The following is a 57,277-nucleotide window of genomic DNA, read 5'->3' as shown; positions in this document are numbered from 1 at the left end:
TCCCGCACGCCTGGACGCCGCCCGCGCGCGACGGGTTCTGGTTCAGCAGCGACAGCCGCTTTTCGGCACAGCGGGAATTCCGCTCCTCCCCGGTGCTGAACCGCGAGACGCGCACCGATGATGCGGGCACGGCCCGCCTGGTGCTCGACCCCAGCGTGGAGCCGACCGCGCAGCCGCGCCGCTACGTGATCGAAGCGACCGTGACCGGCGATGACGACATCCAGGTGCGCAGCACCCAATCGGTCGTCGCACTGCCGGCGCTGGTGCTGGGGCTGAAGGTGCCGCGACACATCGCCTCGCTCGGCGCCATCGATGCCGAGATGATCGTGACCGATGCGGAGGGACGGGCGCGGCCCGATATCGCGGTCACGGCACGGCTGATCCGGCGCAACTGGATATCCACCCTTCAGGCCAGCGATTTCAGCCAGGGCGCGGCGCGCTACGAGACCGAGACGGTGGACGAGGTCATCGAGGAACGCAGCCTGACCAGCGCGGCCGATGCAACGCCGCTCCGCTTTGAGGCACACGAGGCCGGGGTCTACCTCGTCCAGCTCGACGCCGAGGACCGCCTGGGCCGCCGGCAAACCGTGCGCGTGGATCTGTTCATGGCCGGGGACACGCCCGTCACCTGGCCCCGCCCACCCGCGCAGACCGTGACCCTCAGCGTCGAGCGCGACGCCCACGCGCCCGGCGAGACGGCGACGGTACTGATCCAGAGCCCGTTCCAGAACGCGCGTGCCCTGGTCGTCATCGAGGAGCCGGAGGGACGGTTCCGCTACGACTGGGTCGATATCACCAACGGCTTCGCTCGCTACAGCCTGACCGTGCGGCGCGAGCAGATGCCGCGCGTCGCGGTGCATGTGCTGCTGATGCGCGGCCGGCTGGCTGGGCCGCCGCCCTCGGCCACGGCCCCCTTCGATCAGGGGCGGCCGGTGACATTGGCGGCGACGGCCTGGGTGAACGTCACACCCGTCCAGCACCGCGTGCAGGTGGCGCTGCAGGTGCCCGCCACCGCCCGCCCGGGCGAGGAGGTGGAGGTTGCGCTGCGCCTGTCGGACGAGGCCGGGCGGCCGGTGGCCGGCGAGGCCGCCTTCTGGCTGGTCGATCAGGCGGTGCTGTCCCTGGCGCGCGAACAACCGCTGGATCCCTTGCGGAACTTTGTCGTGGACCGGCCCTCGCGGATGGCGGCAAGGGACACACGCAGCCTGGCCTTCGGCATCATCCCGTTGGACGAAAACCCCGGCGGCGACGAGGGCGAGGCGGCCTGGGCGCAGGAGAACGTCTCGGTCCGGCGCAACTTCACCCCGGTGCCGGTGTACCTGCCGCGCGTACGGGTAGGCGCCGACGGGCTGGCGCGCATTCGGGTGCGGCTGCCCGATACGCTGACCGTGTTCCGGTTGCGTGCCAAGGCGATCAGCGGGCCGAGCCGGTTCGGCTTCGGGGTCGGAGAGATCCGGGTGCGGCAGCCGCTGGTGGCGCAGCCGGCACTGCCGCGCTTCCTCCGCCCGGGCGACCGCTTCGAGGCGACGGTGATCGCGCGCATCATCGAGGGGCCGGGAGGGGCCGGGCAGGCGAGCCTCGCGGCGGAGGGGCTGACCCTGACGGGGCCGGCGACGCAGGCGATCGCGTGGCAGCCGAACCGGCCGGCGCAGCTGGGCTTCCAGGTCACCGTGCCGCCCGCGGGCGCGGATGCGGCGCGGCTGCGCTTCCTTGTGCGGCGGACGGCCGATGGCGCCGGCGATGCGGTGGAGCTGACCTTGCCCATCCAGCCCGACCGCCCGCCGCTGCGCGAGCGCGTCATTCTCACGGTCGCACCTGGCGGCAGCGCGGTCTGGCCACCACCGACGCAGCCGGTACGCCCGGGCAGCCATGCCGGACGCCTGAGCGTGACCACCGATGCCGCCGTGGCGCGGCTGCTGGGCGGCATGAGTGCCTTGCTCGCCAACCCCTATGGCGGCACCGAGCAGCGCCTTGCCCTCGCTGCGGCCTCGGTCGCACTCGCGCCATTCGCGCCGCTGCAGACCGCGGCCGGATTGCAGGACCGGCTGGCGGCCGATGTGCGGGCCGCCCAGCGCGCCATCCAGCAGGCAACCGATGCCGATGGGCTGGTCGCCTTCTGGCCCCGCCAGCGCGGCAGCGTCTGGCTGACCGCCAGCGCCTACCGCTTCCTGACCGCCGCCGCGCAGGCCGGGCAGGCGGTGGACCGGCCGATGGTCGACCGCCTCGCCGAGGTGCTGACCCGCGCATTGCGGTCGGACTACCCGCAGCTAATGCGCGGCGAGGAACTGCGCGAACGGGTGGCCGCGCTCTCCGCGCTCGCCGAGGCCGGCAAGCTGGAACCGGCCTATGCCGCCGAGCTCGCGCGCCGCGCCGGCCAGATGCCGACCGAAACCCTTGCCCAGGCGGCCGCCGCCATCGCCATGCTGCCGCCCGACAGCCAGGCCATGCTGCCGGTGCTGCTGGAGACGCTGTGGGGCAGGGTGCGGGTGCTCAACCGCGATGGCCGGCCGGCCTATGCGGGGCTGAGCGAAACCGGTGGCAATCCCCTGATCCTGCCGTCCGAAACCCGCGGCTTGGCGGAGCTGACCCTGGCCGTCAGCCGTGCGGCGCCGCAGGAGCCGCGCCTCGCCTTGCTGCGGGACGGGCTGCTGCGCCTGGGCGGCGCGAATGGCTGGGGCAATGCCAATGCCGACGCGGGCGCGCTGCGTGCGCTCGCCGCCGGCTGGGGCGCGGACGCTGGCACGTCAGCGGTGCGGGTCGTGTTGCCGCAAGGGCCGCAGACTGCGGCACTCGGCCCGAACACGCCGGTCATGAGCTGGACCGTCAACAACGCCGGGGCCTCGCGCATCGAGAACCAGGGCGGCGTGCCGGTGCTGGTGCTCGCAGAGCGGCGCTATCTGCCGGTCCAGCCGGGCGCCGAGGCACCGGCCGTACAGGAGGGCTTCGTGCTGACCCGCGCGCTGTTCCGCGTGTCGCCGGGCGGTGGGCCACTCGAGCGCCTCGCCCCTGGCCCCGACGGCGCAATCCGGCTCAGCCTCGGTGACATTGTCGAGGAAGTGGCGGAATGGGTGAACCCGGAGGACCGCGTCCACGTCGCCCTGACCTTGCCGATGGCTGCGGGGATGGAGCCGTTGAACCCCGCTCTGGCCACCGCGCCGGCCGAGGCGACGCCGTCACCCGGCGCGCGCACCCAGCCCGATTGGGTGGCCTATGGCGATGACCGGCTCTCGGCGGTGTTCACCACGCTGCCGAGCGGCAATCACCGCATCGCGCTGCGGATGCGCGCCAACATCGCCGGCAGCTTCACCCAGCCGCCCGGCGAGGTGGAGATGCTCTATCGCGCGGGCGTCCATGGAGCGAGTGCGGGACTGCGGCTGGTCATCGCCCCTTGAGGCGCTGGCGCCTCCTCGCCTGGGCGGCGCCGGCCGTATTGCTGCTTGCGGTCTACGGCGCCGAGGTCGCCCGCCGCGCGGAGTTGCGCGCCCCAGATGCCACGCCAATCCTGACCGATCGGCACGGGGCCTTCCTGACCCAGCTCGGGCATGAGCGGGAGGTGCGGGGCTTCGGCCGCATGGCGGAGTACGGCTACTGGCCGGTCACACCGCCCGAGCGCGTGGCGCGTGCGATGCTGGCGCTGGAGGATCAGCGCTTTGCCTACCACCCCGGCATCGACCCTGCCGCCGTGCTGCGCGCAGCCTGGAACAATCTGACCGGCGCCGGGCGCCGCTCGGGAGCCTCGACCATCGCGATGCAGGTGGCGCGGATGCAGGATCCGGGCCCGCGTCATCTCTGGGCCAAGGCAGTCGAGGCGGGGACCGCAATCGCCCTGACGCTGCGCTATGGTCGCGAGGCGGTGCTGGCGCAGTACCTGCGGCTCGTGCCCTACGGCAACGGCAGCCACGGCATCGGCCACGCGGCGCGGTACTACTTCGACAAGCCCGCGGGCGACCTGAGCTGGGCCGAGATCGCGTTGCTGTCGGCTATCCCGCAGGCCCCCGCTCTGCACAATCCCCGGCACGCGGAGGGGCTCGCGCGCGCGGTCGCGCGCGGCCATCGCGCCCTCGCCTTGCTGGCCGCGCAGGGTGCCATCGGGCCCGAGGAACACGCCACCGCCGCGGCCCAGCTTGCCGCCTTCGTCCTTCCGGCCCAGCCGCTGCGACCCGATGCGCTGCATTTGGTGCTGCGGCTGCGCGAGATAGTGGACCGTGTGGGTATCGCCGGCCTCGACCCCGGGGATGCGCGCCTGCGCACCACGGTCGACCTCGGCTTGCAGGCCCGCGTTGCGCGGCTCGCGGAGGCCCGGTTGGATGCGCTGCGCCCGGCAGGGGCGCAGCAGGTGGCGGTGCTGGTGGTGGCACGCGGCACGCGCGAGGTGCTGGCCTCGCTGGGATCCGCCGGCTACGCGGCGACGCCGGGCGGCGCCTTCGACTACAGCGTGGCCAGCCGCTCGCCGGGCAGCACGCTCAAGCCGTTTCTCTACGCGCTGGCGCTGCAACGCGGCGTCCTCAGGCCAGACGAGATCATGGCCGACCTGCCCGACCGGTCGCTGGGTATTGGCAATGCCGATGGCGGTTTTTTGGGGCCGTTGCTGCCGCGCCAGGCGCTCGCCAATTCGCGCAACATCCCCGCCGCAAACCTGCTGCGCCGCATCGGGCTGGAGAGCGCCTTCCAGCAGCTGCGCGAACTGGGCCTGCATGATAGCGAGGTCCCGGCCGCGCATTTCGGCCTGTCCATGGCCGTGGGGTCGCTGCCGACCGGGCTCGACCGGCTGGTACGCGCCTATGGCGCCCTGGCCGAGGATGGCGTGCTGGGCGAGTTGGTCTGGTATCATGGGCAGCGCGTCGCCCCGCCGCGCCGGCTGATGCCGCAGTCAGCGGCGCGGCAGGTGACGCTGTTCCTGGCCGACCCGCAGGCGCGGCTGCCCAGCTTTCAGCGGCACGGGACCACCGAATACCCCTTTGCCGTGGCGCTGAAGACCGGCACTTCGCAGGGCTACCGCGATGCCTGGATCGTCGCCTGGTCCGACGCGTTCCTGGTCGGCGTCTGGGTGGGGCGCGCCGATGCCGGGCCGATGCTGGGTGTGACCGGCGGGCAGGCCGCGGGCGCGATCGCGCAGGCGATCCTGCTCGACCTGCATGGGACCTCGGCCGATGCGCTGGTCGCCGGCGGCTTCGCCGCGCCGGATGGGACCGCACCTGTGGCGCTGTGCGCCCGCACCGGGCGGCCGGATGACGGCGCCTGTGGTCCGACCCTGCTGGAATGGCTGCCGGCGGAAGACGCGCTGGGTGCGAGAGCCGAGTTTGACCTGACACCGCCGGGTGATGTGGAACTGCGCGCTTCGCCGGTGCAACGCCTTTCGGTGGTTTCCCCCGAGCACAACAGCCGATTTTGGCGCAATCCCGAGGCCCTGCCGCGGCTGAACCGTATCACTCTTCGCGCTGCAGTCCGGCTGGCGGTGCCGCAGGTGGTCTGGCATGTGGATGGCGAACCGTTTGCCATCACCGATCCAGGTGAGCCGGTGTACTGGCCGATGACGCCGGGCATCCATCAATTTCAGCTTCGGCTGCCGTCAGGGGAGACGGCCTCGCGCCAGGTGCGGATCGTGGTGGAATAGCGAAGCTCGGCGTCAGGCCTCGGACGCCACCACCACCAAGCATCGGTGCCAGTCGATCAGTCCGAGCCTCAGCACCGACGAAGCTGAGCTCCCTCCACACCCCGACATGCCAGGCTCATATCGATCAGGAAGGCCATGCCTAAGGTCACCGAGAGCCCCGCGAGCCGTAGCACCGGAACCACCTTGTAGACGGCAAGGACCAGTAAGGGGGCGGCGGGCAGGGTCTTCGGCGCTCGGGCCAGTCTCGCCTTGTGCTGCGCGGCAGCCAGCAAGATCATCGACTGCGTGTCAGAAAAATTCATCGTCATTGTCTCCGGGTCTCGGACGAACGACGATCGGACCCCTACTGCCGGGACCCCGCCGGGCAGCCCAGGTCGGGGCGGCACGGGAGCAGCGCGTCATCGCCGTCTCCGTATTGTCAGATCGTTCCCTGTCGGTCACCGACCATTCGCTCTGCCGCAGCAACGAGCCAAGTCAGATGATGCGTGGCGAGGTGCTTCGATCTGCCAGCGATGATCTCATCATGATCGCGGCACATTAGAGCGACAACCGACTATGAAACTAAGCCGATGCGCCAGGCGCGGTAGTGGCCTCGAAAACACACCCAGGCATGCGCCACTTCCAACAGTGCTCATTCGGTAGCGGCCGCTGCAGCGTCAATGCATCCGGCGTCGCTCCCAGTTACTTGCCCGCCTCCCTCTCTGTTGCAAGTATCCCCAGTACCGTCTCGGATCGCACCGCAGGTTGACGAAGCGCTAGATGGTGTCGAGCATACTCGCTCGAGCCTAGCTGCGACCGTCACAAAGTGAGCGTGACTCCTTCGGTTGTGCGGTGAGATCGCGGCGACCAGACAGGTGAGCGTATCACTCGGAACGTATTCCGAGGCGTCGGATGATTTCCGACCAGCGCCCTAACTCGGAACGCGTGAAAGCGGCGAGTTCCTCGGGGTCCATAAAGGCTGGAATCGTCCCAGCCTCGATCGAGCGGCGCTGAAATACAGGCTCAACAACGGCGCGGCGAACCGCGCTCGACAGACCGTCAATCACCGACCGGGCCGTACCAGCGGGAGCGTAGATAGCAAACCAGGCTTCAAGCTCGAATTCCGCGAAGCCTGCCTCGGTGGTAGTCGGCACCCCCGGCAACATTTCGTGGCGTGTCGTGGAAGCGATGGCGAGCGCTCTTATCGAACTGTCCCGTAACAGGCCGACGACAGCCGGCGGCGTGGTGATCATCATATCAATGGTGCCGGCGACGAGGTCATTCATCGCTGGGCCTGCCCCCCGATAGGGAACGTGCAGCATGGGTGCGCCGAATATCCCAGCGAGCCATTCACCGCCGATATGTTGGATCGTGCCGGCACCCGAGGATGCATAGGTCAACCGGCCCGGGTTGCGCCGGGCCAGATCGGCCAATTCAGCCAGCGTTGCAGCGGCGAGATCCCTGCGCACGACGATGACATGCGGAGCCCTCAGAACTAGTGCGACCGGCGTAAAGCTACGTTCGGGATCCCATGGCAGACTCGGAAAGAGCGAAGGAAACGTGACGTGGGTGCCTGAATAGGCGAGCAGCACGGTATACCCATTGGGTGACGCTCGGGCGACCGTCATGGCGGCCACGGTCCCGCCCCCTCCCACGCGATTATCGACGAGAAATGTCTGGCCCAGCTCTCGACTCAACCCGTCACCGAGAAGACGAGCCGCGAAGTCGCCCCCACCTCCCGCCGCGGCGGGCACGACGATCGTTACCGAGCGATCAGGGTAGCTGCGTTCCTGCGCGCGCGCACTTGTCGTGAGGGTCGTGGCGACCGCCAGCAATGCCCTACGCCTCGTCGTCATCGTCATCATTCCCATGGATATTCTGTTCTCTTGGACTTGCGGGTAGCGAGGTCAGACTTTCACTGCATGGACGTTGCGGCTGCCCGCTGCTTCCTCGATGCGCTACACGACAGCACTGGAGCGGCGCCACCGTGATCGACTATGGCGCAGGCTGAGTGACGCCAGCATGCCCGCAAGGTGCAGCGGCGCGCCGATCCCCTCGACCACAGGCACACCAACTTCACTTTCCACCCAGGCGGGGTCGAGCAGCACCGGGCATTGCGTCACGCCCATGGCGAGGATCACGTCGCAGCCGTCCTCGCGCACAAGCTTGCGTGCAGCTTGCACGAAGGCCTCGCTCATCGCCGTTGCATTGGCGCTGATGTCCGGCAGATCGAAACCCGTCGAGCGCCAGCCAACGACCTTCTCCTCCATCCCGTAGCGACGGACAATCGCGCGCAACATGGGGATGAGGTCGTCGTGATAGACAACCGCGCCCAGTCGATCGCCAAGGAGGCAGCCAACGTGCAGCATGGCTTCGGTGGGAGCGATTACGGGGATATCGACGACTGAGCGGCCGCCATCCACGCCAAGATCAAGCGTCCCCAGCGGGACTACGGCGTCGTAGCCCTCTCGCTCGGCTTCACGATAGGCGGCGATGAAGCTTGGTGCAGCGAGCTGAACCTCTGCCGGCGTGAGGCCCTGGACAAAAGGTGATGCCTCAGCGCGCACGATGCCAATTTGGATCCCAGACGTTGCGTAGGAAAGGGCCGCGGACTCACGGCGTCGAAACTCTGCTTCGGGATAACCGCCGATGACAAAAGCGACCCGGACGAGGCGGCGAAGTCGATCCAGGCGCGCGGTGACTTCGGCAACAGGGCGATGGTCATGGTTCGACGTTGTCATGACCAACTCTAGGATTGAGGGATCAGTCGAACAAGCAAGGGTTGAGAAAACCAAATCGCCGCTGCATCACAGGTCAGCGTGAATGTTGAGCATGCCCGTGGGTGATCGGGTGCCGCGGTCACAGGCGACGTAATCAGGTTCGTCGACGATCCGCAGCCAGGGCACACCTAACGTTTTATCCGGAAAAGCTCGTGGGTGAAAGCCAACGCTATTGACCTAAGCGTCAAGGCGTCGGCGCGCCGCCAAATTTTGTCCGCGCAGCCAATCGCTAGAAGTCGACCTTGGCGTTGTCGCCCATCTTCGGCGCGTCGCCGGTGATGATCGCCGACGCCATCTTAACCAGCGCCATGGCCTTGCCGGGGCTATCCCAAAGCTCGCCACGCTCCGGAGTTACCGTGAGGACGCGAATCGACGGATCATCGGCGTTTTCCCACCAAGCCAGGTCGGCCTGCGTCCACAATTCAGCAATCTTAGCGCGGTCGTCACTCACCCGAGCCTGGCCCGAGATCAGCACATACTTGTAGTTGCCGTTGTCGGCCCATACGCAGGACACAGCTGGAAAGCGTTCGAGCTGGGCGTTCTTCTCACCGCTTTCGTCGACCAGAAAATAGACCGCGTGCTCGTCCTTGCGAACGCGGGCGGATAGCGGGCGACTCTGCTGTTCCTGGCCATCCCAGGTCGTGAACATGCAGATGTCGATTTTCTCTGCCAGTTCCCAGATGCGGTCGCGCACCTCTTCGGGTGGTTTCGGATTGTCGTCTTGCCGTTCTTTCACCGTGCGTCTCCTTCGATCGAACTGGCTCAACGTCGCAGTGAAGCCTTTGTTGCTTCCGGTTCTCGAAGGCTCCAACCGGTGCGCCGCGTCTCCGCCCTGCCGATACAATCTGCCGGCCAAGTGGCGCAGAGCGAGCAAGCCGATCCGAGGCATCACAGGCCTCCGCCTCAAGCCCGGCGCTGTCGCCGGCAGGGCAATCGATGAGTTCGACCAGCCAGCGGTGCCGCCAATATCGGGAACTGGAAGGTGCCGAGCGGCACGTCCGAGACGTGCCAGCGTGCTGTCGCCACGATGGTCGGCGGGCTCCGGCTCGGCTCATGTGCTCCTGGTCGCCTGCTGTTCCTCATTCGCGCAAGGCTCGCCGTCCAGGAAGCTGCATCGGTGCCCTTCCAAGGCATCGGCAGACCTCGCCATTTCGCGAGCTAATCCGCCCGCGCGCCGGATTCCCTCACCAGCCGCTCCCAGCGAGGTGTTTCTTCACGGACCAGAGTCGCAGCCGCCTCAGGGGTCGCGCTGGTGACCGCATCGTAGCCCAGCGGCTTCATGGCGTCGCGGAACTCCGCCGAGCTGCCGACCTGGCGGATCCCCGCATGCAGCCGCGCCACTTCCGCGTCCGGCGTCGCCGCGGGCACCACGATCATATTCCAGGAGCGAATGTCCAGCGCCTGTAGCCCGGCCGTTTCGGCGAAGGCCGGCACCGAAGGCAACAGCGCGAGGCGCGTGCCGGAAGATACGCCGAGCATCCGCAACTGCCCGGATTGGACCAACGACATCACAGTACCGGGCAGGTCGGCGCTGGCTTCGATGGTGCCGGCCATCACATCCGTCGCCGCCTGGGCGCCGCCGCGGTAGGGCACCAGGGAAATGTCCAGCCCGGAGGTCTTCACCAGCGCCGCCATGGCCAGGTGCGACACTGCGCCCGCGCCCGCATACGCCACGCGGAAGCTGCCGGGATGACGCCGCGCCCAGTCCAACACCGAGGCCAGGTCGGTCCAGCCGTACCGATCGGCCTGCTGCGCGCCAACGACCAGCACCACGGCGCTGTCGGTGATCTGGCTGATGAACCGGAAGTCCCGCCGCACGTCGAAGGGCATGCTGGCCTGCAGGAAGGGCGCGCCGCACAGGGTGGCGGCGCTAATGAAGCCGAGCATCGTGCCGTCGGCCGGGCCTTTGGCCACCGCATCGGCGCCGACCAGCCCGCCGCCGCCACTCCGGTTCTCGACCACCACGGACTGTCCCAGCAGCGCCGTCAGCCGTTCGGCAAGCAGGCGGCCGGCGATGTCCGTCGCGCCGCTGGGTGGGAATGGGATGACGAGGCGGATGGCCCGTCTTCCCTGCGCCGCGGCGGGTGCCGCCAGGGCGGTGAGCAGGAGGCTACGACGGAGCATGCGGTGATCTCTCAAATGACAGGACGCAAATGTCACGCGCTCAGCGAAAGGCGGCGCGCTCGAGGATACGGGGCGGGATGGCGCCTCGTCGCGTGGCTTCGCGCCAGACACGCTCGATCGCGGCACGGCCGAGTCGCGTGACGGCGGCCTCATCGGCAACGGTCACGCGCCCGTCGCGCAACAGCACACGGCCTTCGACCATGCTCAGCACTAGGTCCGCCGCGCTGCCATTGGTCAGCAGCGCCTTCAGCGGATCCCAGACCGGCTGGTAGCGCGAGGAGCCTAGGTCGAACATCACCAGGTCGGCGCGCGCACCCGGCGCGATAAGGCCCAGGTCATCGCGGCCCAGCGCGAGCGCGGCATCGCGCGTCGCCGCACGCAGGATGCGCGGTGCGGACAGCCCATCGGGCCGTCCCGACTGCACCTTGGCGAAGACGGAGGCGGTGCGGATCTCCTGCAGCACGTCCAGCGTCACGCCGTCCGTGCCGATGCCGAGGCGCAACCCGGCGGCTTCCATCCGTGCCAGCGGCACGAAGCGGCCCGATCGGGCGAAGGCCAGCGGGCACGAGGCCAACGCCGCGCCCTCCTGCGCGATGGTTGCGAATTCCTCGTCCGTCGCGAACATGCCATGCGCCAGCACCACCCCAGGCCGCAGCAGGCCGAGGCGGCGCAGATGCTCGATGGAGCCGGTGCCGTGCTGGTCCTGCACGCGGGTGATCTCGATCGCATTTTGCGCGGCATGGATGGACACGATGGTCTGCCGCTCGCGCGCCTCCCGGTCCACGCGGCGCAGCAGCTCGGGGGTGTTGGAATCCGGGCCGTGCGGACCGAAGCCGACCCGGGTCAGGCCCTGCGGTCCCTCATCGTAGCGATCGAACAGCGCGATCGTCTCTTCGAGGCCGGTGCTGGCGGCGGGCATGTAGGTCGCCTTGCCCTTGGCGGTCATGCCGATGGTTTCGGAGAACAGGTAGGGGCAGGACCAGCTCCGCAGCCCGAGCCGCCGGGCGCGTTCGATGAAGGGCCACTGCGCGGGGCGAAAGACATCGAGCAGCGCGGTCATGCCACTGCGGATCCCCTCCAGCAGCGCCATCTCCGCGGCGTCACCGATCTCCTCCTCGGTCATGCACGCGGCGACGACGTCGCCGAGCGGCATCAGCAGCGCGTAGACGATGTGGCCCGGCAGGTCGCCTGGCGCGATGTCGTCCGCCAGGCCGCGAAACAGCGGCGCCGAGAGCGCATGATTGTGCAGGTTGATGAGGCCGGGCAGCAGCAGCGCATCCGGCGCGGCGATGCGTTCGGCATCCAGCGTCGGCGCATCGCGCACCACATCCGCCACGCGGCCGTCGCGAACGATCACATGCACGCCTTCGCGCAAGCCGTTCTCGGCATCCCATGCCCAGCGCGGAGAGATCACCAAGGTCATGCATCCGCTCCTGAACAGTCTTCAGCCCAATAAAATTCATCAATTTCGGGGAGCCTAGTCGGACCCCTGGTCCAGCCACAACTGGACCTAGCAACGAGGGGCCGTTCGTACCCAGAGGCACTCCCTCCGGCAGGACCGATACGCGCGTAGGTCACTAGCCGACGCTCCGGCAGGTTTGGCTAAGCTACCACGGCGTCGGCGTCCACGAATGGCCTACGGCGAGGTGTACGCGAGAAATGCCGCGGCGCAGGCTTCGCTCGGCAACTCGATGGGTGAACTAGGAACGTTTTGACCGACTTGACTGATGTGGGACTGCGAGCAGTCACTTCCGTGGCCGAGAGTCTGCGTTTCGGTCAGTGGGCCGAATCGCGGCGACCGATCAGGTTCCTGAGCACCGAGACCATGTCCTGCCCCGCCTCGGCAATCACGGACAGTTACACATGCACCACGCGGCACGCCGTTAATGTCGACTACTCGGAATTGAGCGCCGAGGTCGCGGCTGCTTCAGATGGTTCAGGCGGTCTGAGCCTGCTTGCCGGAGCCTCCGGCTGGGCCGCATCTCCTTCCGTCGAGTTCTCCAGAGGGCCAAAACTTTAATTAAGGTCGCACGGCCGCGGAGGCTCCAGCAGCCTCGCGCAAGGCCAGGAGATAGGCGTCCGAGGCCTCCGAACGCGCCCGCCTCCAGTTCCTGAGAACGACGTGGCTTGTCGCCAGCCATGGCGCGCCAACAGGCAACACGACGAGCTGCCCGGCGGCGACCGCCTCCTCGACCGGAGCATGCGTCACGATGGCGACCGCGTCGGAAGCGCGGACGACTCGCACCCAGGCGCCCATCGGTTCCATCAGCATGGCCGGGAAGGCCATGTCGGGGTGTCGCCCGGCCGAGGCCGCGCGGATTTCGGCCAGCGCCGCATGCATCCGCGTCGACAGGTGCGCCGTGGTGACGAGCGGAAAGCGGAGCGCCTCCGCGAGGGTCGGCCGGGCGCGCCGGGTGAGCGGATGCCCGCTCCGCACGACGAGCAGAAGAGGTTGCGAGGGAAGGCTGTCGATCGCGAACTCGGCGCCGTCGCTCACCTCGTGGCCGGTGATGACGGCAAGGTCCGCCGTGCCGGCCCTCAGCGCCGCGAGCGCCGCCGGCCAGGGCAGGATGTCGAGCCGGAGCCGCACGCGGGGCATCGCCCGCGCGAAGGCGACGGCGGCCGCGACGCAGGTGGTCTCGAAGGGAAACGGCCCCGCGGCGACGACGAGTTCCTCGCCCGAGCCGCCGCGCACCGCGCCGATCCGCTCATGCAGCGCACGCATGCGAACGAGGATGTCCGAGGCGTCGGCCAGGATCGTGCGGCAAAGGTCGGTTGGCTCCATGCCGCGTCGGCTTCGCCGGAACAGCGGCGCGCGCAGCAGCGCTTCGATCGCGGTGACGGCCCGGGTCAAGGCAGGTTGCGTCATGCCGAGGGCGCGCGCCGCCTTGCCCACCCCGCCCTCGGCTGCAATCGCCTCGATGCGCACCAGGTCGCGGAACTCCAGCACGGGACCCTCCAAGGTCATGCAGGGTTGGCATGATCCGTTGCACGATAGGGTATTGGCAAGCCGGCAGGCCTCCATGGCAGGGAGGGGTTTCTCCTGGAGATATCCCATGGCCAGCACCCTGCGCCGCCGCACCCTCCTCGCCGCCGGGCTGGCATCGATCGTGCCGTTCGACGCTGCGCGGGCGCAGGGCGCCTACCCGAACCGCCCGATCCGTCTCGTCACACCCTACCCCGCCGGCGGCGGCACCGACATCGTGGCACGTCTCCTGGGCGAGCCGATGCGCGAGGATCTCGGACAGCCGCTCATTGTGGACAACCGGGTCGGGGCGGGCGGCAATATCGGGTCCGAGCATGTCGCGCGCTCGGCCCCCGACGGCTACACACTGCTGCTGACGGCGGGTGCCCTCGCCATCGCGCCCTCGGTGCAGCGCAACCTCGCCTACGACCCACGCCGCGACCTCACCGGTGTGGCGCTGCTGGCCACCGTCCCGCTGCTGCTCGTCGTCCGGCCGGAGAGCGCCATCCGTTCCGTGGCGGACTTACTCGACCACATCCGCCGCCGCGGCGCCGACGTGGCCTTCGCGTCCTTCGGGATCGCCACGCCGCCCCATCTGGTCGGCGAACGGATCGGGGCGGAGGCGGGGCGGCGCATGACCCATGTGCCCTATCGCGGAGGCGCGCAGGCGATGCCGGATATCCTGTCGGGCCAGATCGACGTGGCGATCCTCGATGCCGTGTCGATCACACCGCATGTGACCGCGGGGCGGCTGCGCGCCATCGCCATCACCGGGCCGAATCGCTCCCCCGCCTTGCCCGACCTGCCGACGCTTGCGCAGGCCGGCGTGCCGTTCGAGGCCGTGGGCTGGCACGGCGTGTTCGCGCCTGCCGCGACGCCGCCTGCCATCATCGAGCGTCTGAACCGCGCCTTCGTGCGCGCCGTCGCCGTCCCCCGCGTGCGGGACGGCATCATCGCCGGCGGGTCGCTGCCGATCGAGCCGCCGCTCGATGCGGCGGCCTGGACCGCGCGCTTCGGGCGCGATGTCGAGGCCTGGGGCGCGGTCGCGCGCGCATCCCGGATCGAGCTGGATTGAGGCCGATGCGACCGATCACGCCTGTCCGCGTCCTGCGCGACCTGGTCTACGGAACGGCCCGCATCGGCTATGCCGGCGGAGGCGGGCCGATGCTCGAGGTTTGCCTTTTCCTCGATGCCTATCTGCCGGACGCAGCGCCCAACTCCGTCGGGCCGGCCCTCATCCTTGCCTTTGGTGGCGCCTTCCATCGCGGCAGCAAGGAGGACGACACGATCGCGCGTCCGGGCGTCACGAACACCGCCATGGCTGAGTATTGCCGGCGCTTCGCGGCGCAGGGCATCGCCTGCTTCTCGGTCGACTACCGCCTGGCTCCCGCCGACCCAGACCCCGGCGACACCCCGGTCCTGACCGAGCCCGACGGCGTGCCCACCGGGCGCATCGCCGAGGTACGGGAAATCATGGGTCTGGCGCCGATCACCGCGCGGGAGGTGTCCTGGGCCATGGAAGCGGCGATCGACGATGTGGCCGCGGCGATCCGCTGGGTGCATCGAGAAGCCGACCGCTTCAGCGTGGACCCGAAGCGGATCGTCGTCGGAGGATGGTCCGCCGGCGCGCGCGCCGCACTCTACGCAGCCTATGGCGAGGGGGTCGCTTGCGCGGGGGTCATCGCCCTGTCCGGCACGATACAGGAGGCAGATCTAAAGGCTCATCTTCGCCCCGGCCGCCGCCTGCCGCCGGCGCTCCTCATCGCGGCGGAGCATGACCTGTCCTATGTCCCGGCCGGCGTCGAGGGGACCGCGTCAGCCATCCGCCGGGCCGATGGCCAGGCGCGGGCGGTCCATGTGCCAGGCCACGATCACTGGTACCCGGCGGAGGCCATGACGAGCGCCGGTCTGACAGTCGAGGCGACGATGCTCGATGCTCTGCGCGGCTGGACGCGGTGATGTCGGCGGTATCGCACGAGGCGCTACTGCACGCCTTCGCCGAGGCGTACAACCGGCACGACATCGAGGCGCTTCTGTCCATGGTGACGGAGGATTGCGTCTTCGAGGCCGCCTCTGGACCGCAGCCTTGGGGCACGCGCCATGTGGGGTTGGCCGAGCTGCGTGACGCTCTTCCCTGGGCGTGGAGGCGTTGGCCCGACGCGCGCTGGGAGGAGGCGACGCACATGGTCCACCTCGACCGGGGCGTATCGGAATGGACGTTCCGCGGCACCGAACCGGACGGCGAAGTCATCGAGGTCCGCGGCGTCGACGTCTTCACGTTCCGCGATGGGAGGATCGCTCGTAAGGACACCTTTCGGAAAGAGGTTGTGGTTTCGTCCTTCCGAGGTGGTTAGCGCAAGAGACGTGCGGGGCAAACTCGATCGCCTGAGTTTGGCCGTTGGCATGTTTGCCTGAACCGCCACCGTGCGGACCTGTTCTGCTTAGACGTCTCCGGCGCGCCGATGACGCCGTGCGCCGCAGCAACGGTGCGGAGACTGGCTTGAGCTAAGGCGGCGCGGAACACAGGGTGACGAACAGTGCGTGTCTGGGCCGCGCAGCGCGCAACAGGATGTCTGCTGCAGCGGCGCCGGCGACATTGAATCAGCAGCGGAGCTTCGCTGGGGTGAATGCCGAGGAGGCGGGAGATGATCTTACATGGGACGAATGAGGGGATAGCGGAGGCGGCTGACCGGATGTCGGAAGCCCAGGCATCGGCGCTCCATGCGGAAAGATCGGGCTGAGCACTACTTCGGCAGACCTTGCTCGCGAACCGTGCATTCCGCGATTGGAACCGCATGAAGGCCCATTGTCCCGGAAAATAGCGCAGCATACGCTTTGCCGCCGTGCCGTTGTCACGGATCGAAGACCGGAGGTAACGACAATATCGCTCTCGTCGAGCGGCGCCAGACGGTGATCGATAATAGCGACGGTACCCCTTTTCGAATCAGCACCCACCAGAATGGAGATTTGCAATGACCTATACCGTCGTTGCCTGCGATCCAGAAACCAAGGCACTCGGTGTCTGCCTGGCGACAAGCCCGCTCGCCGTCGCCGCGCGCTGTCCGCTGGTCCGTGGCGGTGTGGCGGCGATCTCCTCGCAGTGCCATTCGGACTGGCGGCTTGCCTACCGTGGCATGGACATGGTCGAGGCGGGGGCCTCGCCGGAGGAAATCCTCAAGGCGCTCGAGGCCGAAGACCGGTTCTTTCTCGAGTACCGCCAGTTCGGCATCGTCCTGCCCGACGGGCGCGTCGCGGCGCATAGCCCGAGCAACGGCAAATACTGGACGGGCCACCTGGTGGGCGACGGCTTCGTCACGATGGGCAACCACTTGGCTGGGCCACAGGTCGTCGAGGCGATGCACGCCACGTACATTGCCGAGACGGCAGTGCCGTTCGAGGAGCGACTGCTTCGCACGCTGGAGGCGGGCTTTGCCGCGGGCGGCGAGACGGTCGGCCAATTGTCAGCCGGCATGATCGTCGCCGAGCCCGGCGAGCGGCGGCCCCGGACCGAGCTGCGCATCGACATGGCGAACCCGCCGCCGACCGAGGGCGGCGACGCGGTGCGCGACCTGCGCCGGGTCTTCGACGAATATTTCCCGCTGGTCCCGTACTACGCCAAGGACTGGTTGGATAACCCGACGCTGAACCGCTCGCAGTATCTCGAGCATCGAAGGGCCGTCTGAGGAGATCGCTCGCTGCCTCCCCTGCGGGAGCGCCGGGGAGGGAACCCGACAGGAGGCCCAATAGCCATGAGCGATTCTTCTCTTTCCCGCCGAGGGTTCCTGGGCGGCACCGCAGCCACCGGGGGCCTGCTTGCCGCCCCTCGCCTGGCAACGGCGCAGGATCGGCGTGTCTTGCGCTTCGTCCCCTCGATGGACCTCGCGGTCCTCGATCCGATCGTAAGTACGGCCGGCGCGACCTTGGTTCACTCGCTGCTGGTCTACGACACGCTCTATGGCCTCGACCAAAATTTTCGGCCCCAACCGCAAATGGTCGCCGGCCACACGATCGAGGATGACGGCCTGACCTGGATCATGACCCTTCGCGAGGGGTTGCGCTTCCACGACGGCGAACCGGTGCTGGCCCGCGATGCGGTGGCCAGCATTCGCCGCTGGGGCGCGCGCGACGTCTTCGGCCAGGAAGTTCTGTTGCGGTCCGATGAGATCACCGCGCTCGATGATCGCCGCCTGTGCTTCCGCCTGAAGTCGCCCTTTTCCCTGCTGCCGGACGCCTTGGGCAAGCACGGGCCCTCGCTCTGCGTGATCATGCCGGAGCGCCTGGCCCGAACCGAGCCAACGCGGCCGGTGACCGACGCGGTGGGCAGCGGGCCCTTCGTCTTTCTCAGGGATCAGCACATGGCCGGCGCGCGCGCTGCCTACCGGCGGTTCGAGGGATACGTCCCGCGGCCCGATGGAACACCCAGCCGTATGGCCGGCCCGAAGATCGCGCATTTCGACCGCCTGGAATGGACCGTGATGCCCGACCCCGCCACGCGCGCCGCAGCACTTCGGGCGGGGGAGGTGGATTGGGTCGAGGAGCTGCCGAGCGACATGGCGCCGGTCATCAGCCGCCGGCCGGACCTTGTCGTCACCGCCAGGGCCGACACGACGACCGCCATCCTGCGGATGAATCACGTGCAGCCCCCCTTCGACAATCCTGCCATCCGGCGCGCCCTGTTGGGCGCCGTGAAGCAGGAAGACTTCATGACCGCGGCGTTCGGGACCGACCGAACCTTCTGGAAGTCGGGCGTCGGGTTCTTCAGCTCGAACTCGCCGATGGCGAGCCAGGCTGGCATGGAGTTGCTGACGGGGCCGCGCGACATGAACAAGGTCAAGCGCGACTTGGCCGCGGCCGGCTACGCCGGCGAAAGAGTTGTTCTGATGCAGCCGGAGGACTGGGCCCATGTGAAGGCCCTGAGCGAAATCGCCGGTGACATGCTCCGGCAAGCAGGCATGAATGTTGACGTGCAGGTCAGCGACTGGAACTCGATCGCGGCGCGTCGCGCCAGCCGCGCTCCGGTTGCCCAGGGCGGCTGGAGTGTCTTCATGACCAGCCTGACGAGCAGTATCGATCCGGGCGGCCATCTCGGCCTGCGCGCCAATGGGGAAAGGGCGTGGTTCGGCTGGCCGGAGAGTCCCCGGCTAGAATCCCTTCGGCAAGATTGGTTTGCCGCACCGAATGAGCCGGCGCGCGCAGCGATCTGCGCTCAGATGCAGCTCAAGGCCTTCGAGGACGTGCCTTGCATCCCCGTCGGGGAATACCGAGCGATAGGAGCCCACAAGCGCGGCCTGACAGGCCTCGGTCCCGGCACCACGCATTTCTTCGGAGTTCGGTGGGCGTGATCCTCCGCCCGGGAATGCCGGCGCTTAATCCCCATAAGTGACGACCTCCGAGGACCTCCCATGACTGAACTGACGGCGCTGTGCGCCACCGAACTGCGTCGCCGCATGACGACGGGTGAGATCGCCACGACTGAGGTCCTCCGCGCCTTCCGGCGACGGATCGAGCGCCTGAACCCGGATCTGAACGCCTTCGTCGAGATGTCCTGGGACCGCGCCGAGGCGGAGGCGGCAGCAGCCGATGCCCGCGCGCCCGACCTGCCGCCGCTATTCGGTCTGCCCGTCGGCGTCAAGGAATCGACCGATGTCGAAGGCCTCCACACCACCTTCGGCAGCCTGCTCTACAAGGATCGCATCGCCGCGGCCGATGCGCCGCCCATCGCGGCGATCCGCCGCGCCGGCGGCATCATCATCGGCAAGACCAACGTGCCGGAACTGCTGCAGGGCGGCACGTCTCAGAACAGCATCTACGGGCTGACGCGCAACGCCCATGACGCGCGGTATTCAAGCTCGGGTTCCTCGGGCGGGACCGGCACGGCGCTCGCGAGCGACATGGTGCCGCTCGCCACCGGGTCGGACATGGGCGGCAGCATTCGCGGGCCTGCGGCGGCGCACGGCATCGCCGGGTTGCGCCCGACGCCTGGCCTCATCGCCTATCCCAGCCTTCCGCTGGCCTTCGATGTCTCCTCGGTGGTCGGTCCAATGGCGCGCAGCACGGAGGACGTGATGCTGCTGCTCGCGGGCATGATCTGTTCGAGCCATCTCGATCCTTTCGACTGGAACCCCGACCCCGCGCCGCTGCTGGCACCGCAGATGATGGATCCGAAGACGCTGCGCATCGCCGTCTCGCGAGATCTCGGTTGCGTCAAGGTGACTCCGGCGATCCGTGCACGTTTCGAGGAAGCGATCGGCGCCATCGCGCCCCATGTCGACCATGTGGAATGGGCCACGCCCGATCTCGGTGACATGACCCGCGCTTTCTACGTCCTCCGGACCCTGGCCTATCTCGTCACCTACGGGGCATTGCATGAAAGCGAGCCGGGCAGGCTGACGGCGCAGAAGAATGTCGACCTGCGGCGCGGCTTCGCCGCCTCCGCGCGCATGATCGCGGAGGCGCAGCGCACCCAGTCGCTCGCCTTTCGCTCGCTGGCGACCTTCCTGCTCGGCTACGACGTGCTGATTACGCCCGGCGCTTCCGAGCCGCTGGCGATGGTGGAGGACATCAACCGGCGCGAGGCCGCGCTGGCCATGGACAACACCCGCTACGCGATGGACGAGTACGATTTCAGTCGCATGCCCAAGGCGAACATCAACACGCCCATCACCTGGACGGCACATCCGGTGGCGACCATCCCCGCCGGGCATGGCCCGGACGGGCTGCCTTTCGGCCTGCAGTTGATCGGCCGCTACCGCGACGATATTCGCCTGCTGCGCATTGCCTTGACGCTGGAGGCGGTGCTGGGTGGTCAACCCGGTTTCGGTCGTGTCCGGCCGGCGCTAGACGTGGCGGCGTGAAAGCGGCGGAAACTCCCTGCCGCAGGCGCGGCGCTCGCTGCATTTCACGTCCGGGCGCAGAACACCAAGGTGCTGCGTTTGGTGCCGCGCAACGATCTGGACATGGCACGCCGCGCCCTCGCGGTGTGCGACCAGCGCCCAGCTTTTGCTGGCAATGAGGGCTTGGAAAGCAGTCATGATTTATCTTAGGTGCCGAAGCCACGCGCTTCAGGGATATTGCCTAGGTCAGGCCGAGGGGCTTCGTTGAGCATGGAAAGAACCTCCAGGCTATGGCCGTCGGGATCGCGGAAATAAACCGCGGCCGCTGGCATCCATCCGAGGACCGTCGGCTCATCGGTAAGCTGATCGCAGAAGCTCAGAGGCTCTACGCCCGCTGCGTGCAGGCGGCCCGGTGCTGCAAGGACCTCATCGCGCGGAAGCGAGAAAGCTAGACGGAGGCTCATCGTGTTTGGGGAGCTCGATCCAGCCCACAGGCCGAGCATCGAGTGACCGCGACTACCAATTCAGAGAAAGGCGGCCGCTCGCTGTTCGACGCGGTGTGCAAGTTCAAGGCCTACGACGCGGCAGTAGAAATCGATCGACCGTTCTAGATCTCGTACATTCAGGTGAGTTTCGAAGAGCCCGGAAGGGGTCAGGACCGGCATGAAGGCTTCCTGCGAATGCAGCCAGTGGAACTTTTCAAGGAGGCCTTTTCAGCGATGCCGTAGCCATTTCAATCGGTGCTAGGCAGATTGCGACAAAGCCATCTGCCATCACCGCCTCTGGCTCGCCTCGCCATCAAGGCATGAAATATCGTCCCTCGAGGTCGGCGAAGGCGTCCCCGATCCGGGCATCATGTTGAAAGTAAGCGGCGGCGACTCGGCTAGGATCAACGGCGATTAGGCGTACTGGCATTCGCGCCTGGGCATCAGGAACGCGTCGGACGAATTCCGCAAAGCGCGCCTCGGCGCCGTCCCACTGGCCATTCAGCGCCAGCGCAGCGGCGAGCAGCCCATGGCCGAAAGACCAGTCGGCGTTGCTTTCGACAACGACCCTGAGTGCGGCAACCGCCTCCGCGTCGCGGCGCAGATGCAGCAGAGCGCGGCCCAGCCCCTGCATCCAGGACCAGCGCGCAGGGTCGCTGGGGCCGCTCGCCTCCGCTTCGCCGAACCAATGCAGCGCTTCGACCGGGTCACCGAGATAGAGGTAGTTCAGGCCGACCTCCCGGCAGGCCGGTGGATCCCGCGGGCACAGCGCCAGGATGGCCTTCGCGGTCATCATCGCGTCGTGGAACCACCCCTGCGCGCGCAGCACCACAGCGCGGGCCCGCAGCGCACCCAGGTGCTCGGGTTCCGAAGCCAGCACACGCCGCGACAGAATATCGGCCTCGGCCAGGCGCACCGCGCGCTCGGCCGCTGGCGTGTAACCATTGACGAGGGCATAGGCCTCGAGCGCACCAAGCCCGGCCGCGGCCTCGATATTGTCGGGGTCAAGCGCCAGTGCGCGCCGGAACATCTCACGCGCGACCGGCACGCCTTCGGGCGACATGCGCGACATGATCGCCGTGCCATGACCCTGCAGTGCCAAGCCAACTGCATCGGGCGCCCCCGCCGCCCCGGCCCGCCGCGCCTCGGCCAGCACCATGCGCAGCACGACCTGCCGCGCGAGGCGGCCCACGATGATGTCCTGCACCATTAATCCGTCGCTGCCACGGTCTTGGTCGAAGCGGTCGGCCCAGACATGCATATCCGCCGCCGCGTCGATCAGCTGCACATTGACCCTGACGCGATGGGCATTCGCCGCGAGACTGCCTTCGAGCACGTAGCGTACCCCAAGATCGCGTCCGATCTGCCGCCCGCTCACGGCGCGTCCACGATAGGCCTGAGCGCCCGCGCGGGACGCGACTGCACCACCACCGAGTGCGCGTGACAGGTCCGTCGTGAGATTCTCCGTCACGCCTTCGGCCATCGAATCCGCATCCTCATCGCCCGGTGTGGCGCGGAATGGCAGAACAGCCAGCGACAACCGCGCCTGCGCCTTGGCCGTACCGCCGCGCGCAACGCGCGCCTTGCCGGAGATCGGAAGGCCAAAGCGGTAGCCGCGACCGGCGACGGTGATGATCGCGCCGCGTTCCGCCCCCAGCACGCGGCGGATCGCGCCGATCTGCGCGTGCAGATTGTTTTCCTCAACTACGATACCGGCCCAGACCTCGCGCATCAGGGCGTCTTTGGTGACGAGTTCGCCCTTGGCGCGCAGCAGTGCGGAGAGCAGGTCGAAAGCCCGCGCGCCGAGGTCCTGCGGCGCGCCATCGGCAAGCAGCACGCGCTCGGTCGGCCGCAGCTCGAACCGCCCGAAGGCGAACGCGTCCTCCGTCTCGTCGGCGATCATGCCGTCCTCTTCCCGTCTGAAGCGCCCAGCCGCGGCACGCGGAATTCAGCAAATTTCAGATCATGGCCCAAGAGTTTTCAGACCCGGGCGGCGCATCACCCCACACGGCGATCACACCTAGTGCGCTGTGTTCCAATCTTGCCCGCAGGAGCTGCTCCATGGCGTTTGTTCACCTTTCCTCACAAGCTTTTGAGCGCACCCGTCGGCCTGTACCGCCGCCGCCGAAGACCCGCGACCCCGAGCCGGAGAGCCAGTGATGCGCGAGCTTCCACGGCGCTTCCTGCTCGCCGCCATCGGCGCCGGCCTGAGCGGCGTCACGATGGGCATGTACATGGGCATCGCCCAGGATTTCCGATTCGCGCATGTGCACGCCCAGGTCAATCTGCTCGGATGGGTTTCGCTCGCGCTGTATGGCCTCGTATACCAAGCCGCCCCCGCGCTCGCCGTCGGCTGGTTGCCGCGGCTCCAGTTCTGGCTCTCGACGATCGGGCCGCTGCTGATGTGCACGGGGCTCGCCACACATCGCGCCGACATCGATGCCTTGCATCCGTTGGTCCCGCTGGGCGCATTCATGACCGCCAGTGGCATGCTGGTGTTCGGGGTGGTCGTGATCGGGGCGCCCTCCGCGCGCGGCGTGGAAGACCGCGCACGGGCTGCGCAAGCCGCCCGGGACGCCCGGTAATGCCGCGCTGGGTGATCCATGACGCCGTGACCGCCTGCACCTTCGGCGCGTCACCCAGCCGGCTGGCCGTGCTGCCGCACCGGCGCGCGACACACCTGCGCCGGCCGGTCGCGACGATCCTCGACCACCAGCCCCTGGTGAACATCCTGCCCTTCGGCGCCTGCACCAGCCCGGCCAACCCGCAGGTGGCCGCCGCGACGGCGGCGGCGGCCGGCGTGCTGACGCCGCAACCCTGCCTGCCCGCGACGATGACGCCCTGGACCCCCGGCAGTCCCGGCCGCGCAGTCATGCAGGAAGTCGCACTTCAGGACCGCTGCACCTGCCAGTGCCTCTGGGGCGGCACGGTCAACATCGTCGATGCCGGGCAGGCGACCCAGCATGTGCCCTGACATTCCACTCTCATTCGGCGGAGCCTGACCATGGCGCTGAAGAACGCGAAGCGCGACCTCACGGTCGAAACCCTGCTCGGCCAAGGCAAGGATGACGACCACGATGATCCGCTGCTGCTGGCGCGCGTGACGGGGGCCGAGGGCATCTCCATGCCGTTCGCCTTCGAGCTGACGATGATCGGCAACGAGGCCAGCGTGATCGAGCCCGAGCAGCTGATCGGACGCCCCGCCGGTTTCGGTATCCGCAAGACGGCGATCGTCAACGGCGAGCAGGAGGACGGCCACTACATGCGCTTTGGGGTGTTCGAGACCTTCGAGCGCCTGGCCACGCTGCGCGGGCGGCGCATCTTTCGCGGCCGCTTCGTCCCCGCCTTCCGCATGACCGCCTATGAACAGCGCTACCGCGTCTTCGAGGACCGCACCCTGCTCGCCATCCTGCGTGAGGTGCTGGAGCCGTTTCCGCTGGTCGACCTGCGCACGAACCTGCTCGCGGACCTCGGCGATGCGCGCATCCCTTTCTGCGTGCAGTACAACGAGACCACCTTCGCCTTCGTCCACCGCCTGCTGGACCGCTTTGGCATTGCCTATCGCTTCGAGCACGAGGATACCAGCTCGGCGCCCAAGCCCGGCTTGCGGCGCGAGCGCATGGTGCTGTCCTTCCGCGACCATCGGCCGGACCATGTGGACCACACCATGCCGGTCCTGGGCGGCGAGGGTTCGGACAAGGCCGCGCCGGGCGCGCTGAACGGCAAGTCCGCGTTCGGCGTGCGCAGCTTTCGCCGCGCATTCAATATCGCGGCGCAGAATGCGCGCGTGGGCGATTTCAACATAATCGACCCGCAGCGGCCACCGGGGGGGCTCGCCGTAGTGCGCAAGGCCTACGCCTTCAGCGCGAACCGCATCGGCGTGCGCGCCGAGGCCTTTCCGGCCAGCGGCCTCGACCCGGCCGACCCAGACAACGTCGCGCGGCTGCGCATGCGGCAGAACGAGTCCAATGCAGCCTCCGCCTCGGGGCGCGCCTACGACACCAGCTTCCGCGCCGGGCGCATCTTCTTCACCGATGACGACCGCACGGGCTCGGGTGCGGAGAACCAGGCCTTCATCCTGCGCATCGTGGCGATCGATGCCTTCGACATCGTCGACGACCGTTCCATCGGCACGCGGATCCTCGACGTGATCGGCGGCCTGATCTTCGGCAACAATGATGGCGACGACCTGCTGGGCACCGCCGCGGAGCAGCTGCGCGACCGGATCAAGGGCGAGGTCGACAAGGGACGGGAGATCGTGAACTGGCTGCAGGCGAAGCAGGGAACCGCGAATCCCTCCGGCCTGCCGGGCTTCATCGCCGACAAGATCGGTCGCGCCGGCAGCGGCATCTTCGCCGGCATCACCGCCGCACTCCCTGCGGTGAAGGAGATCGGCAAGATCATCGACAGCTTGGTGAACAGCGGCTCCGGCTTCGCTTGCGCCTTCGAGGCGATCCCGATCTCGGCACCGCTGGACCCCGACCATTGGCCGACGCCGGCCGCCGCGCGGCCTGTCGCACATGGTCCGCATTTCGCACTCGTCGTCGGCCCGAAGGGCGTGCGAACGGATGATCAGGACATCTGGACCGATGCGCTTGGCCGGGTGCGCATCCGCTTTCCCTGGGACCAGGGCCCGCCTGGTGCCACGCCCGACACGCCGGCCGAGGATGGTCTCGCCACCGATCGGGTCACCGCCTGGGTGCGCGTGTCGGAAGGCTGGGCCGGCACGCGCTTCGGCAGCCAGTTCCTCCCGCGCATCGGGCAGGAGGTGGTGGTGAGCTTCATCGATGGCGACCCGGAGAAGCCGCTGGTGACCGGCCGCGTCTACAATGCCGGTAGCGGCCGCACGCACCTGCCCTTCCCAAGCACCGCCGCTGCGGCGCGCGCGCTGGAGCGCACTGAGGATCTGCGCGGGACCGAAACCTCGGCCGCGACGCGCAGCGGCATCCGCACGCGCAGCACGCCCCATGGCGAGGGCAAGCCGCGCTTCCATCTTCTGCGCTTCGAGGACAAGCGCGGGCAGGAACAACTGGTGCTGCGCGCCGAACACCGGCTCGACACCACCAGCACCGGCAGTCGCTATGACACGACGCATGGCAGCCGGCATACGCGCATCGGCGGCGGCAAGGCGGGGGCAGATGGCAGCTCCGGCGGCGGCGACTTCATCTCTGTGGGCGGCGAGATGGACCTCACCATTGGTGACGCCCGCTACACCGAGGTCACGACCGATGACCACCTGGTGATCAACGGCAACCAGGTGACCGGCGTCGGCGGCGGCAGCGCGCTTTCGGCAACCGTCATCATGCAGACCGCCGACACGATTTCGCTCGAAGCCAAGCACCGCATCCAGCTGGTGGTCGGCGGCGCGATGCTCGTGATCACGCCGGCGGGCGTCTTCACCAACGGTGCCATCCTCGACCACCAGGGCGCCTCCGCCCAGGACATGGCTTTGCCCGAGATCAGCCTGCCGTTGGGTGCGGCCGGGGCCGATCCCGGCGACCCGGCGGATTGGCTGGCGCGCCAGCCGAAGGGCGGCAGTGGCGGCGGGCGGCGCTCCTATCCGCTGCCGACCCACAAGGGGATGCAGGTCCGCGCCGGTGGGCCAAGCGGCACGCTGATCGCGGGCGGCGAGAGCGGTGGCGGCGGCGTGCTCATCGATGCCGGCGAGCCGCCGGATGCCGCATTCGTTGACCGGACGGTGCGCGACCTCCAGGACCTGCGCGACGATCCCGAGACCGCCGACGAGCTGGAGGAGGCCGAGCACCGCAAGCACCCGGTGGTGATCGCGGATGGCGACCTGACGACCGTCCAGCAGGGCCCGCATTCCCAGCCCGCCGATCCCCGCGGCGCCACCACCAAGGGCAAGCCCACCGGCCGGCTGGATGAGAATGGCGACCCGGAACTGGGCACCGGCACCGGCACGCCCACCATTGTCGATCTGGGCGTCGACCAGGGCGAGAACGACGAGGAGTCGACGGAGCGGCGCCGCAACATCGCCAAGACGCTCGAGGATGCCGAGAGTGACGATACGGGGACCGGGCCAGGCGCGCCGGCGCCGCCTGCCGAGAGGCGCGACCCCGACCTAATCCCGACGCCGGCGCTACCGCCTGCACCGCGGCCCGTGCCTCAGCCATACCTTCCTGATCCATGGGTGGATTGATGCTCGACATTCCCCGCGCGCCCTATGGCGACCTTCGCTTGACCTGCCGGCCTGATCGCGCCGACGGCCACCTGATCTTCCCCTACGAGGTCACCAATGCTGGCCCTGTGCCGCTTCTGGTGATGGATGCCTGGCCCAGGACCGTCGGCGGCCAGCAGAGCGCTGATGGCGATGTGGCGCAGGTGGTGATGCGCGAGGACGGCGTGGCAGTCATCGGGCGCTACGTCCCTGATGTGCCGCCGCTGATGCGCCTCGCCAACCGGTCGCTGCCGCTGTGCACCGTGCTGCGCCCGACAGAGACACTCACGCGCGAACTGCGCATTCCGCTGCCGCTCGCCGAGCAGAGCCCCTACCTGCCGGAGCTGCGCCTGAGCGGTTACGCGCAGCACGAGTTACGCGGGGTGCTGTTCGCCATAGGCTGGTGGCCGCTGTCGCAGCCGAACCTCATCGCCGGCCCCGCCGGGTTCGCACCCGAACTGCATGCGGTGGCGACGATCAACGCCATCCCCCCCGCGGGTGCGGCCACGCAGCTTTTCCCGACGTCGCGGCTGGAGATCCTGCGTCGCCGCGACGCCTTCCCACGCGAGGTTCCGGTGCATCCGGATCTGGCCTGACACTTCGAACGATACGGAAAGGATACCCATGCTTGAACATTCGCCCGGCGCCGCCGCGCCCGACGACACCGCCGATCGCATTGCGCCGCGATCTACGCCGGTCACCCCGCCCCAAGCCGGTGCCGTTGTGCGGTTCTGGCGCGATGCAGGCCCGTCGCTATGGTTCGCCAAGGACCCGGCCTTCGACCGCCACTTCCGCGACAGCTTCCTCGATCTGCACGAGGCGGCGTCGCGGGGCCTGCATGACGTTTGGCTGCGCACCGCCAAGGGCGCCCTGGGCCTGGTACTCCTGCTCGACCAGTTTCCGCGCAACGCATTCCGCGGCACGCCGCGCATGTACTCGACCGACGTGCACGCGCTGCGCATCGCCGGGGCCGCCGTCGACGCCGGCTACCATCGCGCCTTCGAACTGGAGCTTGCGATCTTCCTGTGCCTGCCCTTCGCCCATTCCGAGGCGCTGGCCGACCAGGAGCGCAGCGTGGCGCTGGCCCGGGAGCTGAACCATCCGGACATCGCCTACCCCTTGCGCTACCTCGACATCATCCGCCGATTCGGGCGCTTCCCGCATCGCAACCCGATCCTCGGCCGCGCGATGACGGCCGCGGAACAGGCCTATCTCGAAGGAGGCTTCTATGCCGGGTGAGCGGCTGCCGCGCGATGCAGACCCCCGCCGGGTCCTTCGCAACGAGCTGAACGGCGAGACCTTCCTGTTCCCCGCGGCGTGCGCGGACGCGGACAGCACCAGCTTCGACGTGCTGCTGGACAAGGACGGCTCAGGCGGCGGCAATGCGCTGAGCCATGTGCACCCGCTCGCGCGCGAGACCTTTGCGGTGCGCAGCGGACGGATCTGTGTGTTCATTGACGAGGTGCGCTGCATTGTGGGCCCCGGCGAGACGGTGAGCGTGCCGCCCGGCGTGCCGCATCATTTCCGCAATGTCGGCAATGGGGAGGCGGTGTTCACGGTGACCTTTACGCCTGCGCAGCATCACCGCGCCTTTTTCCAGACGTTCGCATTGCTCACGGAGCACAGGCCCGACTGGTTCTCCGGTACGGGCGATCCCGATATTCTGCTGACCGCGTTGATGCTCCACACCTACAGGGACCATCTCTACCTGAGCGGGCTGCCGGTCGGGCTGCAGAGGGTGCTGTTCGCCATCCTCGCACCCATCGCGCGCTTCAAGGGCTATCGGCTTGACGTTTCGGCGTCGAGCGAAGGCGCCGTCGCCAGTGCCGATTGGCGGACAGGGCCTCGCGCCGAGGCGGTTGCGCGGGCGGCGGATCTGTCGCGCCGCTAGCCGCCCACGATCACGAAGGGCGCCCAATAGGCCGGATGGCCCGCGATGCCGCCGCCTGCGCGCATCAGGGTCTGCATCGCATCACGCAGGTGTGCCGCGGGACGCGCACTCGGTTCACGGAGCTGCGCCGCGACAAAGGCCGTGGTCAGCACGACCGCCGCTTGGCTGTTCACCGCCCAGTGGCTCACCAGCAGCCGGCGCGCGCCGGATTGCAGAAATGCGCGCGCGAGTCCCGACAGTCCCTCGGCATAGGGTCCGCCCTCGGCGGCCGCCGTGTTGCAGGCCGAGAGCAGCACGAGGTCGGCATCCAGGCGAATTGCGGCCACGTCCGAGGCGGTCAGCAGGCCTTCGAACGGCACGTCCTCGTTGTTGGGCGTGAGGATGATCGCGGGCTCGACGAGGCCGGGCAGCTCGCCCGCCATCACCGCATGGGTCGCGAAGGCCAGGGTGCGGAACAGCTCCGGCCGCGCCTCCGCGACCCGGCGCTCCGTCGCATCCTGGCCCAGCAGCAGCGTGCTCTCCTCGGCGCCGAACAGCCCCGCCAGCGCGTGCAGCTCCGACGCCGTCTCGGGCAGGGCGGACAGGGCTGAGAGGCCGTCGCGCACCGAGGGCGGGATACCGCGATTGCCGCCCGACCCCGCGGCGTAGCGCGACAGCATCGGGTCGCCCACGCCGAGCAGCGCGCGGGGCGCCGTCGAGGCTTGGCGCGCGGCCCCCCGCACCGCCGTAATTGCGGCGAGCGACGGCAGGATGACGGTCGCGTAGCGGTCCATCAGCCAGCCGGCGCCGGGCATCGCCAGCAAATGCGGCGGCAGGCGCTGCAGCGCGCCGTCCGGCACGAGCATCATGTGGCTGATCCCGGCAAGCACGCCGGTCGCTTCGACCGGCGCGATTAGGGCGCGGTACAGCGCCTCCGCCGCATCCCGCGCGAACGCGGGGGGGCCATCGGGGCGGCCGAGGTCGAGGCTGGCGCGCACGCGGTCCACCAGCGCGGCCAGGCCGTCCCGGTCGATCGCGGCAGGCACCGCGATGGCCCGCTCCCTCGTGACCACCCAGACCAGCGTGCGGTCGTCGGCGATCAGCGGCGCCAGCACCGCCTCATCGGCCGCGAGCGCCTGGCGCACGGCATCGAGCCGCACCGGGCGGGGGCGGAGGAACTCCGCCAGCGTCGGGTTCGCCTCGCGAAGCGTGGCGGCGGCGGCCCGTAGCTGCTCCAGCTGGTCTGCGCGGAGTGCCTGGAGGGACCGCAATTCCGCCGCACCCTCCGGCCGCGCGGCGGCGCCGAGCACCAGCGCATCGGTCTGGCGCAGGCCCTCCGTCGTCTCGACCAGGGTGCGCAGCAGCGCCGCCTCCGCGCCCGACCCGGCCATGAGGCGCAGCGAGGAGCGACGCAGCGCCTCCCCCGCGCGCGAGATCAGCGAGGATTGGGAGGCGGCGAAGGCATCCTCCATCGCCCGCGGATCGAGGTCGGCCAAGCTGTGCAGCAGCATCGCCTGCGCCGCAAACAGAGCGCGCGCGTTGCGCTGCTGCGCCTCTCCCGCACCGCTCATCGCCTCGCCCGATGCGACGCGGTCCGAGAGCAGCGCCTGCGCGTGCCGGATCTGGTCGAGCGCGCCGCGCCGGTCGCCGGAGAGCGCGCGCAGCTCCGCCCGCGCTGTCAGCGCCTCGACCAGGCGCACCGTCCCCGCGCTACCCACCCGTTCGTATAGCGCGATGGAACGGTCGAGCGGCGGCGCGGCCTCGGTGTAGCGTCCCGCGCGCGTCAGCATCCGGCCGAGCCGCACGAGGGAGAAGCCCAGGTCGGGCGTCAGCGGGCCGCGCGTCGCCTCGAAGATGCCCTGGGCGCGGCGGTACAGGCCGGCGGCGACATCGACCTGGCCGCGGGATTCGGCGGCGCGGCCCAGCACGACCGTAGCCAGCGCCTCCGGGCGCCGGTCCAGAAGGGGTGCCGCGCGGAACACCGCGAGCGCGGCCCGCGCGCGCCGCTCGGCCGCGGCGGCAGATGCCGGCGAGTGCACCTCGAGCGCGGCCAGCTCGATCGCGGGCAGCTGCGCCTGCATGGCATCGGCCCCAAAGGCGGCGGCGGCGACCGCGATGCTGCGCGAGAGGAAGGCCCGCGCCGCGGCCGGCGCCCCGAGTTCGACATGGATGATGCCGAGCGTGTGCAGGGCGCGGCCGAAGGCCGGGTGCGCCTCGCCTAACGTGGCGCGATAGGCGTCGAGCGCGCGGAAGCCCGCCTCCGCCGCCTCGGGCTGCTGGCCGCGGTTGAAGCGGGACGTCGCGAGCAGGTGCAGCGCGTGGGCGCGCAGGATGGCCGGCGCCTCGACCTCGGCCAGGGCGTCCAGCACGGCCTCGGCGGCGACGAGGTCGGATTCGCGTAACAGCACCTGAGCGAGGGCCAGGCGCGCGATGGGGGCGAGCAGCGGATCGCCATCGGCGGCCTGGCGCGCGCGTTCTGCCGTCTGGCGCGCGGCCTCGGGCCGGCCGGCCTCCAGCTCCGCATTGGTCATGTTGACAAGGGCGCTGACCACCGGCTCTCCGGCGATGCCGGCGTCGAACAGCGCGTCGAGACTCGTCTTCAACGCGACCAGCGCCGGTTCGGGGCGGGCGAGTTCGGTGAGCGTGACGCCGAGCGTATTGGCCGCTTCGGCGGCGGCTGCGTCGTCGCGCCCGCGCAGGCCCGCGACCGCCTCGCGCAGCAGGGGCTCGGCGCCGCGCATGTCGCCCAGGCGTTCGTGAACGCGCGCGAACTCGCGCAGGAAGCGGGCGCGCAACACGGGGTCAGGCCGCAACTGCGCGAGGATGCGCGAGGCCGCGGCAATATGCGTGCGCGCGGCGTCGTGCCGCCCGGCGGCGAGCCCGGCGCGCGCCGCTTCCAGGCGAATGACCGCGAGGTCGAGCGAGGCCGGCGCGGGCCGGGCGATATAGGCGGCGAGTTCGCGCAGCGCCGCGTCCGGGCGGCCGCTTTCGCTTAAGGCACGGGCGCTGCGCAGGGTGGCTTCGGCGCTGGATGCCGGCGGCGCCGCGCCCTGCCCGCCCAGCGCGAGGGCAAGGAGCAGGATGGCAAGGGCGCGGCGGGTCACCGCGCCGCTACGGCACCCGCCGGCCGGCAAAGATGCCGTTGGCCGCGTAGCCGCTACCCGCGATGCCGAAGGCGCCACCGACCGAGGGCGGCGGCGTGCCGTTACCCGCCGTGCCGAAGAAGCCGCCCTGGACCACCAGCCGGCGGTCGCGCTGCCCGTCGAGCCCGCTGCCGGTGAAGATCGCGTTGCTCCCGAGCATAGCGATGCGGGCATTGTAGTCCCGCCCGTCATAGCTCGCGGCCAGGCGCCCGGTGCGGCTGCCGAAATCCCAGCTCTGCGTGAAGCCGCCCGCCGCCACGCGCACCGCGCCATTCTGCGCCGCGGTGCCGAGCATGCCGCCGGAATAGGTGAAGGTGCCCCGCAGATTGCTCAGCGTCGCGAAATCCACGGGACGGCCCGCCACCCAAAAACCTAGATTGGCGTGGTCGCGCCGCGTGCCGCCGCTGTCGTTCACGAGGTCGCCCAGGAACAAGCCCCAGGCCATGTCGCCATTGCTCGCGGGCATGGCAAAGCCCGGAACCGCGGCGAAGGCCTGTTGCAGATTCGCATCGGCGCTGACGAGTGCCGCGCCATCCGCGCGCGTGGTGACGCCATCGGCGGCGACCGTGCCGGGCCGCACGGCGGCGAAGGTGCCCGCCCCGATCCACGCCGAGGTGGGCTGGCCGGTATTCGGGTCGCGCGCGCCAAATTCCAACCGTTGAGTACCGCTCGCGCCATTGCTCGGCAGCGTGGCGAAGGGGTTCAGCGCCATCTGCCCCGGCGCACGCGGCGTGAGGTCGATGACGGCGGCGAATTCATTGGAGCCATCGGCGCGCTCAATGGCGATGCCGTAGCTTGGCGCGCTCACGCTGTGCAGGTTGATCTGGCCGCCCTGCGGCGTCTCGACGAACCCCGTCGCGAAGCCGAGGAAGCTGACCGCGCCACCTTGCGGCGCCACGTCGGCGGGGCGGGACTGGCCGGTGCGCGCGGTGACGTTGGTGGCGAGGCGCGTGAAGCCATAAGGGGACGCCGCACCGCCGAGCACCTCCACCGTGCCGGGCTGGCCGCCATCGCCGCCGGGCGCGCCGCGCCGAACATCTTGCTGGCCAATGGCGAGATGCCCCACCTGCTCACCCGATTCCGCCCCGTAGAACAGGTGCGCCTGGATGCCGGTGGCGTCAGTGCCCATCGAGCCGAAGCGCCCACCGATCGCCACAGGCCCGCCGCCAAGCCGCGCCGTGCCGACCGTGCTGCCGGACAGCACGAGGCTTACTCCGGACCGGTCCAGCGCGACGCCGCCGACCGAGACAGAGGCGGAGCTGCCGCCGCCCGGCGCGACCTCCAGATCGGCGCGCATGGCGACGTTTGGCGTCGCCGCGCTGCCGCTCGCGACAAGGAGGTGCGTGTCGGCACGTGGCGCCGCGCCGATGAAGGTACCCTCCGGTCGGAAGGCGTTGAAGCGGTTGAACAGGACGGGCTGGTTCGGGTCGCCGGGGCCGCGGAACTGCGCCTCGACGGTCTGCCCGGTGACGAGGCCGCCATTCGGGTACAGCCCGTCACTGATCGCGTAGCGCGTGACCTGGCCGGGGCCGGCGATGCCCGGCATGCCGGTGGCGGTGGCCGGCACCGGGGTGCCGCCAATGACGAAGTAGCGCTCACCTTCGGTCAACGTGCCCTGTGCGACCTGAGCAGCGAAGGCCGGGCTGCGCGCGGTGACGACGGTGTCGTAGATGAGCGTGAAGCGGGTGGGGGCGGGATTGGGCGGGGTGTTGCCCGCACGATTGTAGGCCACCGCACTCGGGTTGACGTTGCTGAAGTTGACGACCCGCGCCTCGGGCGGCGGGGTGCTCGCAAGGTATACCAGCGTCCCACCGCCATCGGGAAGCGTGGCGACCGTGCCGCGCCCATCGACGGTCCTCGCGAAGGTCGCCGGCGCCGTGATCGCGCCCGGCGACACATCGGCGGGCAGCGCGTGCAGCCCGGCCTCGAGGATGGTGCTGCGCTGGTAGGCCAGGATGCGCTGGCTCTGGCCGACGAAGCCCGCGGAGACGGTGTTCGTGCCCGGATCGAAGGTGTCGTAGTAGCTGGTGGTGCGCAGCGCCGCGTCGAAGCGGGCCGCGATCTCCGCCGCGCTGAGACCGTCCAGGCCGTAGGTCGTGAAGAAGGCGGGAGGCGTCGTGGTGCCGCCGAAATCCACATAGTAGGCGGTGTTGGGGAGGATATCGCGCGGGGTCGGCGCGGTCGGTCCGCCAGGCCCGCCGCGGAATCCAGGCAGCGTCACGGTCGCGAGCGGCGTGCCGCCACTGGTGACGTAGCTGGCGGACGGGGATCCGGTCGCGCTGACGCTCAGCCGCGGCACCGCCAGCACGTTCGTCCCGGCATTGTTCCCCGGCGCCGGCGCGAAGACGGAGAGCGTGACGAAGCCCAGATTTGCCACCAGATCCGAGGCGGCTGAGCGCCCCTCGCCAGGCCCCGCGAAGGCCCCGCCGACCACGCTCGCGCCGCCGGCGGTGGCCACGCGGCCGGCATCCAGACGCCCGGCCTGCGCGCCGCTCGCCTCGGCGGAAAACCGGCGCACGCGCCCGGTGCCCAGCGACTGGCGCGCCTCGATTCCGCCGAGCAATTGCGTATCCACGCTGCCCGCCACGGGCTGCGCGTTGAACCCCGTCGTCGTGCTGCCGAGCAGCGACGTCCCACCCCCCGCGATCGCGGAACCGGTGCCCGCGGCCGTGAGGTAGGCGCCCGTGCCGGTCGAGAATCCGCCCTGGCCTCCACCGCTGGCGCGGCCCGTATTGACCGCCAGTAGCGTCTCGCTGCGCTGGCGCCGCAGCTGCTGCTCCGCCGGCGGTGGCACCGTCTCGGCCTCGGCGGCCTCGCCTGGCGCTTCCGCACCCGCGCGCGGTGCAACGCCCTCCGGCACCTGCACCGGCGCGAAGGGCGCGAGGCTCGTCGCCATCTGGCCGCGTGTGCGGCGCTCCGGGCCGCCGCCATCCAGCGCGACCGCGAAGCCGGGTCGGCGGATCACCTCCTCCTCGCCGCCGTTGCGGCGGATGGTCACGCGCCTCCCGCTCAGCATCGTGGCGGCACCGTTCGGCCCGGCCTCGATCACTGCCGAGGCCCGTGTGACGCGCACCTCCGCAGCCGCGGTGCGGATCAGCAGGTCCACCCCATCGGAGGTACTGGCGCGCAGGCTGCCGCGGCTGGCCGCGCCGCTGATCACCAGGCGCCCGCCCTCGGACGCGATGCCCTGCAGGGTGAAATCCGCCCCGGCCTGGAGCACGACTGAACTGCCATCGCTGAACGCGATTTCCGTCCAGGTCCCGGGCGGGCTCTCCACCCGCATCCCGGGCGCCATGGGCATCGGCACGGTACGGTCGGCGCCGTTGGTCCCCCGCACCGCGCGGCCGCGCAGGATGAAGGCGCTGATCGCGCCCGGCGCCGCGGCGGGCCCAGCGGTGGGCGTCCGTGCCGCTTGCGGCACCTCCGGCATGCGCGGCGGGGCGCTGGGCGCAGCACTTGGCGCCGGCCGCGCCGCACCGCCGGTCTGAGCCGCTGCGTCGTGCCCGAACGCGAGGGCCGCGACCGATGCGAGAAGCGCGGCGCGGGAGGCGCGGCGGCAGACATGCTTCACAGCCATGATGGCATCTCCCTGTCCAAGGATCAGAAGCTGAGCCGGACGCCGAGCGTTACCGCGTGATTGTCGTAGCGGTAGATCGCGTAGCTGCTCTTCTGCGAGTACCACTCGTATTCGGCGGTCAGCGCGATCGTGCGCGTGATCGGGAAGACCGCGAGCAGCCCCGCCTCCCAGCGATTGTCGCGCCGGCTCTCGTCGGGGTTGATCGCGGGGTCGGGGTCGTCGAAGGCGGTTCGTCGGTATCCCGCCCGTGCGGATGCACCGATCGCGTAGGAGGGCACGATATTGACGGTGGTGGACGCTGCGAGGAAGGCGCCCCATCCGCTGCGCCGGTAATACTCACGCCGCGCATCGCCGCGCACCCCATAGACGCCCGCGGTGATCCGCGTCGCGTCATCCACCAGGTAGGCGACGGCGAAGCTCACGCTGTGCTCCGTGCCGGTGAAGTCGCGCGCGGTTGGGCGGAAATCGCTGTTCTCGTAGTTGCCCACGCGTGTGCTGCCGGTGAGTTCGAAGCTCCAGCGCGGCGGCAGGCGCAGCTCCAGGCTCGTGCCGCCGCCGAACAGGTTCGCATAAGTGCGCCCGCCATAGCCGAGCCAGCCGAGCGAGAGGAACGGACGGATGCCCAGCAGCGCGGCGCTGTCGCCGAAATCCGCGATCCCGATGCGCGGACCAGTGTCGAAGGTAACGAGGGAGAGGTCATAGGCGCGAGGAATCCGGTCGAAGCGCTGCTCGAAGGCGGAGAAGTTGGTCTCCCACGCACCTTCGCGCTGCAGGCCCAGATCATAGCGGTGCGACGCTCGCGCGCCGAGCACCAGGCTCCAGTCTGAACGGCCGCGCACGGGCGTGTTGATCTGGAAGAAATCCTGCAGCACCGGCACGAAGATCGGCACGGTGCCAAGCGAGGTGGCCTCGTTCGCATTGGTGTCGTAGCGCGCGCCGAGGAACAGGCTGACCTCGAGCAGGGAACGCGCCGAGGCGCGGTCCGCCTGGGCCTGCAGCGCGGCGGCGCGCGGCATCACCTCGGCGGGCATGTCGGGCGAGCGCAGCGCCTCGGTCGCAAACGCGCCGGCAAGGTCGGGCGAGCCCTCAGCCAGGCGCAGCGAGGCCAGTTCCAGGCGAATATTGTCCAGCGCGGGATTGATGCGCAGCACCCGTTCGAGCGCGACAATCGCCGCACGCGTCTCGCCGCGCGCCACCGCGATCCGCGCATAGCGCAGCGCGAGGTCGGGGTCGGCAGGGCGCGCCATCATCTCCGCGAAGGCGCGCTCGATCGGCACGTTCTCCTGCGCCACCAGGGGCTGCACGACCGCCATCATCAGGGCAGCCGCGAGGATCTGCGGTTTCCAGGTCACCACGCATGGCCTTTCAGCGTTTCGACGATCCGGCATTCGATGCAAACGCTGCCCGACCAGGGACGCGGTCGGCATCCTACGATTGGGGGAGGTGCGCGACGGAAGCGCGGAATTCCCTCTTCACGCATTTTTTGCGCCACAGCGGGGCGTATACGGGGATCAACCACGTGCCATCCATTCCCGTGCGAGCGCGCGGCTGCGCGCCAACACGTCCGCCGGCAGCGACTGGAAATAGGCCGGGTAGACCCACTGCACCTCCCAGATCGGGCGCGCTTCGGCGGCCAGCGGGTCATAGGGCGACAGGGCGGAGGCGAGGCCCGGCAAGCCCTCCGCCAGAGTACGGATGAAGCGCGCCTGCGCGGCGTCCGAGGCGATGCCCAGCAGCCCGCGCAGCTGCTTCAGCAGCATCTCCGCAGGCATGCGCACCTGCTTCGTGCGGAACTTCGTGCAGGCCACGCCGTGCAGCACGGTCACGTAGGATGTGTAGTGCCCGAAGGTCGCCTCGGAGATAGTGTCCGGGCCGTGGCTGTCGAACAGGTGGCCGAGCGGGGGCGAGTACATGACCCCGTTCTTCTGATGCGCGTAGCAATCGCCGAAGGCGTGGCAGGCGAGGCCGAAGCGGAGCAGGAAGTCGGGCTCCGCCGGCGATAGGGAGTCGAAGATCTTGATGCGGCGGGCGAACTCCTCGCGGTGCGAAATGCCCGACAGCGCATGCAGGCCGATCTGCACCTCCCAGCTGCCCATCGCCAGGCCCGGGGCGGCAATGATGTTGCCCGCGGCCGGGATCGCGTCCAGTTCCAGCGCCTCGTCGGGCAGCTGTGCGAAGAAGGCAACGCTGGCCGCATCCTTCTCTGCCAAGCCGGCGGCGAGCATCACCAGATAGACCGTGTAGTAATGCCCGACCTCGCCCCAGCGCGAGACGCGGCGGGGGTCGCTGGGCGTCGCGATGCGTAGGCGGCCGCCGGCCGGGATGATCTGCGCTGCACGCCGCGCCTCGGCCTCCGCACGCCGTTCGCTCGGCCGTCCCGAGAGGCGCTTCTGCAGGATATGAGCGGCCTCATGGGCGATCAGGGGAAGCGCCGCTGGGTCCTCCGGATCCGAACAAGCGACCAAGATGTTGTCGCCGAAGGCGAGGCCCCGCGCCGCGCGGGACCGGCAGATCGCCCGCGCCGCTGGCCCGGCGTGGAGCGACACGCCGCCGAAATCAGCGCCAAAACCGCGTTCGAGCCGTCGCCGCAGGCGGGCGGGCAGTCCGGACATCCTGTCACTCCGTCGTCCCATGCCCGGGGACGCTCGCGCATCGGTTCGGCGCGCGCCTCATCCGATCGGGGGAGCCCGCCGGCGATGCCGCGCATCCGTTACATCCGCGTCAGGAGCGCGCCCTCGGCACGGTTTCGAGACATTCAGGGGTCATGGCGTTACCGTCTTCCGGTCATGGTTTTCGCGCAATCCGGTGAGGTGTCTGATGAACGGTCTCACTCCCGAAAGCATCGAGAAGCTCTACGCGGCAGCGCTCGACCCTGCATTGTGGGGCGGCGCCCTGACCGCGCTCGCCGATGATCTCGGGGCGTTCGGCGCGATGGTGCATTCGATGGCGCCGGACCCGGAAGACAGCATCATGCATGTCGGCCGCCTCGATCCCGACCTGACCCGCCTGTACTTGGAAAAATACCAGGTCAACCCGATGTCGCGCATGCTCATCGACCGGCGACCGGGCGAGGTGCTCGCCGCGATGAGCGTCTGCGGCGGCGTGCCGGCGCTATCGCGCACCGCCTTCCACTCCGACATCCTCGCGCCGCAGCGCGTGGCCGAGGTCACCAACCTGCTCTACGGCGACTGGGGCGATGCCTTGACCGGCGGCTACGCCTTCTGCCTCGACCCGCGCGAGGCCGGCGGGACGGCCGCGCATCTGGCGGCGTTGCAACGCGCGTCGCCGCACCTGACCCAAGCGATCGACCTGGCGCGGCATTTCGCGGGCGCGGTCAATCGCAACTGGCAGGCTCTGCTCGAGACGATCTCGGCGCCGGCGATGCTGACGACCGGCGAAGGTCGCGTGATCCTGACCAATCACGGCGGCGAGGCGGTGCTGCGCCGAGGTGCATGGCTACGGCTTCAGGGCGGCCGCTTGGTGGCGACACATGCAGCCGCCCAGGCGAAGCTGGCCAAGGCCATCCGCGCGGCGAGCCTGCGCCCAGAGGCGGCCGATCGCCCGACGCGCCTTGCGATCGCCGCGGCCGGCGGCGGCCCCCCCTGCCTGGCGGTGATCGGCAGCGCCCCAATCATCCCGGTGGCCGAGATCGGATTGCCGCGCCCGGGTGCGCTGCTGATCCTGCAAGACCCCGCAACCCGGCCCGATCCTCTGCTGCTGCGCGAACTGTTCGGACTGACCGACGCCGAGGCGCGGATTGCAGCGCACATTGCCGCGGGCCGCAGTCTCGGCTCGGCGTCAGAAAGGGAGGGCGTCGCTCATTCGACAGCGCGCACCCATCTACAGGCGGTGTTCGGAAAGGTTGGTGTTCGTTCACAGGCCGCGCTCGCCGGCACATTGGCACGCTTGCCAATGCGCGGCACGAACACGGACTGCGAACGTTAAGGGCATTTGCGGGGAAGGGTCGGTAACGAGGATGGCTGGTCGTCTAACATCGTCGGTCGACGCTTCAGTCCCATGACACATTGCCTACGTATCGCTGACGATGGTGCCTGTGAGAATGCGACTTGGTTTGCGCCGGCCGTCGGCACCCGTGAAGCGCCCTTCTCTGCCCACCGGGAGACCGGCAGGAGGTAGTGGAGAAAGAGCGTCACGTTGAAGGACCAGTACGTCGGGCACGGCCGCAGTACGCGCGCCGGCCGGCGTCCGCGCTGAACATCGCTGCGTGCAGTGTGGCTCTGCCGTCTATCGGGGTGGCGCCGGCGGCAAGCACCGCCGCATGGAGGGGCAGGATCACCTCGGGCGGCGTACGAGCCGATGCCATCGCCGCATCCCATGCGCCGACATCAAGGCCGCCGATCCCCAGTTGGGCGAATTCGGCCATCCCGGGGCACCGCTGACAGCGCCAGGTCGCGCGATGCAGTGCCAACGGCGAGGGGCAGCACCGCCTGCTGCTCGATTAGTGGAATCAGCTCGAACATCAGGTCATCAACGCCGGTTTGCTGGTGCCGAGCCGTCGATGCGCATCACCCCGGGTTAATCCTCTCCGTCATTCGAGTCAGTCGGCGGTAAGGGGATCTGAGGACGCTCCTTTCGACCCTCAAGGATTAGCGCAGCCTCATACAAAACCTGAAGCTCATCGGTGGTGATGACCGAGTAGTCGATCCTGGGTGGCTCATTTTGGCTGACCGTCTCTTCATCCGGTTTGATCGCGATAGGAACCGTCTCGCGGCCCCTCTCAACAGCAAGCAGCATCTTCGTGGCGTTCAGGTCTGCCCCAGCCGCTTTGTTGACCAACTGCTTGGCGATGGCCTCAGCCTTCGTAATCGTGCGCCTGCGGCCTCCTTCTTTCACGACAACCTTTTCGCTGAGTGCCTTCGCAAGGTAGGTGGCCAAATTGGCCGAGCCCTTGGGTCGACCGCGGGGGTTGCCGCTCTGTCCCGACTCGAACCGGCTATGCCGCGGCGGCCGGCCGTATCCTACGTCATAGTCGTGCCTTGGCGCTGCCGGCGGCGCGCGATTACGCGCCACCGCTGATCTCGAGCACCGCGTCGGCGCACAGCACCTCATTGCTCGCGGTGAGCGCATCGAAGGTCTTCCCACTTGCCGCGTGCACAGCCATCTGCCCGGTCAACGTCTGCCAGCGGCGGATGATGACGTCGGCGTAGAGAGGATCGAGCTCAAGCCCATAGCAGCGCCGTCCGACCCGCTCGGCGGCAATGAGGGTGGTGCCGCTGCCGAGGAAGGGGTCGAGCACCACGTCGCCTCGGGCCGAACAGTCGAGAATGGCGTCCGCCACCATTGCGGCGGGCTTCGCCGTCGGGTGCAGCGCAAGCAGGTTACCTTCCTCGGTCGTACGCCCGAAGGAGTTCGCGCCGGGATAGCGCCAAATATTGCTGCGGTGACGGCCGTGCCGACCAAGCTCGACGTTGTTCCGATGGGTGGCCCGGCCGGATTTGAACACCAGGACGAGCTCGTGCTGGCTTCGGTAAAGTGAGCCCATGCCGGCATTGTCCTTGCACCAGACGCAAAGATTTTTGAACTCGCTATATGCGACAGCACCCGCGGCCAGCAGTTCTGGAAGATGGCGCCAATCCATACAGATGAAATGGATCGACCCATCCCTGCTGTGCTTGGCCATGAGACCAAGCGTTGAGGCGAGAAAGGCGGCGAACTCGGCGGCGGTCATTTCCCCGGACGCCATGGCAAACTCGCGATGGTGAATGGCACCAAGGCCGCTGACATGGCCGGCGATGGCCACATTGTACGGCGGATCGGTGAAGACCATCGCCGCGCGCTTGCCGGCCATCAGTTGGACATAGGCGCCGTCGTCGAGCGCATCTCCACAGACGAGACGGTGCTTTCCGAGCTGCCATAGATCCCCAAGCTGGGTGACGGCGGGCCCTGCAGGCACAGGGCAGCCGGCGTCGGCCGGGTCGGGGGCCTCCGAGGGCGTGGCGCTCAGACCCTCGATGCGCAGGTCGATGTCGCCCATCTCAAAGCCGATGGCCTCAAGCTCGAAGTCAAGATCGGCAAGGGAGAGGTCGCGGAGCGTCTCGGCCAGCAGCCGCTCGTCCCACGACGAGTTCTCGGTCAGCCGGTTATCGGCCACCATAAAGGCGCGAGCCTGAGCTGAGCTGAGGTGGCTGAGGCAAATCGTAGGAACCTCAGTCCAACCCATCTTACGGCAGGCCAGCACGCGCCCGTGGCCGGCGATGACCTTGTCGGAGCCGTCCACCAAAATGGGCACGTTGAAACCGAACGCCTCGATGCTGAGCGCGATCTGACGGACCTGCTTGGGGCTGTGGGTCCGAGGGTTCGAAGGATCCAGCGCCAGGCCGCTGAGCGGCCTCTGGACAATGGTCATGAGGTTGGGGGTCGGGGTCATAACGCGCTCCTGGTTGCGTGATGCTGCGGCGCGCTGGCGGGTGTCTCCCGCTATCGCACTGGCATCACGCCTACGAGCTAGCCGCCCCTAGGCCTTCTTGCTGGTATCCTCTGAGGGCACGCCAGTGGATACCAGTTCTCTCAAACGAATCTGGATCTGCCCGGCAGGGTCGACCCGAAACTGCTGCAAAGTGGAAACCGGACCTTCCAGTTGTTGTGCTTGGTTGACCAACCAGGGAAGGCCATGGCCCAGGAAGATCACCTCGAGCGGCGTGCGCTGCCGTAGGAGCCATTGATCCAAAGCGAGGGCGAGGTGCAAAACTGGCTTGTGGCGTCGGAACACCTTCTGCTCGAAGTTTGGCTGGTCGGTTCGAGTGCCAAGAACGTAGTTCATGACCGCGTTAAGGGACGTTCGCTCCAGCCCTGGTGGCAGCGGCGGGGGGTCGCTGAACAACCTTGCAGCAACGAACGGTCGCGCGATGAGCGCGCAGGTCATCGCCTGACCGAATCGAGCCAGCGTTTTCGTCATCGACTGAAAAATCTCAATACGACTGGGAAAAAGGTAACATGGCTTGAGGAAGTGTGGCCGGCTGGCCCATGTCGGTTCAATGTCGGCCTGCGCCCGCAGCATGTAGGCGACTAAGCATGCGTGATGATGGTCGAATGCTGTGTCGTCTCGAAGTAGCAACTCTGGCCAAGCGACTACTGCAATAAACAAAGAAGGCTCTTCGTAAATATGACCACCCGTGCCAAAAATATATAAGGGCATCAAAATTCATCCTTAACGCTCAGTCGGGCCTATTAGTAAGCCACGCGACCTACATTATCTCGCTCAACCAGGTTCATGGACTGTTTTCCCTGCGAGCGGGCAAGGCCAGAATTTAGAGATTGCTGCTCCGCTGTTCGGCCGTCGTAAGCAGCATCGGGTCGACGTCGTCCGCCGGTGGTTACCACCATCCCTTCACCACCCGACCTTCATTAGAGCTAGACGGCAATTCACGACTTCGGACGCCTTGGCAGCTAGCCGCCGGGCGTTGAGGCCCGCCCTGACCTGACGCCAAGCCGCGTGCAACCGATTAATCGCTGCGGACAGCGGACAGCGGACTTGCGACCGCCACACCTGCACGGAAAATTCCCTAACATGCTTGCATAGATTCCCTGATCCGCCTGCGGAGAATCGCAGATGCAGCCACCGTCTGAAGGCCCTGTTAGACGCCGCATTCTCGGGACAGTCGTCTGGTCGCCTGGCGCCGCGTCCCGGTTTTCCCTGTATTTTCCCAGCTATCAGGGAATGTGCCGCGGCAACCGCGCAGAGACCGGTTCGCGCCCGTCTGCCCCCACAGCCAGCCGACGCAGATTGTTCGATGCGCGTCTTGATGGGGTTGTCCAATGATGGCTCGGCGCCGGGAATTATTGATGGTCGGATCCGGCGCGATGCTCGGCGGGACAGCCGGTGCGCAGGGCGTGCTCAACCTCTCGCTCGCCACGGCCACGCCGGGCGGTGGCTTTCCGGCCTATGGCGAGGCTTTCGCGGCGGCCATCGGCGCGACTGATCCGACCATCATCGTCTCGCCGCGCAACACCGCCGGCAGCCTGGAGAACGTGACGCTGCTCGCCGAAGGCCGGGTCGACCTCGGCCTGGCGGCGGGCGAGACCGCGACGGCGGCATTGGCGCGCGGCGCCGGCATCACCGTGGCCGCCGCCATGTACGCCACGCCGGGGCTGTTCGGCGTGCTGCCGTCCTCGCCCGCCCGCGGCATCGACGATCTGCGCGGCAAGCGCGTGGCGTGGGGCGCGCGCGGGTCGAACTTCCTGGTCCTGGCCCGGCAGGTGATGACGGGGCTCGGCCTCGACCTGGACCGCGATTTCGAAGGCGTCCTGCTCGATCGCGCGGGCGACGGGCCGGCCATGGTGCTGGACGGGCGCGTTGCGGCACTCTGGGGTGGCGGTGCGGGCTGGCCTGGGTTCGTCACACTCGCAGGCTCTCCGGCCGGGCTGCGCTTCATCGCGCCGGATGCCGGGGAACGCGGGCGCATCGTCGCGGCGAGCCCGGCCTTGCGCGAGATGGCCCTGCCTGCGCGCAGCTATGCCGGGCAGGACGCAGCCATTGCCTCGGTCGGTGTCTGGAGCTTCGTGCTGGCGCGGCCTGGCCTGGACGAGGATGCCGGCTATCGCCTGGCGCGTGCGCTGCATCGCGGGGTGAACGAGCTAGCGCGACGGCTGCCGCAGGCGTCGGAGAGCACCGCGCAGAACATGATCGCCGCCGCACCGAGGGTTGAGGCGATCCATCCGGGAGTGCGGCGCTTCCTGCGCGACGAGGCTCTGCTCGGCTGAAGGCTCGCACGCAGGTGCCATCGGCGGCCTGCCTTCAACGCCGCCCGGCTCAGTCGAAGCGGCGCAGATTCTCCTGCTCGATGATGCGCATCACCGCGCGCGGGTATGCCACTGCATTGCCGGCGCCGAACAGGCAGCTTTCCGCCATCACCTTGGCGAATTGCTGCGGATCGTTGCGGGCCGCCGCAAGCCGCGCCTGGCCGGATTTCGATTTGAGGATCGGGTGGTTGGCGAGGAAGCTGCGGAACAGCACCATCGCATGCACGAGGTCCGGCGCGATGCAGAAGCGATCCTGGATGATCGGCCCATCCTTCACCGCCTGGGTCGGCAGGTAGACCCATTCCTTGTCCTTCACCTGGCAACCCGGCAGCACCCAGCCATCCTTGTAGGGCGCGGTGATGCCGAACAGGACGTTGTTGCTTTTCCAGTGATCGGAGGTGCCGAAGCCGGTCTCGAGGCAGGCCATGGCGATGATCGCGGAGGCCGGCGCGTCGATCGAGGCGATGACCTCCGGCGCTTCCGCCCATAGGCGTTCGATGAAGGCAAGGCGTTCGAGTGGAGTTGCGGCCACGGCGATGCTCCCTTCGCGTTTTGCTTTGTCTTGCTAGTCCTGGCGCGGCGCGACCGATGCGACCCGGATCCGGCGCGATCAGGCCTGCCACGAACGAGCCTAGGGCGTCTCCCATCGCGATAGCAACGGAAACGCCTGTGACATTGCGCCGCTTGGATCGCGCTCGGCAGGGTCGGTGCGGCGGCAGGCACCGGTCGGTCGGAACAGGGTCGGGACGTCCGATCAAGGCTCGATTATACCCACGGGATGAACAAGACGACTCTCGCGCGGCACGCCACGCTCTTTGGCAAGGATGCAGGCAAGCGGCTCGGTGGGGACGATCACCTTCTGAGTCAGCAGGATTGCGCGTTCCTGGCCGCGTTAACCCTTTAGCCTGCGGTGCTGCGCTTTCTCTCGTGGTCCGGCCGGCATGGCAGCGCGCTGCTTGCCGCCAGCATCTTTGTCGGGCTCGCCGTGCAGCCGCTGGCCGCGCTGTTCCGCGACGTGGTGACCATCACCGTCGCAGGGCTGATGACGCTCGTGCTGCTGCGCACCGACCCTGCGCAGGTGCTCGCCTATCTGCGCCGGCCTGCGCTGATCGCGGCGATCTGCCTGTGGATGCTGGTCGCGACGCCCCTGCTGGCAGCAGGGATCGCCCGCCTCACTGGGCTCGACGGCGCGCTGGGCGCGGCCTTCGTCATCATGGCCACGGCCTGCGCCGCAACCTCCTCGCCGGCCTTCGCGCGGCTGGTCGGGCTGGGCGGCGAGATCAGCCTGGTTGTCGCCGTGGTCTCGACGCTGCTGGTGCCCTTCACGGCTCCGCCGCTCGCGCTCGGTCTGATGGGCATCGACCTCGCGATTTCGCTGCCTGCGCTCATGGGGCGGCTGGTGCTGGTCGTGGGCCTGCCGCTGCTGCTCTCCATCGCGCTGCGCCGCATCCTGGGCCGTGCGCGGCTGCTCGCGCTTGGACCGGCGGTCGATGGCGCGTCGGTATGGCTGGTGATGCTATACGGCGTGGGCGTGATGCTGGGCGTGCCGACGGCCGCGGCGGCCGATCCGCTGTGGACGCTCGGCGCGCTGGTCCTGGGATTTGCGGGCAATTTCGGCGCGAACATCGCCACCGCCCTGGTATTCGCGCCGGCGGGGCAGCGGGTCTCGCTCGCGGCTGGGCTGCTGGTCGGCAACCGCAACATGGCGCTGTTCATCGCCGTGCTGCCGGCCGCGACCGATCCGCGCATCATCCTTTTCTTCGTGCTTTGCCAGTTCCCGCTGTTCCTCAGCCCCTTCCTGCTGCGGCCCGTCTATGCGCGGCTGGTGCGGCGGCCCTGAACGGTCACCGTCCCGGCGTGTCGCGCACCACCGGCACGAAGGCCTCGATCAGCCTTGGCATGTCGCCCGCCGGCGCCGGCAGCCGCGCCGCCTCCAGCGTCAGGCTGTCGAGGAAGCGCCCCGCCTCGGTGTAGAGCGACAGCTCAAGGTCATCGCCAATGATCTCGATGCGGCAGACCACGACCTCGCCCGGCGCCTCGCCGCGCGCCATGGCGACGAATTCGCGGATCTCGTCCAGCGCGGCCGTCTCCTCCCCGGCATCCTCGAGGAAAGCGGCGATCTCCTCGGCCACCTCGGAGGGGGGCACCAAAGCGAGCGGCACGCAGCCATCATGGGCGTCGAAGATCGCGGCGCGCCAGCTGTCGAACAGCGCGGCGTGGCGCGCCTCCTCAGGCGTCTCCTCGGCGTCCGACTCTTCATCGGGCTCGGGCGGCAGGCCACCAGCGGCGCTGATCGCCTCCCACACCGGGATGTCCCAGTCGATGCGCAGGCCGAGCAGCAGGCCAAACCCCTCGCGCGCCATCGCGTCGGTGTCGCCGCGCGGCAGGTCGCGCGGCTCACGCCCGTCCAGCAGGTCGAGCAGGGTGCGGCGCATCGCCACCGGCGACAGCGCGGCAAGGGCTTCGGGCGAGCGCCAGCCTGGCGCGAAGCGGATCTCCGCCTCCGCCTCGACCAGCCCGGAGGCGAGCAGCGCGCCGCCGATGGCACCGGCATCGGGCGGGGCGCCGTGCGGCAGCGCCACGGGCAGCGCCACGAGCTCCGCCCAACCGGAGGGACCCAGCCGTGCGCCCTCGCCGGCGGCGCGCATCGCGTCGGAAATATCCTCGGCCGCGTCGTCGCCGATCTCCGATGCCGTCTTGCGCAGGACGAGCGTCAGGATGTCTTCGCGGCCCTCAGCGAGGATGACCTCGGCCTGGGCGTCGAAGGCCGCGTCATCCTCGGTCTCGAAGGCGCGCACCAAGCGGTCGGCGGCAGGGCCGGGTGGCTTGCCCAACGCTGCGCGCCTGGGCGGCGGTGCCGGGGGCAGCCCGAGCACGCCCCGCGCGTCGGTGCCGCGCAGGAGCCCGTCGCGCGCGATCCAGGCGAGGCGGTTCTCGGGGGTGTCCTCGCGCTCCTGCATCCAGCGGCGGAAGGCGGCGCGATCGGCGCGCTGGACGAAGACCTCGACGCCGTATTCGGCCATCGTCTCTGCAACAGCGCGGTTGACCGCAGCGACGGTCCCGAGCGCCAGCCCACCGGGCCGCAACGTGTCGAGCGTCTCGGCATCGGCGTAGTGGGTGAGGAGGATGGCGCCGACCTCTGGACCGATCTCGCGCGCGAGGGCCGTGGCCCGGTCGATCGCCTGCGCTTGGTCCGTCTCGGCCGGCATGGCGTGTATCCCTGATGATCCCCTGGTTATGGGGTGCGCACCGGGAGGACTCAACCGCGGGCCGCGCATTGGCGGCCCGCGTCGAGGTCGTTCAGACCACCGTCAGCTTCACATCCACATTGCCGCGCGTGGCGTTCGAATAGGGGCACACCTGGTGCGCCTGCGCGACCAGCGCCTCTGCCGCATCGTGATCGACGCCGGGAAGGCTGATCTCGAGTGCCGCGGTGATGCCGAAGCCGCCTTCGGAGCGCGGGCCGATACCGACCGTCGCGGTCACCGTGGCGTCATGCGGTACCTTGGTCGGCCCCTTGGCCGAGACGGCCTTCATCGCGCCGAGGAAGCAGGCGGAATAGCCGCTGGCGAACAGCATCTCGGGGTTGGCGCCTGGGCCGCCGGGGCCACCCATCTCCTTCGGCACGGCGAGCTTCACCTCGAAGCTGCCATCCTCGGTGCGGGCGGAGCCGTCGCGGCCACCAGTGGCGGTGGCGCGGGTGGTGTATTTCACGTCAACGGTCATGAGCTCTCTCCTGATGAAGTCCCGACCGCAGATGGGGCCGCGAGCGCCCGAACGACAGGGTTCGGTGCGCCGCGCGCCTCACAGCATCGCGAGCCTATTCCACGCGGATGCGCGCTTCCCGCACGACCCGGCCCCACTTCTCGCGCTCGCTGACCAGGAAGGCCGCCAGCTCCTCCGGCGAAGAGGCCGCGCCATCCACGCCGGCACCGGCCAGGCGCTGCTGGACCCCAGGATCTGCGATCGCGGCGCGCACCGCCTGGTTGAGCCGAGCGATGGCGGGAGCCGGTGTGACGCCCGGCACCATCACGCAACCCCAGCTCGTCGCCGTCGCGCCTGGCCAGCCGGCCTCGGTCACGGTCTCCACCTCTGGCAGCAGCGCGTGGCGCTGCGGGCCGGTGACGGCGAGTGCACGGATCTGGGTGCCCTGAATGGCGCCGATCGTCGCGGCGATCTGTACCAGCATCATCTCGATATTGCCGGCAATGAGGTCGTTCATCGCCCCGCCCGATCCGCGATAAGGCACATGCACCACATCGATGCCGGCCTGCAGCTTGAACAGCTCCGCCGCCGTATGCGTCGACGCGCCATGCCCGGACGAGCCGAACGACATCGCCCCCGGCCGCTGCTTCGCGAGCTCCACGAACTCCCGCAGCGTCCGCACCGGCAGCCGGTTGTTGACGACGATTACCATGTCCGAGGTGTAGGCCATGGAAACCGGGGCGAGGTCGCGCGCCACGTCGAAGCTCATCGAGGGATAGATGTGCTGGTTGGTGGTGAGCAGCCCGGTCACGCCCATCAGCAGCGTGTGCCCGTCGGGCGGCGCCTTGGCCACGATGTCGCCGCCGATATTGCCGCCCGATCCGCCACGATTCTCCACGATCACCGGCTGGCCGAGACCCTGGCTCATGTGGTCCGCGATGATGCGCGCCGCGACATCGGTGCTGCCGCCGGCGACGAAGGGCACGACGAAGCGCAACGGCCGCACCGGCGCCCAGGCGCTTTGCGCGTGCACGGCGAAGGGCGCGAAGGCCGCGCTGGCCAGCAGGGTTCGGCGAGGGATCATGGACGTGCTCCGGCGGCGCCTTGCTCCGGCGCGGTGTTGCGAGCCATTCTGCCCGCAACAATCGGAGCGGACCAGGGATGACCGAATGGCAGATGAGCGCGCGCTACCCCGATCCCTCGATCGTGACGCTCGACCCCTCCTTCAACCAGTACCGCGTGATGCTCGCCTCCGTGGAACGCCTCTGGACAGGATCCCGCTGGGGCGAGGGGCCGGTCTGGTTCGGTGACGGTCGCTATCTGCTGTGGTCTGACATTCCCAACAACCGCGTCCTGAAATGGGAGGAGGAGACCGGCGCCGTCTCCCACTTCCGCAAACCCTCCGGCAACGCAAACGGCCACACGCGCGACCGCCAGGGCCGGCTCATCGCCTGCGAACATGGTGGCCGGCGCGTCGTGCGTTTCGAGTATGACGGCACCATCACGGTGCTGGCCGACAGCTTCCAGGGCAAGCGGCTGAACAGCCCCAACGACGTGGTGGTGAAGTCCGACGGATCGATCTGGTTCACCGACCCGCCCTTCGGCATCCGCAGCTTCTACGAGGGCGAGAAGACCGAGCCCGAGCTGCCGCACACCAACGTCTATCGCATCGATGGCGCGACCGGCGCGATGACGCTCGTGGCCGATGACGTGGACCATCCCAACGGCCTCGCCTTCAGCCCCGACGAGAGCATCCTCTACATCATCGAAAGCCGCTCCGACCCGCGCAACATCCTCGCCTATGATGTGGACGGCGCAACGCTGAGCAACGGCCGTGTCTTCATCAAGACGCAGCCGGGCGAGACGCCGGACGGATTTCGCATCGACACCGACGGCAATCTCTGGTGCGGCTGGGGCATGACGCCGGAATTCGACGGCGTGCGCATCTTCAACAAGGCGGGCGCGCCAATCGGGCACATTCATTTGCCGGAACGCTGCGCAAACCTTTGCTTCGGGGGGCGGCACCGCAACCGGCTGTTCATGGCTGCGGCGCAATCGCTTTTCTCGGTATATGTGAATGCGCAGGGCGTGGCGGGGGGATAAGAAAGCCTGGGGGAAACGAATTTCCCCCAGGCTTCAAGGCACCGTCACCGTCAAGCTCAGCAACCGCGACGACGCCGTCTTCCCATGCCCATCAAGATTCAGGCTGCCATTCACGCCACCCTCCAGCGCGTCATCGACGATGAAGTTGAAGGCATGCAGCAGCGGCAGGTCGTAGCGTTTGCAGGACGTGGCCCCCCGGTGCTCGAACAACGCGAGCACGCGTGCTTCCGTTACCTGCTCCCCGATCAGGTCGTAGTGTGCGGGGTCATAGGGGATGAGCGACAGGTTGGACCGGTTGCCCTTGTCGCCGGCGCGGCTATGCGCGATTTCGTAGAGCTTGATTTCCAGCATCAGTTCATCTCCCGCGCGGTGCGGATGGTGACGGTGGTGGGCACCATTGCGCGCGGCACCAGGTAGCTGCGCGTGAGGATGCGCGGTGTGACGCGCCAGCGCGCGCCGCCCGTGCCCGCCGGGCCGCAGCACAGCAGCGCAAGCACCTCGCGCGCCGCCTGATCGCAATCGTCGCGATGCTCGCCCTCGACGGCGAGGCGGATGCGGATTTCCTCAGGCTCGGGCCCGACATAGGCGCGCCAGAGCGCGCCATCGTCGCTGTCATGCACCGAAGCGACACCGATCAGGTCCACGCGCGAGCGCACGCGCAGCCCGCGCATTTCCATCCGCCGCAGCAGCACATCGGCGGTGGCGCGCGCGCGGGCCAGCGCATTGGGGCCGGCGACGGAAACCTCGCCCTCGCCAAGCCAGCTGCCTTCGAAGCAGGCGGTGACCTTCAGCATCTCCGGTGCCGGTTTGCCGGCGAGGCCGAGCAGCGCGACGCGGTCCTGCCCAGTTTGTTCCAGCGTGCAGCCGGTGATGTCGAGCACGACATCGGGCGTGATGTAGGCGGCGGGATCGTGCAGCTCGTACAGCAGCTGCTCCTTCACCGTGCGCAGGTCGACGAGGCCCCCGGTATCCTCGGGCTTGGTGATGGTGAGCGACCCGTCAGGGCCGACCTCGGCGATCGGGAAGCCGATATTGGCGGGGTCGGGGATGTCCTTGCGGCCGGGGTCCCAGAACACGCCGCCGCAGACCTGGCTGCCGCATTCGAGCAGGTGCCCGGCTGCGGCGCCAACCGCGAGCTTTTCCCAATCGTCGAAGGCCCAGCCGTAATGCGCGATCAGCGGCGCGATCGCGAGAGCCGGGTCTGACGTCCGGCCCGCCACCACCACATGCGCACCGCCGCGCAGCGCCTCGACCAGCGGCTCGGCGCCGATATAGGCGTTTGCCGCGACCAGCTTCGCGTCGTCGGCGCGCAGGTTCGAATCCGCCTCGTGGATCGCGAGTGTGGCGAGGTCGATGCTACCGGCCACGTCGTCGCCGGTGACGGTCGCGATGCGCAGTTCCGGCAGGCCAAGGCGCCGCGCGAGGGCCGCGATGCAGCGCGCCGCGGCCGGCGGGTTGGCGGCGCCGAAATTCCCCAGGATCGGGATGCCGTGATGGAAGCAATCGGCCAGTATCGGCTCGAGCAGGCGTTCGAGCATGGGTTCGTAGCCCAGCTCCGGGTCGCGGCGGCGTTCGAGCTGTGCGAGGGCCACGGTGCGTTCGCCCAGCGTCTCGAAGAACAGGGCCGCGGGCAGGCCGCGGCGGATGAGGCTGCGCACCACCGGGATTGGAGCGTCCACGCGATCACCGGAAAAACCGGCGCCATTGCCGACGAGGAACATACGCTTCTACTCCAGGGCGGGCGATGTTGCGCGCGGGCAAGGCTGCGTCAAGCGTGCGCTTGCCCGACCCATCGGCTTCGCAGCAACGTGTTGCGAACCGGAGAAATCACGATGCGGCGCGGCTCGGCCGAATGGCACGGGCGACCCCAGGATGCCGTGGGAGTCCGTGTCGGCACACCCGCTGACGGCGGCTCTGGAACGCGGTAGCATCGCCGCAAAGCCGAGGAACACGCCGAGCATGACCGTCTCAATCCAGCGTCGCGCCGTATTTGCCGCGCCGGCCCTGCTGCTCGCCGGCCGTGCCCGTGCCCAGGCGACTTGGCCAGAGCGGCCGGTCAACATGATCGTGCCCTTCGCCCCCGGCGGCACGCCCGACATCGCCGCGCGCCTGGTGGCCCCGAAGATGAGCGAGGCGCTCGGCCAGAGCGTCACGGTCGAAAACCGCGCCGGCGCTGGCTCGACCATCGGCACCCGCGCGGTCGTGCAGGCGCGGCCGGATGGCTACACCGTGCTGATGGGCTCGATCTCGTTCCTGACCGCGCCACTCACCATGCAGCCGATGCCCTTCGATCCCTCCGAGGCGCTGCGCTGCGTGAGCCTGGTCTCGACCTCGCCCTATATCCTTGTGGTCCGCGCCGACAGCCCCGCGACGGACATCGCCAGCTTCCACCGCATGTGCCGGGAACGTGGCGCGCGGCTCAACTACGGCTCCGCCGGCAATGGCACGCCGCTCCACCTGGGTGCCGAGTTGTACAAGCTGTCAATGGGCGTGGACCTCACCCATATCGCCTATCGCGGCTCGGGACCGGCGCTGACCGCGCTCATCGCCGGCGAGGTCGACATGGTGTTCGCCGACGTTCCCGGCGCGAGCGGATTCATCCGCGCCGGGACCATCCGCGCCTTGGCCACGATGGTGCAGGAGCGCATCACGCAATTCCCCGATGTGCCGACCATGGCGGAGAGCGACACGCGTTTGCGCGACTATGACGTCTATACCTGGGCCATGCTGGTCGCCCCCAAGGCGACACCGGATGGCCCGGTCGCGCGCCTGAACGAGGCGGTGCTGCGCGCCGCCCGCGCCCCTGAGATCGCCCAGCGTTTCGCCGAGCTGGGCTTCGACTTTGTCGGCTCGACGCCCACGGACGGCGATGCGCGCCTGGCACGCGAGAAGGCCAAGTGGCTGGACGTGATCCGACGCGGCAATATCCGCGTCGATCTTTGAGGGTTCAGCGCCGGACGCGCTCGACCCCGCCGCTGTCGACTGCGCCGCGGCGGCGCAGACAGTCGCGATAGGCGCGGAGATTGGCGGCCTCGATTTGCCGGTCGACCTCGATCGCGTTCTGGTCGAAACGCGTCGCCATCAGACGGCTTCGCTCGGGATTGTCGCGCGACTCCGCGCGGCAGGCGCTGGCGTCGGGGCTGTCCGGCTCCGCCGGCGCGGGCACGGGCGTCCGAGAGCCGCAGGCGGCGAGCAGCACGAGCGTGGCGATCACAGGCGCCCTCATGCCGCGAGCCAATCCTCGATCAGCCGGCGCGCGATGGAATCCACCCGCGGCAGGCTGAAGCCCAGTGCCTGGTGGTCGCGCAGCTCGGCCTTGGAGAACCAGCGTGCATCGCGCAGCTCGTCCGGGGCGATGGTGATGTCTTCGGTCAGACCCTCGCCGTAGAAGCCGAGCATGATCGACGCTGGGAACGGCCATGGCTGCGAGGAATGGTACCAGACGCCGCCGACGGTGATGCCCGCCTCCTCGGCGACCTCGCGGCGCACTGCTTCCTCCAGGCTCTCGCCAGGCTCGAGGAATCCGGCCAGCGTCGAGTACATCGTCACATTCGGAAAACGCTGCGAATGGCCGAGCAGGCATTTGTCGCCGCGCACGACCAGCATGATCACGGCCGGATCCGTGCGCGGGAAATGCTGCGCGCCGCAGGAGGTGCAGGTCATGGCGTTGCCGGCATGGCGCGGTTCGCAGGTGCCGCCGCACACGCCGCAAAAGCGGTGCTTAGTGCGCCAGTGCATCAGGCCCCGCGCATGTGCGAGGACGCTGGCCTCGCCCGGCGGCAGCAGCCCGGCCACAGCGCGAAGGTCGGTGAAGGTGCCAAGCGCGTCTGCCAGTAGCGGCAGCGGATCCTCCGCCTGGGAACAATCCACCGCGAAGACCGGGCGCTGCTCCCACAGGCCCAGGAAGGCCCAGGGGCCGCCGGCCATGCGCAACTGCGCGGCGGCGCCGCCGGTGATGAGGATGGCTTCGGGCTTGCCCATCTCCACCCCCTTCATCAGGCTGCGCGCCCGCCAGACGGGGACGAACAGCGTCTGCGGATCATCGAGCGCGGCGGCGATGAAGGCAGCATCCTCGCGCTGCGCCGAGGCGCGGTCGATCGGGCTGCCGGTATAGGCATTGGGGCGGCTGGCGGGGATGGACAACATGCGGGCCGGACCCTGCCATGCGGGGCGAAAGCGGGCAATGCGAAGGCGCGCGTGGTTTGACATTGCGTGACCGTGGATAATTCGATAATTCTCGAATCATGGATACGAATAATGCGCTGGAGGGATTTGGCGCCCTCGCCCAGGACACCCGACTCGCCGCGTTCCGGTTGCTGGTGGTCGCCGGACCGGCAGGAATGCCCGCCGGCACCATCGCGGAACGCCTGGCCACGCCGGCCAACACGCTGTCCACCCACCTCGCGATCCTGACCCGAGCCGGCCTCGCCAGCGCACGACGGGAGGGGCGGCAGATCATCTACAGCGCCGACATGGCCGGCGCGCGCGCCCTGATCGGCTACCTCGTCGAGGATTGTTGCGGCGGGCACCCCGAAGCCTGCGCGCCGCTGCTCGACGCGGCCGTCCCCGACGCCTGCTGCCCACCAGCACCCAAGGAAATGCGCCTATGAAACGCATGCATGTGAACCTCGCGGTCCAGGACCTCGACGCGAGCATCGCCTTCTACGCTAAGCTGTTCGGCTCCCCGCCCAGCGTGGTGAAGCCCGATTACGCGAAGTGGATGCTGGACGATCCGCGGGTGAATTTCGCGCTGTCCGCGCGCGGCCGGGTGCCGGGGATCGACCATCTCGGCATCCAGGTCGAGGACGAGGCGGAACTCGCGGAGGTGCAGGCGCGCCTCGCCGCGGCGGATGGACCGGTGCTGGCGGAGGGTGCGACCACCTGCTGCTACGCCAAATCGGAGAAATCCTGGATCACCGACCCGCAGGGCGTGGCCTGGGAGGCGTTCCTTACGCACGGCGAATCGACCACCTATGGCGATGGCGAACAGGGCGAGAAGCCGCGCCTCGCGCGCGCACCGGCCATTTCCTGCTGCGCCTGCGCCATGAGCGAGGTTACCATCTTCCACAACCCGGCCTGCGAGACCTCGCGCAACACGCTCGCGATGATCCGCAATGCCGGGATCGAGCCCGCCATCATCGAATACCTCAAGACCCCACCCGGTCGGGCCGAGATCCTGGCCATCGTCGCGGCCGCAGGCCTCACGCTACGCCAGGCGCTGCGCGAGAAGGGCACGCCCTTCGCCGAACTCGGCCTCGGGGACCCGGCGCTCGGCGATGACGCGCTGCTGGACGCCATCGCGGCGCACCCGATCCTGCTCAACCGGCCGTTCGTGGTGACGGCGCTCGGCACACGGCTGTGCCGGCCGTCGGAGCGGGTGCTGGACATCCTGCCCGCGTCGCAGCAGGCACCCTTCAGCAAGGAAGACGGGACCAGGGTCGGCGATGCGCCCTGAGCTGACGCGCGCGCTGGCGGCCGAGGCACTCGGCACCCTGCTGCTGGTCGCCGTGGTCGTCGGCTCGGGGATCATGGCGCAGCGCCTTGCGGGCGGGAATGACGCGCTGGCGCTGCTCGGCAACACGCTGGCGACCGGGGCCGCCTTGCCCGTGCTGATCCTGATCTTCGGCGGCTTCTCGGGCGCCCATTTCAACCCCGCCGTCACCCTCGTGATGGCGGCCCGGCGTGAGCTGCCGCTGATGCGCGCAATCGCCTACCTGCCGGCGCAGGCGCTGGGTGGGGTCGCCGGTACCATGCTCGCCCACGCCATGTTCGAGCTGCCGCTGCTCGAATGGGGCACGCGCGCCCGTACCGGCCCGGCGCAGTGGCTGGCCGAGGCGGTCGCGACGGCGATGTTGCTTCTCACCATCCTCGGTATACGCCGCAGCATGGTCGCCGCGGTGCCTTTCGCGGTCGGGCTGACCATCACCGCAGGCTACTGGGTCACCGCCTCGACCAGCTTCGCCAACCCGGCGGTCACGCTGGCGCGCGCCTTCACGACCAGCTTTTCCGGCATCGCACCCGGCGATGTGGCCGGCTTCGCGCTCGCCCAGATGTTCGGCGCGACGCTGGCCGCGACCCTCTGGCGATGGTTCGCCGGGGAAGGGGGCATTGCCTATTCGGCGCCCAGGCATGATATCGTGCCCTCGGAAGGTCGGTGACGGACGGGCTCCTCGCCAACCCGGTCAGGTCCGGAAGGAAGCAGCCGCAACGGGTTCTCGCTCGGGTCGCTTGCCGGCCTTCCACCCTCAAGAGCACTGGGTCTCCATGGCGAGCGGATTGTTCGGGGATGACGCCCCGCCGGAAGCCGGCCTGCCGGAGCCGCCCCAGGACGGCGACGGCCTGTTCGGAGAGGTCGCGGCCGCGCCCGCGCCCGTCGCACGCGCCGCCGACACCCAGTACCGCGTCCTCGCCCGCAAATATCGCCCGTCCACCTTCGGCGAGCTGATCGGCCAGGACGCGCTGGTCCGCACGCTGCGTAACGCCTTTGCGCAGAACCGGGTGCCGCACGCGCTTTTGCTGACCGGCGTGCGCGGCGTGGGCAAGACCACCACGGCTCGGATCATCGCCCGCGCGCTGAACTGCATCGGCCCCGACGGCACCGGCGGCCCGACCGTCGACCCCTGCGGGGTCTGCGCCGAATGCCGCGCCATCCTCGCCGACCGCCACCCGGATGTGCAGGAGCTCGACGCCGCATCGAACAACGGCGTCGATGATGTGCGGGAGCTGCGCGAGCGCCTGCGCTACCGCCCCGCCCAGGGCCGCAACAAGGTCCTGGTCCTGGACGAGGTGCACATGCTGTCCTCGGCCGCCTTCAACGCGCTGCTGAAGACGCTGGAGGAGCCGCCGGCGCAGGTGGTCTTCGTGCTGGCCACTACGGAGTTGCGCAAGGTCCCCGTGACCATCCGCAGCCGCTGCCAGACGCACCATCTGCGCCGTGTCTCCCAGGCCGAGCTGCACGCCCATTTTGCCCGCATCCTCGGCCTTGAGAACGTCGCCGCCGAGGATGAGGCGCTGGCCATGATCGCGCGCGCGGCCGAGGGCTCCGTGCGCGACGGCCTGTCCATCCTCGACCAGGCGATCGCGCTAGGGGGCGACAGCATCTCGGCGGAGATCGTGCGCGAGATGCTGGGCCTCGCCGATCGCGGGCTGGTTCTCGATGTG

General features: G+C 69.0%; 48 protein-coding genes, 1 other RNA gene and 1 pseudogene (2 of these 50 running past the window's edge). 25 read left to right on the top strand and 25 right to left on the bottom strand.

Annotated features, from left to right (window positions below):
* Positions 1-3,392 carry the 3' portion of an alpha-2-macroglobulin gene (locus tag GXW79_RS05640; protein WP_211873371.1) on the top strand. It extends 2,290 nt beyond the left edge of the window, so the window shows 3,392 of its 5,682 coding nt (coding positions 2,291-5,682); the start codon falls outside the window, past its left edge; the stop codon is at positions 3,390-3,392.
* Positions 3,389-5,614 (top strand): transglycosylase domain-containing protein, encoded by a 2,226-nt coding sequence (locus GXW79_RS05635; protein WP_211873370.1) that lies wholly within the window; start codon positions 3,389-3,391, stop codon positions 5,612-5,614. The genes GXW79_RS05640 and GXW79_RS05635 overlap by 4 nt, the downstream gene beginning before the upstream one ends.
* A gap of 68 nt (positions 5,615-5,682) precedes the next feature.
* On the opposite strand, the gene GXW79_RS05630 is transcribed toward GXW79_RS05635, so the two are convergent.
* From GXW79_RS05630 to GXW79_RS05600, 7 genes are all read right to left on the bottom strand, one after another.
* Complete coding sequence (locus GXW79_RS05630) at positions 5,683-5,916, bottom strand: hypothetical protein (RefSeq protein ID WP_211873369.1); 234 nt, start codon at positions 5,914-5,916, stop codon at positions 5,683-5,685.
* Between the two features lie 561 nt (positions 5,917-6,477).
* Positions 6,478-7,458, bottom strand: coding sequence for a Bug family tripartite tricarboxylate transporter substrate binding protein (locus tag GXW79_RS05625; RefSeq protein ID WP_211873368.1), 981 nt, complete (start codon positions 7,456-7,458; stop codon positions 6,478-6,480).
* A 93-nt stretch (positions 7,459-7,551) separates the two neighbouring features.
* The gene (locus GXW79_RS05620) at positions 7,552-8,334 is read right to left on the bottom strand and encodes an aspartate/glutamate racemase family protein (protein ID WP_211873367.1); all 783 of its coding nucleotides are present in this window, start codon (positions 8,332-8,334) and stop codon (positions 7,552-7,554) included.
* Positions 8,335-8,602: 268 nt separating this feature from the next.
* Complete coding sequence (locus GXW79_RS05615; protein WP_211873366.1) at positions 8,603-9,139, bottom strand: pyridoxamine 5'-phosphate oxidase family protein; 537 nt, start codon at positions 9,137-9,139, stop codon at positions 8,603-8,605.
* 392 nt (positions 9,140-9,531) lie between these two features.
* Positions 9,532-10,497, bottom strand: a complete 966-nt coding sequence (locus GXW79_RS05610) for a Bug family tripartite tricarboxylate transporter substrate binding protein (protein WP_211873365.1) — start codon at positions 10,495-10,497, stop codon at positions 9,532-9,534.
* A 40-nt stretch (positions 10,498-10,537) separates the two neighbouring features.
* Positions 10,538-11,920: an amidohydrolase family protein gene (locus tag GXW79_RS05605; protein WP_211873364.1), complete on the bottom strand. Its 1,383-nt coding sequence runs from the start codon at positions 11,918-11,920 to the stop codon at positions 10,538-10,540.
* 597 nt (positions 11,921-12,517) lie between these two features.
* A complete protein-coding gene (locus GXW79_RS05600; RefSeq protein ID WP_211873363.1) occupies positions 12,518-13,465 on the bottom strand; it encodes a LysR family transcriptional regulator in 948 nt (315 codons plus the stop codon).
* Between the two features lie 88 nt (positions 13,466-13,553).
* Between GXW79_RS05600 and GXW79_RS05595 the strand changes: the two genes are divergently transcribed.
* The 6 genes from GXW79_RS05595 to GXW79_RS05570 all read left to right on the top strand — a co-directional run bounded on the left by GXW79_RS05595 (position 13,554) and on the right by GXW79_RS05570 (position 20,316).
* Entirely contained in the window at positions 13,554-14,537 is a 984-nt protein-coding gene (locus GXW79_RS05595; protein ID WP_211873362.1) for a Bug family tripartite tricarboxylate transporter substrate binding protein, read from the top strand.
* Positions 14,538-14,542: 5 nt separating this feature from the next.
* Positions 14,543-15,421: an alpha/beta hydrolase gene (locus GXW79_RS05590; RefSeq protein WP_211873361.1), complete on the top strand. Its 879-nt coding sequence runs from the start codon at positions 14,543-14,545 to the stop codon at positions 15,419-15,421.
* Positions 15,421-15,816 carry a nuclear transport factor 2 family protein gene (locus tag GXW79_RS05585; protein ID WP_211873360.1) on the top strand — a complete coding sequence of 132 codons (396 nt, stop codon included), beginning with the start codon at positions 15,421-15,423 and terminating at the stop codon, positions 15,814-15,816. Before GXW79_RS05590 ends, GXW79_RS05585 begins: the two co-directional genes overlap by 1 nt.
* A gap of 618 nt (positions 15,817-16,434) precedes the next feature.
* Positions 16,435-17,145 carry a DUF1028 domain-containing protein gene (locus tag GXW79_RS05580; protein WP_211873359.1) on the top strand — a complete coding sequence of 237 codons (711 nt, stop codon included), beginning with the start codon at positions 16,435-16,437 and terminating at the stop codon, positions 17,143-17,145.
* A 66-nt stretch (positions 17,146-17,211) separates the two neighbouring features.
* Positions 17,212-18,804: an ABC transporter substrate-binding protein gene (locus tag GXW79_RS05575; RefSeq protein ID WP_211873358.1), complete on the top strand. Its 1,593-nt coding sequence runs from the start codon at positions 17,212-17,214 to the stop codon at positions 18,802-18,804.
* A gap of 60 nt (positions 18,805-18,864) precedes the next feature.
* Entirely contained in the window at positions 18,865-20,316 is a 1,452-nt protein-coding gene (locus GXW79_RS05570; protein WP_211873357.1) for an amidase, read from the top strand.
* Positions 20,317-20,819: 503 nt separating this feature from the next.
* On the opposite strand, the gene GXW79_RS21745 is transcribed toward GXW79_RS05570, so the two are convergent.
* Both GXW79_RS21745 and GXW79_RS05560 read right to left on the bottom strand, forming a co-directional pair.
* On the bottom strand, positions 20,820-20,960 hold the full coding sequence (locus GXW79_RS21745) for a VOC family protein (RefSeq protein ID WP_211873356.1): 141 nt from the start codon (positions 20,958-20,960) through the stop codon (positions 20,820-20,822).
* 133 nt (positions 20,961-21,093) lie between these two features.
* A complete protein-coding gene (locus GXW79_RS05560; RefSeq protein ID WP_211873355.1) occupies positions 21,094-22,683 on the bottom strand; it encodes a winged helix-turn-helix domain-containing protein in 1,590 nt (529 codons plus the stop codon).
* A gap of 256 nt (positions 22,684-22,939) precedes the next feature.
* Here GXW79_RS05560 and GXW79_RS05555 point away from each other — a divergent pair, with 256 nt between their 5' ends.
* The 6 genes from GXW79_RS05555 to GXW79_RS05530 are packed head-to-tail and all read left to right on the top strand — an operon-like array spanning position 22,940 to position 28,849.
* Complete coding sequence (locus tag GXW79_RS05555; protein ID WP_211873354.1) at positions 22,940-23,365, top strand: hypothetical protein; 426 nt, start codon at positions 22,940-22,942, stop codon at positions 23,363-23,365.
* Positions 23,365-23,754 carry a DUF4280 domain-containing protein gene (locus GXW79_RS05550; RefSeq protein WP_211873353.1) on the top strand — a complete coding sequence of 130 codons (390 nt, stop codon included), beginning with the start codon at positions 23,365-23,367 and terminating at the stop codon, positions 23,752-23,754. Before GXW79_RS05555 ends, GXW79_RS05550 begins: the two co-directional genes overlap by 1 nt.
* A 30-nt stretch (positions 23,755-23,784) precedes the next feature.
* Entirely contained in the window at positions 23,785-26,940 is a 3,156-nt protein-coding gene (locus tag GXW79_RS05545; RefSeq protein WP_211873352.1) for a type VI secretion system Vgr family protein, read from the top strand.
* The gene (locus tag GXW79_RS05540) at positions 26,940-27,554 is read left to right on the top strand and encodes a hypothetical protein (RefSeq protein ID WP_211873351.1); all 615 of its coding nucleotides are present in this window, start codon (positions 26,940-26,942) and stop codon (positions 27,552-27,554) included. The genes GXW79_RS05545 and GXW79_RS05540 overlap by 1 nt, the downstream gene beginning before the upstream one ends.
* 28 nt (positions 27,555-27,582) lie before the next feature.
* Positions 27,583-28,197 carry a DUF924 family protein gene (locus tag GXW79_RS05535; RefSeq protein ID WP_211873350.1) on the top strand — a complete coding sequence of 205 codons (615 nt, stop codon included), beginning with the start codon at positions 27,583-27,585 and terminating at the stop codon, positions 28,195-28,197.
* Entirely contained in the window at positions 28,187-28,849 is a 663-nt protein-coding gene (locus GXW79_RS05530) for a cupin domain-containing protein (protein ID WP_211873349.1), read from the top strand. The genes GXW79_RS05535 and GXW79_RS05530 overlap by 11 nt, the downstream gene beginning before the upstream one ends.
* Here GXW79_RS05530 and GXW79_RS05525 read toward each other — a convergent pair.
* The 4 genes from GXW79_RS05525 to GXW79_RS05510 form a co-directional block, all read right to left on the bottom strand.
* Complete coding sequence (locus GXW79_RS05525; RefSeq protein ID WP_211873348.1) at positions 28,846-31,932, bottom strand: CHAT domain-containing tetratricopeptide repeat protein; 3,087 nt, start codon at positions 31,930-31,932, stop codon at positions 28,846-28,848. The genes GXW79_RS05530 and GXW79_RS05525 overlap by 4 nt on opposite strands.
* A 7-nt stretch (positions 31,933-31,939) precedes the next feature.
* Positions 31,940-35,548 (bottom strand): hypothetical protein, encoded by a 3,609-nt coding sequence (locus tag GXW79_RS05520; RefSeq protein WP_211873347.1) that lies wholly within the window; start codon positions 35,546-35,548, stop codon positions 31,940-31,942.
* A gap of 23 nt (positions 35,549-35,571) precedes the next feature.
* Positions 35,572-36,900 carry a surface lipoprotein assembly modifier gene (locus GXW79_RS05515; protein ID WP_211873346.1) on the bottom strand — a complete coding sequence of 443 codons (1,329 nt, stop codon included), beginning with the start codon at positions 36,898-36,900 and terminating at the stop codon, positions 35,572-35,574.
* 159 nt (positions 36,901-37,059) lie between these two features.
* Positions 37,060-38,160, bottom strand: a complete 1,101-nt coding sequence (locus GXW79_RS05510) for an eCIS core domain-containing protein (protein WP_211873345.1) — start codon at positions 38,158-38,160, stop codon at positions 37,060-37,062.
* Positions 38,161-38,365: 205 nt separating this feature from the next.
* On the opposite strand from GXW79_RS05510, the gene GXW79_RS05505 reads away from it, so the two are divergent.
* Positions 38,366-39,493 (top strand): helix-turn-helix transcriptional regulator, encoded by a 1,128-nt coding sequence (locus GXW79_RS05505; RefSeq protein WP_211873344.1) that lies wholly within the window; start codon positions 38,366-38,368, stop codon positions 39,491-39,493.
* 205 nt (positions 39,494-39,698) lie between these two features.
* On the opposite strand, the gene GXW79_RS05500 is transcribed toward GXW79_RS05505, so the two are convergent.
* From GXW79_RS05500 to GXW79_RS05485, 4 genes are all read right to left on the bottom strand, one after another.
* Positions 39,699-39,932: a hypothetical protein gene (locus GXW79_RS05500; RefSeq protein ID WP_211873343.1), complete on the bottom strand. Its 234-nt coding sequence runs from the start codon at positions 39,930-39,932 to the stop codon at positions 39,699-39,701.
* Positions 39,933-40,084: 152 nt separating this feature from the next.
* Positions 40,085-40,618, bottom strand: a complete 534-nt coding sequence (locus tag GXW79_RS05495; RefSeq protein WP_246503760.1) for a DUF5681 domain-containing protein — start codon at positions 40,616-40,618, stop codon at positions 40,085-40,087.
* Positions 40,569-41,936, bottom strand: a complete 1,368-nt coding sequence (locus tag GXW79_RS05490) for a site-specific DNA-methyltransferase (protein WP_211873341.1) — start codon at positions 41,934-41,936, stop codon at positions 40,569-40,571. Before GXW79_RS05490 ends, GXW79_RS05495 begins: the two co-directional genes overlap by 50 nt.
* Positions 41,937-42,023: 87 nt before the next feature.
* Complete coding sequence (locus GXW79_RS05485; RefSeq protein WP_211873340.1) at positions 42,024-42,704, bottom strand: hypothetical protein; 681 nt, start codon at positions 42,702-42,704, stop codon at positions 42,024-42,026.
* A 647-nt stretch (positions 42,705-43,351) separates the two neighbouring features.
* Between GXW79_RS05485 and GXW79_RS05480 the strand changes: the two genes are divergently transcribed.
* The gene (locus GXW79_RS05480) at positions 43,352-44,269 is read left to right on the top strand and encodes a TAXI family TRAP transporter solute-binding subunit (RefSeq protein WP_211873339.1); all 918 of its coding nucleotides are present in this window, start codon (positions 43,352-43,354) and stop codon (positions 44,267-44,269) included.
* A 49-nt stretch (positions 44,270-44,318) separates the two neighbouring features.
* Here GXW79_RS05480 and GXW79_RS05475 read toward each other — a convergent pair whose 3' ends face one another.
* Complete coding sequence (locus GXW79_RS05475) at positions 44,319-44,840, bottom strand: glucosaminidase domain-containing protein (protein ID WP_211873338.1); 522 nt, start codon at positions 44,838-44,840, stop codon at positions 44,319-44,321.
* A gap of 378 nt (positions 44,841-45,218) precedes the next feature.
* Here GXW79_RS05475 and GXW79_RS05470 point away from each other — a divergent pair, with 378 nt between their 5' ends.
* Complete coding sequence (locus tag GXW79_RS05470; protein WP_211873337.1) at positions 45,219-46,148, top strand: hypothetical protein; 930 nt, start codon at positions 45,219-45,221, stop codon at positions 46,146-46,148.
* A 4-nt stretch (positions 46,149-46,152) separates the two neighbouring features.
* Here the strand turns inward: GXW79_RS05470 and GXW79_RS05465 are convergent, their stop codons facing one another.
* The 3 genes from GXW79_RS05465 to GXW79_RS05455 form a co-directional block, all read right to left on the bottom strand.
* Positions 46,153-47,517: a hypothetical protein gene (locus tag GXW79_RS05465; protein ID WP_211873336.1), complete on the bottom strand. Its 1,365-nt coding sequence runs from the start codon at positions 47,515-47,517 to the stop codon at positions 46,153-46,155.
* A gap of 91 nt (positions 47,518-47,608) precedes the next feature.
* A complete protein-coding gene (locus tag GXW79_RS05460; protein WP_211873335.1) occupies positions 47,609-48,034 on the bottom strand; it encodes an organic hydroperoxide resistance protein in 426 nt (141 codons plus the stop codon).
* 94 nt (positions 48,035-48,128) lie between these two features.
* A complete protein-coding gene (locus tag GXW79_RS05455) occupies positions 48,129-49,097 on the bottom strand; it encodes a Bug family tripartite tricarboxylate transporter substrate binding protein (protein WP_211873334.1) in 969 nt (322 codons plus the stop codon).
* 77 nt (positions 49,098-49,174) lie between these two features.
* Between GXW79_RS05455 and GXW79_RS05450 the strand changes: the two genes are divergently transcribed.
* Positions 49,175-50,116 carry an SMP-30/gluconolactonase/LRE family protein gene (locus GXW79_RS05450; RefSeq protein WP_211873333.1) on the top strand — a complete coding sequence of 314 codons (942 nt, stop codon included), beginning with the start codon at positions 49,175-49,177 and terminating at the stop codon, positions 50,114-50,116.
* A gap of 33 nt (positions 50,117-50,149) precedes the next feature.
* Here the strand turns inward: GXW79_RS05450 and GXW79_RS05445 are convergent, their stop codons facing one another.
* Entirely contained in the window at positions 50,150-50,467 is a 318-nt protein-coding gene (locus GXW79_RS05445; protein WP_211873332.1) for an AtuA-related protein, read from the bottom strand.
* Positions 50,467-51,837, bottom strand: coding sequence for an acyclic terpene utilization AtuA family protein (locus tag GXW79_RS05440; RefSeq protein WP_211873331.1), 1,371 nt, complete (start codon positions 51,835-51,837; stop codon positions 50,467-50,469). Before GXW79_RS05440 ends, GXW79_RS05445 begins: the two co-directional genes overlap by 1 nt.
* 238 nt (positions 51,838-52,075) lie before the next feature.
* Here GXW79_RS05440 and GXW79_RS05435 point away from each other — a divergent pair, with 238 nt between their 5' ends.
* Positions 52,076-53,059 carry a Bug family tripartite tricarboxylate transporter substrate binding protein gene (locus GXW79_RS05435; RefSeq protein ID WP_211873330.1) on the top strand — a complete coding sequence of 328 codons (984 nt, stop codon included), beginning with the start codon at positions 52,076-52,078 and terminating at the stop codon, positions 53,057-53,059.
* A 4-nt stretch (positions 53,060-53,063) separates the two neighbouring features.
* Here the strand turns inward: GXW79_RS05435 and GXW79_RS05430 are convergent, their stop codons facing one another.
* Together GXW79_RS05430 and nudC are read right to left on the bottom strand one after the other, a co-directional pair.
* The gene (locus tag GXW79_RS05430) at positions 53,064-53,342 is read right to left on the bottom strand and encodes a phosphoribosylamine--glycine ligase (RefSeq protein ID WP_211873329.1); all 279 of its coding nucleotides are present in this window, start codon (positions 53,340-53,342) and stop codon (positions 53,064-53,066) included.
* Positions 53,339-54,262 (bottom strand): NAD(+) diphosphatase, encoded by a 924-nt coding sequence (nudC, locus tag GXW79_RS05425; RefSeq protein ID WP_211873328.1) that lies wholly within the window; start codon positions 54,260-54,262, stop codon positions 53,339-53,341. Before nudC ends, GXW79_RS05430 begins: the two co-directional genes overlap by 4 nt.
* Before the next feature lie 98 nt (positions 54,263-54,360).
* On the opposite strand from nudC, the gene GXW79_RS05420 reads away from it, so the two are divergent.
* The 6 genes and pseudogenes from GXW79_RS05420 to GXW79_RS05395 all read left to right on the top strand — a co-directional run.
* Entirely contained in the window at positions 54,361-54,726 is a 366-nt protein-coding gene (locus tag GXW79_RS05420) for an ArsR/SmtB family transcription factor (protein WP_211873327.1), read from the top strand.
* Positions 54,723-55,121: pseudogene (locus tag GXW79_RS21375) on the top strand (ArsI/CadI family heavy metal resistance metalloenzyme); the annotation flags it as partial. The gene GXW79_RS05420 and the pseudogene GXW79_RS21375, both read left to right, overlap by 4 nt.
* 39 nt (positions 55,122-55,160) lie before the next feature.
* The gene (gene arsC / locus GXW79_RS05410) at positions 55,161-55,571 is read left to right on the top strand and encodes an arsenate reductase (glutaredoxin) (protein WP_211873439.1); all 411 of its coding nucleotides are present in this window, start codon (positions 55,161-55,163) and stop codon (positions 55,569-55,571) included.
* Positions 55,561-56,274: an MIP/aquaporin family protein gene (locus GXW79_RS05405; RefSeq protein ID WP_211873326.1), complete on the top strand. Its 714-nt coding sequence runs from the start codon at positions 55,561-55,563 to the stop codon at positions 56,272-56,274. The genes arsC and GXW79_RS05405 overlap by 11 nt, the downstream gene beginning before the upstream one ends.
* An RNA gene (gene ffs / locus GXW79_RS05400) (signal recognition particle sRNA small type) lies at positions 56,262-56,360 on the top strand. The genes GXW79_RS05405 and ffs overlap by 13 nt, the downstream gene beginning before the upstream one ends.
* 20 nt (positions 56,361-56,380) lie before the next feature.
* Positions 56,381-57,277, top strand: partial view of a DNA polymerase III subunit gamma/tau gene (locus tag GXW79_RS05395; protein WP_211873325.1) — the 5' end (the start) only. 969 nt of this gene lie beyond the right edge of the window; 897 of the gene's 1,866 nt are visible here — the first part of the coding sequence; it begins with the start codon at positions 56,381-56,383; its stop codon lies beyond the right edge, outside the window.

This window comes from Plastoroseomonas arctica (assembly GCF_018128965.1).
GTDB classification, from domain to species: domain Bacteria; phylum Pseudomonadota; class Alphaproteobacteria; order Acetobacterales; family Acetobacteraceae; genus Plastoroseomonas; species Plastoroseomonas arctica.
The sequence above is the reverse complement of the archived record's forward strand: the minus strand, read 5'-3'. Positions and strand labels throughout refer to the sequence as shown.

Bases quoted from the DNA above. Each gene is read 5' to 3' on its own strand.
- GXW79_RS05625 (WP_211873368.1), bottom strand. From the start codon at position 7,458: ATGATGACGATGACGACGAGGCGTAGGGCATTGCTGGCGGTCGCCACG.
- GXW79_RS05580 (WP_211873359.1), top strand. From the start codon at position 16,435: ATGACCTATACCGTCGTTGCCTGCGATCCAGAAACCAAGGCACTCGGT.
- GXW79_RS05435 (WP_211873330.1), top strand. From the start codon at position 52,076: ATGACCGTCTCAATCCAGCGTCGCGCCGTATTTGCCGCGCCGGCCCTG.
- GXW79_RS05450 (WP_211873333.1), top strand. From the start codon at position 49,175: ATGACCGAATGGCAGATGAGCGCGCGCTACCCCGATCCCTCGATCGTG.
- GXW79_RS05530 (WP_211873349.1), top strand. From the start codon at position 28,187: ATGCCGGGTGAGCGGCTGCCGCGCGATGCAGACCCCCGCCGGGTCCTT.
- GXW79_RS05500 (WP_211873343.1), bottom strand. From the start codon at position 39,932: ATGGCCGAATTCGCCCAACTGGGGATCGGCGGCCTTGATGTCGGCGCA.
- GXW79_RS05610 (WP_211873365.1), bottom strand. From the start codon at position 10,497: ATGCTCCGTCGTAGCCTCCTGCTCACCGCCCTGGCGGCACCCGCCGCG.
- GXW79_RS05420 (WP_211873327.1), top strand. From the start codon at position 54,361: ATGGATACGAATAATGCGCTGGAGGGATTTGGCGCCCTCGCCCAGGAC.
- GXW79_RS05560 (WP_211873355.1), bottom strand. From the start codon at position 22,683: ATGATCGCCGACGAGACGGAGGACGCGTTCGCCTTCGGGCGGTTCGAG.
- GXW79_RS05485 (WP_211873340.1), bottom strand. From the start codon at position 42,704: ATGCCCTTATATATTTTTGGCACGGGTGGTCATATTTACGAAGAGCCT.
- GXW79_RS05605 (WP_211873364.1), bottom strand. From the start codon at position 11,920: ATGACCTTGGTGATCTCTCCGCGCTGGGCATGGGATGCCGAGAACGGC.
- GXW79_RS05510 (WP_211873345.1), bottom strand. From the start codon at position 38,160: ATGTCCGGACTGCCCGCCCGCCTGCGGCGACGGCTCGAACGCGGTTTT.
- GXW79_RS05585 (WP_211873360.1), top strand. From the start codon at position 15,421: ATGTCGGCGGTATCGCACGAGGCGCTACTGCACGCCTTCGCCGAGGCG.
- nudC (WP_211873328.1), bottom strand. From the start codon at position 54,262: ATGTTGTCCATCCCCGCCAGCCGCCCCAATGCCTATACCGGCAGCCCG.
- GXW79_RS05480 (WP_211873339.1), top strand. From the start codon at position 43,352: ATGGTCGGATCCGGCGCGATGCTCGGCGGGACAGCCGGTGCGCAGGGC.
- GXW79_RS05630 (WP_211873369.1), bottom strand. From the start codon at position 5,916: ATGAATTTTTCTGACACGCAGTCGATGATCTTGCTGGCTGCCGCGCAG.
- GXW79_RS05590 (WP_211873361.1), top strand. From the start codon at position 14,543: ATGCGACCGATCACGCCTGTCCGCGTCCTGCGCGACCTGGTCTACGGA.
- GXW79_RS05540 (WP_211873351.1), top strand. From the start codon at position 26,940: ATGCTCGACATTCCCCGCGCGCCCTATGGCGACCTTCGCTTGACCTGC.
- GXW79_RS05405 (WP_211873326.1), top strand. From the start codon at position 55,561: ATGCGCCCTGAGCTGACGCGCGCGCTGGCGGCCGAGGCACTCGGCACC.
- GXW79_RS05555 (WP_211873354.1), top strand. From the start codon at position 22,940: ATGCGCGAGCTTCCACGGCGCTTCCTGCTCGCCGCCATCGGCGCCGGC.
- GXW79_RS05595 (WP_211873362.1), top strand. From the start codon at position 13,554: ATGGCCAGCACCCTGCGCCGCCGCACCCTCCTCGCCGCCGGGCTGGCA.
- GXW79_RS05520 (WP_211873347.1), bottom strand. From the start codon at position 35,548: ATGGCTGTGAAGCATGTCTGCCGCCGCGCCTCCCGCGCCGCGCTTCTC.
- GXW79_RS05430 (WP_211873329.1), bottom strand. From the start codon at position 53,342: ATGAGGGCGCCTGTGATCGCCACGCTCGTGCTGCTCGCCGCCTGCGGC.
- GXW79_RS05620 (WP_211873367.1), bottom strand. From the start codon at position 8,334: ATGACAACGTCGAACCATGACCATCGCCCTGTTGCCGAAGTCACCGCG.
- GXW79_RS05465 (WP_211873336.1), bottom strand. From the start codon at position 47,517: ATGCCGGCCGAGACGGACCAAGCGCAGGCGATCGACCGGGCCACGGCC.
- GXW79_RS05440 (WP_211873331.1), bottom strand. From the start codon at position 51,837: ATGTTCCTCGTCGGCAATGGCGCCGGTTTTTCCGGTGATCGCGTGGAC.
- GXW79_RS05445 (WP_211873332.1), bottom strand. From the start codon at position 50,467: ATGCTGGAAATCAAGCTCTACGAAATCGCGCATAGCCGCGCCGGCGAC.
- arsC (WP_211873439.1), top strand. From the start codon at position 55,161: ATGAGCGAGGTTACCATCTTCCACAACCCGGCCTGCGAGACCTCGCGC.
- GXW79_RS05490 (WP_211873341.1), bottom strand. From the start codon at position 41,936: ATGACCCCGACCCCCAACCTCATGACCATTGTCCAGAGGCCGCTCAGC.
- GXW79_RS05505 (WP_211873344.1), top strand. From the start codon at position 38,366: ATGAACGGTCTCACTCCCGAAAGCATCGAGAAGCTCTACGCGGCAGCG.
- GXW79_RS05570 (WP_211873357.1), top strand. From the start codon at position 18,865: ATGACTGAACTGACGGCGCTGTGCGCCACCGAACTGCGTCGCCGCATG.
- GXW79_RS05495 (WP_246503760.1), bottom strand. From the start codon at position 40,618: ATGAGGTGCTGTGCGCCGACGCGGTGCTCGAGATCAGCGGTGGCGCGT.
- GXW79_RS05460 (WP_211873335.1), bottom strand. From the start codon at position 48,034: ATGACCGTTGACGTGAAATACACCACCCGCGCCACCGCCACTGGTGGC.
- GXW79_RS05550 (WP_211873353.1), top strand. From the start codon at position 23,365: ATGCCGCGCTGGGTGATCCATGACGCCGTGACCGCCTGCACCTTCGGC.
- GXW79_RS05545 (WP_211873352.1), top strand. From the start codon at position 23,785: ATGGCGCTGAAGAACGCGAAGCGCGACCTCACGGTCGAAACCCTGCTC.
- GXW79_RS05600 (WP_211873363.1), bottom strand. From the start codon at position 13,465: ATGACCTTGGAGGGTCCCGTGCTGGAGTTCCGCGACCTGGTGCGCATC.
- GXW79_RS05535 (WP_211873350.1), top strand. From the start codon at position 27,583: ATGCTTGAACATTCGCCCGGCGCCGCCGCGCCCGACGACACCGCCGAT.
- GXW79_RS21745 (WP_211873356.1), bottom strand. From the start codon at position 20,960: ATGCCGGTCCTGACCCCTTCCGGGCTCTTCGAAACTCACCTGAATGTA.
- GXW79_RS05455 (WP_211873334.1), bottom strand. From the start codon at position 49,097: ATGATCCCTCGCCGAACCCTGCTGGCCAGCGCGGCCTTCGCGCCCTTC.
- GXW79_RS05575 (WP_211873358.1), top strand. From the start codon at position 17,212: ATGAGCGATTCTTCTCTTTCCCGCCGAGGGTTCCTGGGCGGCACCGCA.